Source organism: Leptolyngbya sp. GB1-A1, assembly GCF_039962475.1.
Classification (GTDB): Bacteria; Cyanobacteriota; Cyanobacteriia; order Elainellales; family Elainellaceae; genus Leptolyngbya_A.
This window is the reverse complement of record NZ_JAMPLI010000019.1, coordinates 57,672-103,129: the sequence shown is the minus strand read 5'-3', so window position 1 is coordinate 103,129 and position 45,458 is coordinate 57,672. Positions and strand designations below refer to the sequence as shown.

Below are 45,458 nucleotides of genomic sequence, written 5' to 3'. Positions count from 1 at the left end.
TTCAAGCCAGTTAAAGCGCGCAGCAAGCGGTCTTGTGTCAGCACCCGTTCAATATCCAGCATTTGCTTATCCCATTTCTGCCTTCTATTCTTGCTTATTTCCCGACAAGTCTATTTGATCAAACCTGTTGACTCAGATGAGCTAGAGCGTACGGTTCAGGCATTTGTGGACTACTGGCTGCAAGCGAATACTCCGCCAGTAAACGGATACGAGGGAAAATAAACTCTACGATATGTATCAAACCTTCCAAATTTTTGCTGTAATTTTTAGATTTGTGGCAGCCTTAGGATAACTAAACTCTTTTTTACATCCTGCTATGTCAAATGTTTGGACGCTTTTAATTACAGATGACTGTCAGGAGGATCGAGAAGTTTACCGGGAATATCTCTCCAGTGATCCCAGTCAGTCTTACCCCTTTATTGAGGCAGGCTCGGCAGAAGTGGGACTGGCACTCTGTCAAAAACAGCACTGCGATGCAATCTTGCTAGATTTCCGTCTGCCTAACATGACCGGACTGGAGTTTTTAGACGAACTCAATCAGCAGCGAGATACGCCTCTCCCTGTGATTATGCTCACTGGGCAGGGAGATGAACAGGTTGCAGTCCAGGCAATGAAGCGCGGTGCTCAGGATTATCTAGTCAAGCAAGATTTAGCCCCTGATGTTTTGCAGCTCACGGTTCGCAACGTGCTGCAACAGGCATATTCCAAAAATCAGTCGCGTCAGCAGCAAGAGTGGCACTTAACCGCAGAGGTTGCTCTGCGCCTGCATCGATCGCTAGATTCAAATCAGATTTTAGAAACGGCAGCAACTCAGGTACAGCGCGTCCTGGAATGCGATCGCGTCATGATCTACCAGATTACTTCGTCTAATCATCCTTCCCGTCATTTATCTAGTCATCGGTTCAATCATCAATCAAGTAATACTGAGTTCCTGCCTGCCTTAATCAAACGGTTTGAAACAGGGTTGAGCAGGGTTCATGATCCGATTCAACAGTTTGTTTCTTTCCTATCTGAAAATTATTCACTGGGTTGCAAGACAAGTTCAACAACTTGCTTGAATCAGTCTGCTGAAGTTTCGACAGCGATTTCAGGCAGCGGTAAAAAAGAAACTTATCTTCTGGCTCCTATCCTGCTTCCGTCTTCTGCTGATAATTTAGCTTCGCAACGCTCTTCTTTTGCAGTTTGGGGTTTGCTAGTGGCGTGCCAGAATTCAAGCCAGCGGCAGTGGCAGGTTGATGAAGTCAGTTTCCTCAAGGATTTTGTCAATCAATTGGCGATCGCTCTGCAACAGTCCAATCAGCTTACGGAGACGCTGGAGGCATTAGCGACTGAAAAGCAGCTTAACGCCGTTCGATCGCAGCTTGTATCAACCGTTTCCCACGAATATCGATCGCCCCTGGCAGTGATTCTGGCAGCCGCCTCAACCCTGAAACTCAGTAGCAGCAAACTCACTGAATCGAAACAGCAGCAGTTTTTGCAAACCATTGAAGATGAAGCCCGGCAGATGACTCGGCTCGTTGAAGATTTGCTGCTGCTTGAGAAGTTTGAAGCGGGCGAAGCCAAATTTTTCCCCCTGCCATTCGAGTTACTGCAATTTATCTCAGATCTGATCGATGAGCAGCAAACTCGGCTTAAAGATCGCCAATAGTTGACCTTTAAGATCTCAGGCAATACCAAAGGCTTCTGGGGTGATCAGCAGCTCCTGCGGTTGATTTTGATTAATCTGCTGCTGAATCCAATCAAATCCTCACCTTCCGGCAGTGAGATCGAACTGCATCTTACCGGAAACAGCACTCATATTGCGATCGAAGTAAAAGACAAAGGAACCGACCTCCCCGCTGGGGAACAGGTGCTTCAATCTGTCAGGAACAGCAGCAAGGACAGTGACGGCAGCGATTTCGGTACGATTTCGGCTAATAGTCTAAATTTGGCGATCGTACAAGCCTGCACGCAGTTGCATGGTGGCGAAATCTCATGGGTGAGTCCAACCGGGAAAGCAGCACAATTCACTGTTCGTTTACCAAAGCGAATCGTCGAGTGATGTGAGGTAGGATATGACCCTGGTAAAGGTAAATTGAGCATTCTAGAATTTGTTGAGAAGAGATTTGAACAAAGCATCGATGACCAAATTGGCGGTGATCGCATTTGAATGCTTTTATTTAAGCCGTTGATTTAAGAGAACCAGTAAATCTTCTGCCGTATAGGGCTTCAGCAGAAAATCTGTCACTCCTACTTCTCTGGCAAGGCGATCGTTCACTCCTAATCCACTCACGGCAATAATCTTGACTTCAGGATTCATTCGCTGCAAGGTACGAATTGTCGTAACGCCATCCATTGCAGGCATCATCATGTCAATCACAATTCCTCTAATTTCAGCCTTATGTTGAGCATAAAGGGCGATCGCGTCAATGCCATCGCAAGCTTTTAGAACTCGATATCCATGCATCTCCAAAGTCATTTGAGAAGCTTCGCGAATGTACGGTTCATCATCCACAACCAAAATCAGTTCTCCGTGTCCAGAAGGAAGCGTTTCGGGTTCGACACGTTCAGTTTCTACCTGCGGTGAGGCAGGAATATAAACTCTGACCTGAGTTCCTTGTCCGGCTTCACTGTAGACACTCACAAATCCACCATGACCCTTGACAATTCCGTTAACTGTAGAAAGTCCCAGTCCGGTTCCTTTCCCGTCTTCTTTGGTTGTAAAAAACGGCTCAAAGATGTGCTCCATGACCTCTGGTGGAATGCCAGTTCCCGTATCGGTCACCGTGATCGCAACAAAACGTCCAACTTTCGCTTCCAAGTTCATTCGTGCATAGTGTTCGTCTATCACCATATTTTGAGCGGTAAAACTGAGTTTGCCGCCTTCAGGCATTGCATCACGAGCGTTAACCGCAAGATTCATCAACACTTGATGCAGTTGAGTCGGATCAGCAGTCACAACCCAGAGCTTCGGGTCGAGATTGAGTGAAACCTGGATTGATTTCGGAAAAGTTTGCTGCGCTACTTGTCTGATCTCCGACAGCAGGTGCTTGACTTGCAGGGGCGTACGTTTTCCTTCTATCCCACGCGCAAATGACAATACTTGCCTAACCAGGGCAGCACCGCGCTTGGTACTGTCTTCGAGAATGTCAAACAATTGCTGTGCGCCTGAATCGGCATCAGGAAACTTCAGCGGCAGCAGTTGAGCCACTGCCAAAATGGGCGTGAGAATATTATTGAGGTCATGAGAAATACCGCTTGCAAGCGTACCGATGCTTTCTAAACGCTGGGCGCGTAGAAATTGAGCTTCAAGCTGTTTTTTCTCAGTAATGTCGGTACTGACGACGAGAATTGATTGGGGACTGCCCGCTTCATCGCGAATCAAGTTCCAGCGGCTTTCAACCAGGATTTCTTTGCCCGATTGAGTTGTCTGTCGCAATTCACCCTGCCATTCACCCTGCTGGCCGATCGCTGTATGAATCGCTTCAAGCTGGGAATAATTCTCTGACTTGTAGAGCAGATTCTTCACGCTGCTGCCGATCGCTTCACTTGCCGTCCAGCCATAGAGCTGCTCTGCGGCGCGATTCCAATACAGAATATGCTGATTCAGATCTTGAACAGTAATCGCATCCGTGCAAATATCAAGCAATGCTGCCTGTTCACGAATCTTTTGTTCGGCAATTTTGCGCTCTTTCAGTTCAGTTTCGAGCTGCTGATACAGTTCAGCTTGTTGAATCGCGATGCCGACGTGAACTGCGAGCTGCTTGAGCAAATCAATTTCAATTTTCTGCCACGGGCGAGGTTCCGAGCAATGATGGGCAATCAGCAGCCCCCACAAGTGGTCTTGTTGCAGAATGGGAACTACCAGATTCGCTCGAACCTGAAACTGGGTCAGCAGCTCCAGATGGCAGGGAGTGAGTCCAGCCGCGTAGATATCGGCTTTGGCAGTTACTAGCCCGGCGCGAAAAGGCTCGATGTATTGTTCTGAAAAGCAGGAATTGTGAATCGTAGTCGATCGAATGGCAGCCCAATCTGAGCCAACCGATTCTACGTCTACTGTCCCACTCCAATCGGGATTAAATCGAAAAATAATCACGCGATCGGTGTGCAAAAATTGCCGCACCTCATCCACCGTCGTTTGCAGAATCGTGTCGAGATCAAGGGACTGCCGGATTCGGAGTGCGATATCGCTGATAAGTCGATCGTGTTCTAACTGCTGTCCTAGCGACAGATGAACGGTCATGCAAATTCCCTTATGAAGTGATGGAGCTGTAACCGAGCAATCACAAGCTAGACTGTGGAGCGATGTAGATACAACTGCCTGCTTGGAGAAACGACACAGAGACCAGATTCGGGAATTCATCACTCAATACTTTCTGAAAGAGGATGCAAAACTGCGATTCTTATCCGATTGTCACCCTTCAGCATTGATCGCTAAAGACTACTGAATTGGCAGGAATTGTTTCAAGCCTACCTGAGAGGCAGGTTTCTTTTCGATCGATGGCATTTCCTGCCAGCAGTGACGACAAAACCAATACACTTGATGACGCTGAACTTGACGCAGCATTAGGCTAGAGCAACAGGGGCAATGTGACATAGAGAACCTTCCAAAAAGAAAAACAGCGAAGGGCATAAAACAGAAACAATACTCAATCTTCGATGAGCAAAAATCTTTAAGATTTGAACTTGAGTAAAGAAAGTAAAGATTCAGTAAGCGTATCAACAAAAACCATTTTACATTGAAGTATTTTTTCGGAGAAACAACAAACCTAAAGAAATGTATGCACAATGTAACAACTACAAGTTCTTTGAACCATTGCAGCCCAATTGCTTGCTATCTGTTCAATGTTCTGCTTAGGTAAAGCGTTTAGTCTTTAAACTCGATCGAAGGTTTATCCCAATTTATTGCCTGGTGAGCAGGCGATTGCAAGGGGGGATACTGGCTCATAAAGCACTAGATTTCTGTTGAGCAATATGTTGAGCAATATTTAGAACAGCTTGAGTGCACCGATCGGGTAGAGGATGATCGGGCGACTGCCAGAATTAAACAAATACAGCAGTTTGGCAGCGAATTACCTCTTCGAGAAAACGTCCCCTTTCAAGGCTCAGGCAAACCAAAATCAGCCAGTGAAATTTGATGGATAGTTACACTCGCGAGGACAAGCGCTTCTAAAATTTTTTGCGACAGAACCCCTTTTTGTCGCCCCGTCAGATTTTGGGCATTTCGCTGAATTTAAGATGAATTGCTTCAATATCGTCCCGAATTTCCTGGATCACATTTGGAGAGCGCATCCGCAGGAAAGTAAACCATTCTGTCCCGATCGCCAAATACAGCAAGAACCGATCAGGAAAGAGATTGAAGGGGGCAGAAGGAAGGGGAAACAGGCTGGCTTCACCAGGAATTCCGATGCTGCTAATCAGTGGAATGAGCATAATCATAACGCCAACGATCCCATAGACAATCAGAAAACGGGAGACGGAATGATGCTAATTTAAGGACAGCAGCCCTTGGGCAAAATTGGCAAACCCACAGAGAACCGTCATCCCTGTAAACAAATAGGCGGCGATCAATGCCCAGCCCGTAATCACACCGGTGTTGGTTCCAGTCCTTTTGCAATATACGTATAAAGCGAACCGGGCGAAGCAGAGCGACGGACAAATTGATTAATGTTTAAGCCGACAAACACCAGCCCCAGCGTTGCGATCGCATAGGTAAACCACGTCCCGTCCCCGCACTGGCAAATAGAAGAGCGATAGTGAGGGCAGGAGTTGCCCTCGGCGCAATATTGGCGATCGATTAAGCGAATACTTCCGAAAACGCTAAATAGCCAGAACGTAAATTGGAGGTAGCAATGGCGGTAGGAAGCTTATCGTGAGTATCCATCAGAGCGTCTTTGAGGATGAATTTGTTTTAGTGACACTTGTGCTTTGCAGGCGAGGGAGGGACGTCGTTAGACGGGTTGAGATCAAAGAAATTCACAGGCTTGAGCATAAAGCCAATATAGGAGACAGGCATTACGGGCCAATCTTCGCAGCGGGGAATATGGTTATGGTTGAAGGTGTACCAGAGAACGAGATCGGTGTCTTCGAGCGATTCATTTGCCTGCGTCCATTGCGGCAATCCTTCACCGCCGGAATGCTGGTTGGGATAATTACCTGCGGGGAACCGCTCTTCAGAATCGTAGGGCGTCACCCACAAATGCTTCAACATATAGCCACCCCGCTGCATTACGCTGGATTCAGGATGAGCAAAGGGCAGCCCGTTCTCGCCGTGAACAAGCTTGTAGCCCACCGGATAGCCCATGCGATTCTGCACTGAGGGATTCACAATCTTCCAGTAGCGTGCCTTAAAGGGATCGATGAGCCGCTGTGCTTCCTGCTCGGTGGATAACAGCGTAGATTTCGCGTAGAACGCATTGCCATAGGGATTGTTTTCATCCATTGGAACAGCTTCGGTATCGACTTCGTACACAGAATTATTCATGCCGTCGATCGACATATCCATACGAACGCAAAAAACGTGCTGATGGTTAGGAGCGTAAAGCTGGGGGGTCAGTTCGGTGCCATGAACGGGCTTTTCTCCCGGCATCACGGCTCCAGTGGTCATCATGCCCGTTAGCTTCACTTCGTACTGAATCGTGCCGTCTTGATAGAAGTACCAGAAGAAGCCATATTCGTAGTTGCCGACGGTGGCAATGAAAGAGAGAACTAAGCGACGCGATCGCCGTACTTCTACCTGATCGGTGCGCCAGTCGGTGTGCTTCCAGAGGATGCCGTAGTCCTCTTCGTGCATACAGATGGCATTTTTAATCTCCACAATCTCGCCCCGCGTGTTTGCCATCACCGCATCGAAATAGCGAATCTCACCCAGGCAATCGCAGCCCAGCTTGAGGGAGTTTGCTAGGGTGCCGACGCCGTATTCTCCAACATCAAAGGCATTCTTGCGGCACTGAGTAATATTGGTGTCGCCATAGGGAACCGTCATTTCCACTAGAGAGGCGCGATAGAGGATGGGACGCACCCGACCTTGGTCTTCGTAGCCCACGGTGTACAGCACCAATCCTTCACGCGGCGTAAAACCAATTCGCATCTGCCACTTTTGCCAGCGAATCTCGTACCCGTCTATGACTTGGAAGCTCGCACCCTCAGGCTGAATAATTTCTAGCGGTTTCAGATCAGTCCGCAGGTCTTTCACATACTCAGTGGTGTAGTTGCTCGGCTCAGTCGGCACCGGAATCAGGGCATGGTCTTCAACGCGCACGACTTCCATTGCATTGAGATCAACAATCACAATCAGCCCATCGATGGGGTGAGCATACAGGTTATCGGTGGGATTATTGCGAACCCAACATAGTGCCCTCGATAGCCGCCGTCCCCGATCGCCTGCGAGGTCATCCTCGTACCATCCTGCTGACCAGGGATCAACGCACACCAAATCCATATCGGTAATGCCGCGCTTTCGCACCGCTGCCTGAAATTCAGGATTCGCTTTAACGGTTGCTTCGCAATCAAAAAATTCGTCCAGCGCAATCGGCGGCTGTGCATCGGGGATGTGTGTCCAAGACACCACGGACTGGGCAGTAAGAGACACAATCGCCTCATAGGTGTTCCCAGTTGCATTATCCAGCACAATGATGAAGGCTTCTCGCGCAAACGGTATTCCCGGCTCAAAGCTAAGGACGACGTTTTTAGACGGCTCATGCAACGTGGTCGAAATAAACCGAACCCGATCACACAGCGATTTCTCTGCTTTAAGAATGGCGAGTGCCGCCAAAATCTCTGCTGCACTTAACGGCTCTAGAGGATGAACAGCCGCAGAAGGAGCAGTTCGCGCAGAGGAAGAATTGTAAACAGCAGTCATGATCAAAGTACTCCTTCAGTAATTCAGTTAAATGGTCTTTTCTGTAGCAGACGGGTTCAAATAAACTTATCGCTGAACAGCAAGTCGCTGAACATGATTAAATGCAAAATGCGGTGAGCATCGGGAAATGAGCCAAGTCTTGCAACTCATCCTTTAGAGATGCTGTCAAGAACATGATTCATAGGAGATGCTAGAAAAGCAATGCCAATTAAGCTGTTCTCAATCGATAGCAAACAATATCAACTCAGCGTGCTGACTTAATTTAGAATTACTTTTCTAATGGGCGTTATCCAAAATTGGCAAATTTTAGCAAAAGATGACAAGCAGCAAATTCAGTAATGGAGCGCACTGTTTTTTAACGTCACTGAAGGTAACTCACCAAACATTTGACGGTACTCTGATGAAAATCGACCTAGATGCCAAAATCCCCATTTCGCAGCAATATCGCCAACGGTTATTTCAGCAGAACAATTAGCACGTAAATCTCTCCGTGCATGATTTAATCGAATGACTTTAAGATACCGTACAGGGTTAATATCCAGGACGTCCTGAAAGCTATATTGCAAAGTTCTACGACTAACATTCAGTGCCACACAGAGATCGGTGACTGTAACCGGCTTCTCAATATGCTCTTCAAAATAAGCCTTTGCTCGCTCTACCACTTGACGACGAGACGGGGTCAAAACAAGCGGACGTGGAGCAGACTGTAGACTTTCAAGCACGGTGATCAAGTTCCAGAGCAGGTCTTGTGCGAGAGCATGACGCAGGTTGGTATGTTGTAGCTGATGAGGAGCCGTGCAAATTGAATCCAGGACATTCAGGAGAAATGTTCGCCATGCGCTGATCACAAATGGATTTGGTGATCGCACCTCGCTTCCCCGAAGAACCCGGAGCAAATCTAAATCTGCGACCTGTATCACGTATTCCTGTAATAGTTCTGGTGGAAGCACTATGGTCACAAGATCACAGTAACGAGGGGAACAGAAATCCAGCGAGTCACCTGCCCGTAAAATCATGCAGTGATTACAGTCAACCGTCTGACCCGAAAACACAGCCCGCCCTTCCATCGCGATCGGCACTGCTAAAACATCACATCCAGGGCGAGGCGAACCCGTTTGATACAGATGTTGATGGGTCGTTTCCCGAAAAAGCTGGATGCCATTGAAACAAAGGTCAACGGTACGACCTAGAAACGCTCCGGCGGAAAGCTGTTCATAAGTTTGGTTCCATCCGTTAAGGCTGTTTGCCTGCTCGTCGATATCTCTGGAGATTCGAGAATTAATCGAAAATGCCTCGCTCTCAACGGACAGACGATCCCTGGTTTTATTCTGAAGCTGATGAGGCAACATAAAAGCGGAGCGTGAATAGCGAATCGTTTATTTAGTCCAGTAGCAACCAAGTTAAACAAACCGCAACAGGTTGTTTGTGTTACAAACTACTTTCTGAGGTGATTGAAGCGACGCTGTTATGAAATGCAATTAACCCAAAATTTCTGCTCTGACCCAGATATAGTGAATCATTAATAAACCTTCTGCATGAATCAGAAAGGATGGATTAACTGAATCCTGGCAACGAGACTGAAACCTTTTAATGTAATGCGGCATTGCTACGAGGTTAACTAGTATCTATGATATTCAATCGATTCACGCAGCAGATACAAAGCAAAAAATGCCGTTGTGTTTCTTTGTTTTATGGCGATCGTTTGCCTTTTAGTTCGTCTTTTTTGAATATCCATTATCGCTCCCCTTCAAGAAATGCTGCTGTCACAGCTCAACCCTGACGATCCCATGATGGCAATACTCGCTCGGATGATGGCACAGCGGCAATCTGCTCCGGCTGTCGATGAAGATGACGAGGAAGACCGGATCGATCGGGAAGAGATGGAGCGACAAGCGGAAGAAAAGTTCCAAGCGATGGCAAAAGCACTCTGTCATCTACGCAGCAAAATCGACGATCTCTATGCAGAGCTAGGTTTCCTTGCTCGCAAGTTACATTAGCGAACGACTAGGAGGCACCGGGCTACAGTCTGCACAACAACGGGCTTGCGATCGATTTTTCCACCCACGAACAGGTACATTGGCGGAACGCGCACTCAAAACTATAGCCTGCCTGTTAAGCAATCGATCGCGCATTTAATTCCCGCAAGTTCCAGTAATGCGGCACTCCTGGCTGACTGGTATCGCGTTGACCGACCGACCGTAGCTCACGGCAACATTCCTCGACGCTATGGCTGGGCACTTCTAGGGGATGCCAGTGCCAATTTACCTAACGCATTTGCTTCATAGGTCGCGCAAGTTCAGGCAACATCATTTGTCGAGGAATGCTTCAGATAGCGGGGTGATTGGGCTGTACATCAATTGCTACGAATTTGGTCTCTCTATCTAACCAGCAACCATCAGCCCATGTAAAACATTACCGAAACCGCTTTAAATAACGCCCTTGAGGCGAACCCAATACCTGTCCCCGATCGTAAATCAAATTCCCACGCAGAAATGTATGCTTCACTCGCCCCGTTAGTTCCATTCCCTCAAAGGGGGTGTAGCCTTGTTTCGACTCAGATTCAACAGCACGAACCACAAACGTTTCATTAGGGTCAAGTAACGCCAGGTCAGCATCATACCCGATCGCGATGTCACCCTTTTGAGGAAGTCCAAACCGTTGCGCCGGATTCCAGCACAGTAATTTTGCCATATGGTTGTAGGACATCCCCCGCTTACTGCCTTCGCTGACAATTCCTGAGAGTAGATATTCTGTGCCTCCAAAGCCCGCCTTTGCGAGCCAGATATTGTCCGGATCCTGAAAGTTCGCTTTTTTCTCGGCAGAACAACAGGCATGATCGCTCACAATCCAATCCACTTGATTCTGCAACACTGCATTCCACAAGTACTCGACATCCGATCGCGGTCGAATTGGCGGATTCACTTTTGCCCATTTACCCGTAGGAACCTCGACATCAAGCAGCAGATGACCCACGGTCACTTCTCGCCTGAAATTGATGTGGGGAAAGGTCGTTTGCATCATCAAAGCTGCTTCCACCGCTTTGCGGGAACTGAGATGGAGCAAATTGATGTTGACGCAGTTTGTTTCATGGGCTAGATAAGAAGCAATACAAATGGCTAACCCCTCGGAGTGGGGAGGACGAGCAGCGCTATAAGCACTCAGTCCGGTAAGGCTTGAGTCTTGCTGCACAATTTTGGTATAGGCATTTAGAATATCAGCGACTTCGCAATGAAGACTAAGGCTAATGGTGTCTTGCAGAATGGGATAACGTTCCCTTAACTGAGACAAACTGCGCATGATGAATTCAAAGTGGGCGAAGTCGTAACGCTCTTCTTTGTTGATCATCAGAAATAGATTTTGCTGATCGGAGAGACCATGCAAACCATACCTGCCATAAAACATAAAAATTTTGAACGAAGCAACGCCATGCTGTTCAAATAGCCATTGCATTTCGTCAATATGCTGGCTACTAATTGGTGCAACATGATAGCCATAATCGACAAAGAAGTTGCCTTCCGATAGGGCAAGCACCTCTGGAAAAAAATCTCGATAAGACCCGCCTTTATTCAGATAATACTGACCTGTGCGGATGTAGTTCAGGCTGGTCGTTACGCCTCCCATTGCGGCTGCTTTGCTTTCGGCGATCGCGTCTTGGTCAAGCGGTTGATAGATGCCAATGTGCATGTGAGCATCCACCACTCCTGGAAAGCCGAGCAGATTCTGAGCATCAAACACTTCCTTGGCCTGCTCAGGGGGAATTTCAGGTGAAATCTGGGCAAATTTGCCATCCTTAATGCCCAAATCGAGGGACTCCACGCTAGCTTGATTTGGACGAACGACACGAACGTTTTTGATCAATCTATCCAGAACTAGAGTTTCGGGCACAGCGCCTCCTGTAAAATTCAGTGAAACAGGTTTTTCCTGGAGTGGTTCAAGATAAAACTTTTAGAATGAAATTACAGGGCTAGGCTTAATTGAGTTTAGGAGGAGAACGATGGAAGCGTTTAATGAATATCATTTAGACCCCAAGCAGTTTCCTTTCTTGAACATTCTTCAGGAGAATTGGCAAATCATTCGTGATGAGTTTACATCGTTTCGGCAGAATGCTTCTCAGGAAGAGATGCAGTTTGCTTTTGATGTGATGGGTCCTAAGAGTAAAACAATTAAAACCAAAGGCAAGTCAAAATATAGTGCTTTTGGGGTGCTATTTCAAGGAATGTTTATTGATCAATACATTCAATTTCATCATATTGAATATCCTCACCATGAGTTACAGAGTGTTTCAGAGAAAGCACTCGAATTAAGAAAACGATACTTTCCAGGTTTGACGGGAGCGATCGAAGAAGCGAATTTGAGCAACGACAATGTTCTGAGAAATGTTTATTTTGGGACATTTCTTCCCGGCCTGGATGTCAAACTTCATGTAAACTACAACCCGCATATGAATCGCGGTTATCTAGGTCTGATTGTGCCTGAGGGAGATATCGCGATGAAAATATGCCATGACAAGCTGTATTGGCATGAAGGTGAATTTATGGTTTTAGATCACAGCTATCCTCACTGTCCGCACAACTACACGGAGAATGAGCGAACTGTTTTGGTGGTCGATTTCTTCAAAACAGATCAGCCGAGAGCAGAGGTCGAGCGATTTGAGCAGGATTTAGTCAGACAGCGGATGGAAGAGAACCCTTACAGCCTGGGTGTTTTTGGTAAGAATGATCAAGCAAAACCAGAAGATTTTATCAAGTATGGTTTAAGTCATCAGCTGGAATGGGACAAAGCTTTGGGAGTATAGTTCACATTCATTTCATTAGTTTGATTTACCATCGCTACCTAGATATTCTCGGTAGCCGCAAATTTTATCGCCGCGAACATCAAACGAAACTGCGACTCGATTTTTATAAGGGTTTCCCCACATCAGCCCTTCATCACGAAACTCGAAAACAACGGTTGTTTCGTTGCTGGTCACCCGATCGAGGGTCAGGGTTAATCCCTCGCTGTACACTTCAGAGACATAGCTGAAGAACTCGATCGCACGCTCTTTTCCGACATTCAACCCATGAAACTGACCGAGCGGAAACCAGAATGAAAAATCGTCGGTGAGCATCTCGAAGAAGGCCTGCCAGTCTCCAGTTGACAGTCCATGTTCAAAATGGGCAAAGGCTTGCCGAGCAACGGCTAATGTATTGGCTGATTCTGTAGTCATAACGAGAGCTTTACGACTAGAGTTTTACGACTAAAGCTGTACAACAACCTTACCGCAATTCTTACCGCTCAGCAGATATTCCACGGCATCTGGAATCGCCTCAATGCCACGAAACACGGTCGGATCAACCGCCACCTTGATTTTGCCTGTATAAAACAAATCGAGCAAGCGATCGCGTCCCTCCTCCGCATACTCAGAAAAGTGAGGCATTAAAAACCCGCGTATCGAAGCGGCTTTCCAGAACAGCTTTCGATAAATTCGAGGTTGAGTCACACATTCTAAATCGTTTGTATATTCAGAAATAAAACCAACGACAACTAAGCGTCCTCGGATTGCTAAGTGATTTACACAAATATCAAAAACCTGTCTACCCACGCAATCAAACACCAGATTAATCCCGTTAGGATATTCTTCTCGGAGAACCGTATCGAGCGTTTCAGTTCGGTAATTGATAATTCGATCGCATCCTAACTTCTTTAGTAATGCCGCCTTCGTCTCAGAGCCACAAACCCCAATCACATGATTTCCAGCTAACTTGGCAAGCTGCACGGCAATATGTCCGGTTCCTCCTGCTGCCGCAGTGACTAAAACGACTTCCCCACGCTTCATTTCTCCAACTTTTTCTAGGGCAACGAGCGCGGAGAGCCCCGTGGGCATGAGCGTCAAAAGATCAGGCGTAGTATCACGGATTTTGATTGCCAGATTTGCAGAGATAGCCTGATACTCGCGATAGCCCCCTCCCCGGACTGTTGTGGCAACCGCATCTCCAACTTGCAGGGTGTGAACATCTTGCCCGATCGCCACGACTTCCCCCACGGCTTCGACGCCGAGATCAAACGGAGGAGTGAGATTTACATAGGGAACATTTCCTTTGCAAACCAGGGTGTCAAATCCGGCATTAATACCCGCAAATTTGTTGCGAATCAGAATCTCGCCAGAATTTGGGGCAGGAATTGGAAGTTCTTCAATCGCGATTGCTGAGCGAAAATCAGCGCTAAATTGTTTCACAACCAGCTTTTTGTAGGTTTTGGAGTGCATAGCAACGCATCCACCTTCACGACAGAACGTTTCGTAAGGATGGCGATCGCAGTCCTCAAACTTGAACATTAATCGTCACCCATTCCATTCAATTATTCCATTCAATCATGAGTCTATGAGGCAGCAAGGGTATAGGATTAGATTAACTAACTCGCTTCAGATTTGTTTACAGGTTGTAAAGGTATGGATGACCACAATCAATCCTCTGTCTCTATATCTTCAGAAGCAGATAATTTTTTAGAGGTAGTTCCAATTCCTGAAGATTGGGGTGGAGACGGTCAAGGGCGGATGAGTTTGTCTGGGCGACGTACCGCGATCGCATCAGGGCATGTTCCGGGCCAGTATCAGTATTTCCACACTCATCGCATTTCAGAACAAGCGTGGCAGATTCATGGCATACCAGAACAGACAGTAGCAGCAACCTGTCAAATGCTTTCTTGGCATGAAAACAGCGCATCCACTGCGAAAGTTGTCCTGCCGTCCCAATTTGAGATGCCCGCGGGCAGATTTACGGCAGATCTGGAAATTTTTGTGCTGAGCGGTGCTATTCAAGTGGGAGAGTGGAAACTTCGCAAGCACGGCTACTCCTTTATTCCAGCAGGAGTCAGAGTTGGACCGTGGAAAGTCTTAAACGGTGAAGCGGCGGAAATTTTATGGATGGAAAACGGCAGTGTCCAGTATCAAGATTTGCCGAATCACTCACAAGCTCGAATCAATGAGTTTATTCCCGCATTAGACAGCAAATTGTTGCCCTGGGGAAAGACAGACACAAGACAGTTTACCGAATCGAACAAGAAGTGGCTGAGAAAAGCCCCCAACGGTGGGGGAGCATGGCTACTTGCCATCCTGCCTCATTATGACGGGAAGCAAGCGATGATTCAGTCTTATAACGAAGAAGCTTACTGCCTAGCAGGATGTTGCAATATTGGAGATTACCTGTTTGCGAAGGACCATTTTGGCTATGTTCCCAGCTTCACTACGTCTCCCAGACACATCTCAGAAGACGGCTGTTTATTCTTTATTCGAGTCGATCGAGATTTATCCCAATCTGGAGCAGTCTTGTCCTACGCCCATTAATTAATGCTTGCAATTTCTCAAAGTTATTTAATCATGATTCCTAGCGTTGTCGCTCCTCCTGAATCAGGGTGCGCTGATAGATTTGATTATTCTTAAACCAGTGCCAAGTGCGGGCGCGATGGTTGTTACAAGGACTAATTTGGATCATTTCATAAAGATAGAAATCGGGAACCGTTTTGTAAGCAAACCAAAGAATAACCGTTGAGTCATCAGCTTCCCACGCATGACCTTTGATGCGATCGGTATCAAACCAAAGCTTTTTGTCATGATAGGTTCCCGGAAAACGATGTTCTTCCTGCTTCCCATCTGCCCAGGTATAACGATTGATTTGATAGTACTTTAGAGGATCATCTACCGGAAATTCACACGTTAAATGCGATTGATGGCGATCGAGGATGTTCCCATTGCAGTCAATCAAGGTATAGGTTCCAGTCCAATCTCCTGCATGTCGCGCAAGAACAGGCATTTCGTCGCGAATGTTTGCCATCATTACCTCCTTGTTATGATTTAAACCACCATGGATCAGTCACGGGTTTTGTTTTAATTAAATACGCTTTCTTTCGCATAAATCGTTTCAAAGCTGCGGGTCCCATTCGCGATCCTCCCATGCCAGAATATTTGAAGGCATTCTTTTCTCCTTCATGGATTAATGCGGTGAGCGCTGCATCGTTAATACTGACTGCGCCTGCCTTGATGCCATCGGCAACTTCTAACGCTTCTGTTTGTGAACCTGCAAAGACTGCGGCACTTAAACCATAGATTGTGTCATTTGCAAGGTGAATTGCTTCTTTGACAGTTCTAAATGTCATCATTGGCATGATGGGTCCAAAGGTTTCCTCAGTCATGATTTTCATTGTGTGATTCACATGGGTTAAAACCGTTGGGAAGCACCACAATCCACCATCCAAAGTTTCAATCTTTCCACCGCATTGCACCATTGCTCCTTTCTCGATCGCATCTTGCAGATGATCTGCAATGATTGTTGCTTGTCGTTCTGCAATAATCGGACCAATTTCGCCGCTGTTAACGGTTGGGTAAGCGAGTTTGAGTTGGGTTGCTTTAGCAACGAGTTGTTCTGTAAACGGTTTGACGATCGCTTCCGCTACATAAATTCGCTCGATCGAGAGACAAGACTGTCCCGTATTCACCACTGAACCCCACAAAATAGCAGAGGTTGCTAGATCCAGATCCGCAGACTCTAGGACGATCGCAGGATCTTTTCCTCCCAATTCTATGAATGCGGGAATAAATCGCTTCGCTGCGGTTTCTGCAACTTGTCGCCCTGTTTTTACACTACCTGTAAAACAAACGAGATCGACATACTCAATCAAGGCTGCTCCCGTGTCTCCCGCACCTTCAATGAAAGTGAATACATCTCGTAATTCAGGAACTTTATCCAGTGTTTTTAGTAATGGAGTGATGAATCGCGGCGCAATTTCACTCGGTTTTACAATCACCGCACAACCGGATAATAGGGCTGGAATCGTGTCGATCATCGCGAGTAGCAATGGAAAATTCCACGGACTGATGACACCCACGAGCGAATAAGGAACAGAATCTTGCTGCAAATGAATGAATGGAATTGCAGTAGGCTTCTCAATTTCTTGTAACAGTTCTGGAGCAAGCTGGCACCAGCGATCGAGACTGGACAACACAGAATCAACTTCTAACACTGAAACTCCCAATCGACCCGTATCGTCAACTAATGTCTGGAGCAAATCTTCACGGTGTTCCTGAATCGTTTGTTTCCACTGCTGTAATATGTTGATTCGTTGCTCTAGACCTGCTTTGTGCCAGCTAGTTTGAGCAGTACGGAGACGATCGCACTGTGCGGAAAGTTGAGCTGGGGTGGGGGAAGAAATCCAGTCGTCGATTGCTCCAGTGCGAGGATTACGAACAGGAATTTTCGACATGATACAAGCCCTCCAAAGTTACTGCTACGATCGCTGGATTTAAATCACTCCCTGTTGGGCTAGACGCTCGATCGTGGCTAACTGAGTTTGGATAAAATGTTTGCGCTCAACCGCTCCATTTCGCATTGTGTTACTGGGATAGAACTGTGACTGGCGGTAGCTATCCATATAAGCATCAAATCGCTGACGCGAGAGCAAATTCATTAATCCAGGGTGCCGCCGATAGCGCCGCAAAGCGGCTAAGTCCACTTCTGCAAAGGCTGCCATGCTTTCTCCCGCTCCGGTTTCGGCTAACACTAATCCCCGGTAGTCCACGATTTTTGAACCCCCATCGACCGACGCGATCGGAATCGAACTATTGGCAATCCCTGCTGTATTTGCCGAAATCACGTACATCATATTTTCCACCGCACGGCTAATTTTAGCGGCCTCCTTGGGTGCTCGCGCCTGTCCATACACTTCTGATGTAGGATGAAGCAACACTTCTGCGCCACGCATTGCTAAACAGCGAGCAACTTCTGGAAACAGGATTTCGTCTGATGCGACAGCAGCAAGATTTCCAATTTCAGTTTTGGCAACCGGAAATACGCCGTCGAGTCCGTAATGCTCAAGGTATTGGTCCCACACATCATGAGGCGTAGGGGCAAACAATGAGTTGAGCCGACGATAGCGCAAAACTACAGACCCACTCGGATCTAAAACAAAACAGGTTTGAAAGTATAGCCCTGGAAAATGTGGATCAACCTCATAAGCGTTTCCTGCTAGGAAGATACGATGCTTTTGAGCGATGTTTCCCAGTGCTTCATACTCTGCCCCTGCCATGTCCAAACAAGCTTTTTCTGCCCAATCCTCCAGGGCTTCACTGATTGGAAAGCCAGTCAGAAAATATTCTGGTAGCACGACCAAACGGCAGTCCGATCCAATAAAAGCAAGACTCGCAGCAATTTGTTGTCCTAAACGCTCGATCGCGGTTTGCATTAAAGATCGAGCTTCCTGCCGATCGCGGCTTTGGTTGACTGCATGGCAGGTAACTTGCAGCGCTAGTGCTTTGTAAGCAAGCCCAGTATCAATCAACTCCTGGTCAGTAATTTTCATATTAATTTAAGCAACGTCAGTGCTTCTGAACATTCAATTTCTTTAGAATCTTAGAATCATCCTTATGGAGTTGCTGGAGTGAATGTTCGATTGAATTAAGGCTACTGAATTAAGGCTACTGAATTAAGGCTATTGTAGAGAAACCACTGCTCGATACGTTTAGAAACTTGATACGTTTAAAAAATTCAATTTTAGAAGATTAAATGTGAATTTTAGCATTGATGTAGCATTCTTGAATCCTAACGTTGTAAAACTTGAGGGAAACCGTGATTCCTTCGTTTACAGCTAGTCTTGCCAAGCTCTAGATCATGAAGTGATATAAAGGAACTTGAAGATGGCGGTTCTAACTCAACTGCTTAATGCCCAAAACTGGGTGAAGGTGCGATCGTCTCTTGATTCCACGCGATCGACTTTCTTAGCCTGGACAGGTTCGATTTACGCCTTCATTCCCGGCGAGAAGCGGCAACGCCTGTTCAAAATGGTCGGCATGAGTGTGAGCCGATGTCTTTTAGTCGAAGAGGGTCACTGGGCGTTTACTTCTAGAGAATTGACATATTACTTAGATCCAGAAACCGAAGAGAAACTCCAAACCTGGAAGAACCCGTGGACTGAGGAAGTGTTACCCGTGATGCACGTTGCTAACAATCCGGTTCAAGGCAACTTTAAGGGGCAATTTCCGGCCCAAGTAGACGAAGAAACGACAACACTCGTCTTTGATATCTTTCCTGCCTATCCAAATCCCCTGGCTGATCCAAAATTTGCGGAATACAGTTCCAATCCTCATTACCAAGCTGCCGAATTGTTTAAATTTAAGGTTCCAACTGCCGAGTTATTTGATGAGAAGTTACCGTCCGTTTCTAAACTATGGTTGACTTGGGATCGAATTGGCCCCTGGGTACCATGGATGAAAATGGGCGATCGAGCTGGACAATTAATCTATAGTGCTTCAGGGACAAAAGTGGATGATTTTGATCAGCTCCCACAACTGCTCCAGGACGAAATTAATACACGAATGCCTCTTTACCGACACGCACCAGAGGCTCCACTGGATGACGAAGATATGACCTCCTGGCTCTACTTCCAGAAGCATTTTGACGCTTATCTTGCCGGGGAATCATTTCCGATTCCTGAACCCATAGATTAGTTTTCAACGAGTGTCCAGAAGTAGCCATCTGGGGCAATAAACGAAAAACTACGATCGCTAAATTCATTCATATACACCTCTGTAACCGCTTCAGCGGAACTTGTCTGCACCCGATCGCGGTAGGCTTCAATGTCACTCACGCAATAGGTGTACAGTGATATCCCTAAACAACCAGGTTGCGACATCTCAAACCGCTCAGGCACCGATTGTGTCTCTGGAAAGCGAACAATGTACAATCTACCCGATCGAGCTGCCTGCAAATCTGTTACCGACGATCGCGGATCATCAAAGGCAGTCACAAAAAATTTTTCGCCTGGCTGCAAATCAAAAATTTGCCGTCCTGCCTGAGAAGACTCATAGGTGGTCTCTACGTCATCCCGCACTCGCAGCAGTCCCAAAACGTCCTCATAGAACTTAAGCGTTTCCTTGCTGTCATCCTGAACAACCATTCCCATATGCGTAACTTGACTAGCTTTGAATGCCGCCTGCTCATTAATCTGTCCATAGTGCGGCAGCGTATATCCAAAGCGTTGAAATAACACTTGTCGCGTTAAGGGTTGTAGCAATAGCATCTCACGCACTCCGATCGCAGGATCAATAAACGGACGCATCTTGCGATCTTTGTTGTAGATAATTTCCCAGTGCGGCGTTGTATAGCGAATTGGTAATCCCGCCCGATCTGCTTCTTCAGCCTGATTGAGAATGGTTAATATATCAGCCGTGAGGGTCGTTGCCCAGCGATTGCCTCTTGCTTTCATCGAGCCTAGTCCCAACCCCTCATTTCGCGGCTGCTCCCACTGCATCAGTCGAATCAAACCATGATCAGCAGTTTGATGCAAAAGACGAACGGAGCGGAGGCCAGAATTAGTATGATACAAAGCTTGAGCGGTTTCTGCTGAAAGGTTTCCTTCTTCACCAACACAGTATCCAAACTGCTCCCAATATTCGATCGATGTATCTAAATCAGGTACACCGATACCTACTTCATAAATTCCGATAAGGGAGGGGGTAACTGCCTGGGATGATGACATATCGCAATCCTAAGCCAGACGTGAAAATTAGAGTAATACCAATTTAACTTAAACTTGCATAGAATTAGGGTCAAAGCTTGACAACACGCACTTAGGGCTAGACAAGCGCAACTCGAGATCGTCGAGAGCGCAGAAGGCAAAGCAAATATTTGGATAATATTGTCGAGCAGGAGCATCGGAACATCAAGCGCATTGTGAAGCCGATGATGAGGTTCAAGTCGTTTAACACGGCAAGAAGAACATTGAGCGGGATTGAAGCGATGGATATGATTTGCAAAGAACAAGTCAACGGCATCGCACAAGGAAATATTGTCTCTCAAGCCGGATTTATCGAAGCAATCTTTGGAGTAACTGCTTAAGACATGACTTTGATAGATATCGTTTGTCTTTAAGAGGTTTTTGCGACACAATCTATTCGCCTTCGTTGCACCCACGCCAGCCCCACTTTTAAGCTTGAGCAAATTGGTTGCTTCGAGCAGCTTCAGCGATCGTCCCAAACTCGTTGCATCTCGAGATTTAGTCCGGCTAGCTAGGCCAGATTTGTCTTTTACAAACTATTGATAAATCTATTAATTAATCTGCTGTAAGTCTTTCTGTGGCTCGGCGGAATGAGAAGCACTGAATCGATCGCGAATTGCGTGATAGAGCACTAAATAAACCAAGCTTGCTAGCAGTAATGCACAAACCCTTGCTACCACAAGATAGGGATACAAAATTTGCCAAACCGACCGAACAGGAGAAATGCTCATATGTTACATGAATCGAGAATAAGACGGGAATAATTTGAACGATTCAATCGCTCCGAACAGGCAAACGCTCGATCGCTCAAACCAAAATCTGCAACTAAGCAAAGAGAATTGCTGCTCCAGACTAAAAGTACTAAAACCCTACCGGTTTACCGTATTTTATTAGTAGGTAGTACGCTACCACATATTACGCAGGAAAATCAAGCTCATTAAATTCAGCCTGAGAATAATTAGAACAGAAGCAATTGAAATCAGTTGCTCTGGAGTGAATAACCTGCCCCCGAATATACAGATTAACTGCCCTTGAGGTAGGGAATTGATTAAACGACCTGAAGCGAACGGCTTTGGTTTTAGAGCCATACTGGCCAGGGCACCGAATGCAGAAAGGTTGAAACACAAGAAGTATAGTACGATAAGCCGACCGACTTAGAGGGGTTTCATAAACACTTAAGAAGAAAACAGGCAGGAATCTGGCACTACATCTTGCAAGAAATACGAAAACATCCTATTTTTAAAGAGTAAATACGGTATCCCGACCGATTTACTGTATTTACATAGAAACCACATTTATACTTCAGCAGCTCGGTGACTATTCTGCAATTTTCTGAGCTACCTCTTTATGCCAGTAGCTATTTCTTTCTAGAGTAAGGTAGTGGCCTAGAAGGGTTGTGTTTCTTTGTGCTTGAGCGAGTTTTCAAGAAAAGCAGCTCTTAACAATTAATTCTTGCTGTGGAAACAGGCTTACTTTTGTTTCTCATATGTCATTTCTTGCGAGAAAAGCAGGAAGTTTGGCGATATAACCATCAGTTAAGCTAGGAAACAAGGATTCTAACGATGCGCATAAAGCGAAGGACATTTCTCTCTGGTCTGGTCGGTCTGAGTCTTCCGTTTGCTGTTTCAAGCTGCACGAACGATACATCGAATTTAACTGCGAGTTCACCTCAATCAGCTTCCAGTTCTGCTACTTCATCCAGTAATGCTGCATCAGGCACAACCATTCGAATTGGCTATCAAAAAGCAACCGAACTTGATCTGCTGCGCTCTAGGGGTAAGCTCGATCAGCAACTCAAAGAACAGGGGATTGCGATCGAATGGTCGCTGTTTCCGGCAGGTCCGCCCATGCTGGAAGCAATGAATGCAGGCCAAATTGACTTTGGCGGCGTAGGCGAATCTCCACCAATCTTTGCCCAAGCCGGAGGTGGACAGTTTTACTATGTCAGCGTCACGCCTTTGAGTTCTCAAACGCAGGATATTGTGGTGCCCAGGAATTCCGCAATCCAAACGGCAGCCGATTTGAAGGGCAAGCGGATAGCCTTTCAGAAAGGATCGAGTGCCCATTACCTGCTGCTGAAAGTGCTGGAGGAACAGGGCATAAGTATCAAGGATATTGAAGCCGTTTCCCTTCCCCCTGCCGATGCGCGAGCTGCCTTTGAGCAGGGCAATGTTGATGCCTGGTCGATTTGGGATCCGTTTCTTGCTGTTGCTGAAGGGACAGGTACCATTCGCAATCTCAATCTGGGGCGTGAGCGACGTGCCTACTTCCTTGCTTCGCAACAATTTGCCCAGAACCAGCCGGATTCTGTCAAAACGATTCTCGCAGCCGCAAAAGAAAACGGACAATGGGCAAAACAGAATTTCCGACAAGTTGCAGAGCAGTTTTCTGGAGAAATCAAAGTAGATGCCAATATTCTAGAAAAAGTGTATCAGCGACGAAGCTGGGAGGTGCTGCCTGTAGATGCTCAGATTCAGCAGGCGCAGCAAGAGGTAGCAGACATCTTCTATAAAGCACAAATCATTCCTAAATCGATCGACACGAAGGAAGCTTTCTTGCCCTCAGAAGAATACAGCAAAGTATTCCCAGCTAGATAACATTTCACTATAAGGCAATGTTTATGCAGCCGACAAACTCAACCGTCAGCAGCGTTCCCCTACTCGTTATCAGCCTCAGCTGCACACTTGGCTTTTTTCTATCCCTAGCGTTGGCTTTTACTAAGTACATCCAGTGACAATCAAAGCGATCGCTGTTTCATCTCCTTAAGACGATTTGAAGCATAAACAATTCACTCCACTCCTATCTGTTCTTTAGCTTTACAGCAATCATCATGAGTTTTACAACGTTTGATCTCACTCCGCTCTCTGGACGTATCGGTGCAGAAATTCTAGGTGTCAATCTGAATGCGGCTCTCAGCGATACTCTAATTCAAGAAATTCGTCAGGCATTAATCCAATACAAAGTTATTTTCTTTCGGCGGCAGTCGCTAGATGCAGCAGGGCAAATTGCTTTTGCTCGCCGCTTTGGTGAAATCACCACGGCTCATCCGACACTTCCGCCTCTGGGCGAACATCACGAAGTTCTGGATCTCGACTATGGACGCACGGCAACCCGATCGAATGAATGGCATACCGATGTCACCTTTGTCGATCGTCCCCCACTCGGCTCCATTCTTCGGGCAGTAGAGATTCCGCCAGTCGGAGGAGATACTGTTTGGGCAAACACCGCGGCGGCTTATCAAGATCTACCCGATCATCTCCGCACCCTTGCTGATCAACTTTGGGCAGTGCATAGCAATGTGTATGACTACGCTGAAGCTGCAATTACCGTGTCTGATGCATTAAAGGACTATCAAAAAGTCTTTACCTCAACCGTGTACGAGACATTGCATCCTGTTGTGCGTGTGCATCCAGAGTCCGGTGAGCGAGGGTTATTTATCGGTGCATTTGTCCAGCGCATTCAGGGACTATCCGAAACAGAATCGAAGGATTTGCTGCGACTGTTGCAAGCTTATGTAACGCGATTAGAAAACACGGTGCGCTGGAAGTGGCAGGTGGGCGATATTGCCTTCTGGGATAATCGATCGACTCAACACTATGCCATTTACGACTATGAAGGACAACCCCGTCGAGTCCAGCGAGTGACGATCGTAGGCGATTTGCCACGAAGCATTGATGGCAAATTCAGTCAGGCGATTAAAGGTAATTCTTCAAACTATGTTCGTCAACCCGTTCTAGCTTGAATCCTCTTTTGTTACTACGGCAGAAGAGAAGATTTTCAAGTCCTATCAAGCTGCTTTCAGGTCTGGGATTGGAAGAATCTGGAAGGTATCCATCCAATCCATCAACTGATGTAAGGCTCGTTTGAGTCTAGGTACTGGAAAAACATGCAATCATTGTTCTAGGTTTATAAATCTTGGACAGCAAAGGATAGGTAATGCCATCAACAACGGCATAGGCATTGACACTGACGATCCCATTGGCAGTTTTACCCAGATTACCAATGTATTGTTTGGCAACGTAGTCAGTGGTGCTGCCCTTCTTGGCATCTCCTGTTTTATCAATACACAAGCTGATGGGTCGAGTTCCAATCTGTTGTCGAATCAGATGCAACCGAATAGCTCTGGCTTGTTCAATCTGCCACATCGCATCGCGCAGAAAGTGATGTAAATTTTGCTTATCTTTGAGTCCGGTGAGTTTGGCATTATGCTGCAAGTTCCCGGTAGGGACATGATTAGAACTCATTTGGCTAGGCGTTTGAGGGTAGGTTTGCCAAGTTGCAGCCGCATAACGTTCCGCTTGCACAGCGACCGTATTGAGGTAGTCGATTGAGTCCGAAAAGCCACTAGCGGCGAGTGAAGCGGATTGTTAGCTGGCTTCGCCCCAAGCCCTTGCCCTTGTTCTGTGAGGTGATTAGCCATTCCTGAAACTACTCAGGAAGCGACCCTTGCGATATCTGCGAAGCAGCACGGGTGGGGCAGAAGGCGATCGCTCAGTAGGAGAGGATTGATGATCCTAGAAAAGCAATTTGGGAACCCTCATTCTCTAGTCGTTTTAGAAGAGGGTGAACCCTGTGATGCAAAATGTGTCGAAAATCAATCCCGTCAAATCAGCTTTTAATGGTTTGGGGTCTGACTGATTGGGGCCGATCGCGTAAAATCAGTTAGTGCAATAACGTGTTCTCCTGTAGCTTCGTTGTAGGTAATGCGATAAGCGGTCGGATAGGCACCCGGCCTGGCATAACGGGCAGGAAGCGCGATTGCCCCCTCAAACTCTTGTTGGCTTTGTAAAAAGTCGATCGTCACCATCGGTTCTACAAACGCCATTTCCCCGTTGTAAAAGCCATAAATCATTGTGTGGTCAAACCCGTGTGGAACACCGTGAAACTCGTCTGCGGTGGGGTCGATCCAATGGGCACCCTGACGGGGCTCCGCACTTTCTGGAGCTAACACGTACCCCGCTGGAATTAACTCTGGGGCAGGGGTGGCATACACCGTTTCTAGATTGGCTCCGGTTGCCGTAATCGCTTCTCGCTCTCGGGGGGAGATGACATAAGCATGAACATCAAAATGAGGGAGATGATAAATCTCATCGGGGGCATGACCATGCGAGCGCCAATCCAACCCAATGTGGGTAATGGCAGTGGTTGAAGCCTCGGGAGGGAGTTGCAGCAGATATTCCTCTGCATGATCGGGAAGGTTAGACAGGGCATCGCCGGATAAGATCACACCAACTTCCGTAGGGCTGCCATTGTCGTCTAACTCAACATAAGTGCGAACGGTGCCGTCCCCAAGCGATCGCGGTTGGCTCTCAAAGGTAGATGCTTGGCATCCAATCTGGATGGACAGAACAAGCAAAGTGGAGCAAGCCGAAACCAGAAAATTGCTACGCATAATGAAACCTCAGACTTTTACAATGATTCAGCTGCCAGATTTTGGAACAGGATACTCTTCTCGTTTTCAGGGTTGATCTGGGGATGTTTGTAGAGAGGCTCTACCTCATGAAGGGGAGAGAGATAAAACCTTTGGATTTCATCACACAAAGCCCTGTAACGGGAAGACTGCGCCAGCGATAGAATACGGGTCTGGCTAATTACGTACCGTGGGCATTCTCTGCGATCGCAATATACGCATTGTGAAACAGGGGAAACTCAAAAAATTGTCCATTCATTAGTTCGGCAAGGACTTCGGCAACACGGCTGGGGTTTGCAGCGAAAATGATGTGGCGTAACATCTTGACGACCTCAAACGTTTTTCTTAAAAGGGGTTCTAGAAGAACTTGATGTTTTTAGTATGGCAATGCCCAGTTGAAAAGCCCAGGGAATATAAGACCACTTAGTTAGTAATTTAAGCGGTAAGTTAAAAGGATAGTTGAGATGGATCAAATAGTTTACAGTTGCTTGCTCAATTCGCCATCCTAAGGCTTTGGAGCCAAGCCAGATTTAACAGACCTGGACAAGCGCAATTGTTGTAAACGCGGAGTGGTTTTAACCGCACAGGGACAGCAGAAATTACAGGCGGCACGGCGGCAAGCAGGAGCAAGCATAACATTTACGAAGAGACGGGACTGCCAGCTTCCCCACTCGAACCGCGAAATGCCTAATATGAAGAAGAGGGAGGACGGCGAATGAACAGACACAGAACAAGTCCCTTCCCCAAGTTTGGGGAGATGGGAACACGGATGCAGGCAATGGAGTGGGCACAAACGCCAGTGGGGGCTGTCGAATCCTGGTCGCAAAGCCTGAAATCAACTGTTCGCACGCTGTTAGGCTCGCGTTACCCCATGATCTTGCTGTGGGAGCAAGAGCTAATTCAGATTTACAACGATGCTTACATCAATCTGATTGGCACGAAACATCCCTATGCGCTGGGACGATCGATCCGGGAAACTCAAGCTGAGTCCTGGGATGTGATCGGTCCGATGATTACCGAAGTCATGACGACTGGGGTTCCCAACTGGGTGGAAGACCAGATGCTCGCAGTGAACCGCTCCGGCTACAACGAGGAAGCTCATTTTAGTTTGTCCTACAGTGCCGTTGAAGATGATGCAGGCACGATTCGCGGAATGCTCTGTGTCTGTAGCGAAGTGACGCAGCAGGTGTTAGGAGAGCGACGGTTGCGTTTGCAGCGCGACCTGGCAGCACAGGCAGGGGAAACGCGTAGTGTGGATGCAACCTGTCAGGATATTCTGGCGACGATCGCGGACTGTCTGCTAGATGTACCCTTTGCCCTGATCTACTTGAGCGACTTCAACGACCAAACCCTAAAGCTCTGCGGCAGCGTGGGGATGAACGGCAATCTAGCGATTGTTCCAACAGCTGTCCTGCTTTCAGAATCACTGGCAGAAACAGCGGATCGATGGTCTCTAGCAAAAGCGATGGCAGGTCAAACCGCGATCGTCTCAGAGCTTGATCGGGACACCACCATTCCTGGCGGACCTTGGAACGAAAGCGTGAGCCAGGCGATCGCCTTACCGATTCCGTCGTCGAATGTGGCTGCACCGCTAGGAGTGCTGATTTGTGGCATCAGTCCGAATCGGGCGCTGGATGAAGGCTACCAGTCGTTTTATGAGCTGTTGGCTGGACAGGTTTCCGTGTCGATCCGCAATGCTCAAGCTTATGAAGAAGAACGCCGCCGCGCCGAAATGCTGGCAGAAATCGATCGGGCAAAAACGGTTTTCTTTTCCAATGTCAGCCACGAGTTTCGCACACCGCTGACCTTGATGCTGAATCCGCTAGAGGATTTGCTTCAGAATGACCATTTGCCTGCCGCCGAACGAGAACAAATTGCCGTGGCGCATCGCAACAGCCAGCGTTTGTTAAAGCTGGTCAACACATTACTCGACTTTTCTCGGCTTGAGGCGGGGCGAATTCAAGCCGTTTATGAGGCAACCGATCTGGCAAGCCTGACGGCTGATCTCGCTAGTGGGTTTCGATCGGCGATCGAGAAAGCAGGGTTACAGCTTGTCGTGAATTGTCTTCCGCTGCCTGAACCCGTGTATGTCGATCGCGAAATGTGGGAGAAGATTGTCCTTAACTTGCTCTCTAACGCCTTCAAGTTCACCTTTGAGGGACAAATCTCGGTGTCACTGTATCCGGTGGACGCTGCGGTTGAACTGATCGTTCAAGATACGGGAACTGGCATTCCGGCTCATGAGCTGCCCCGTCTATTTGAACGATTTCATCGGGTTGCCGGGGCGCAGGGTCGCTCCTATGAAGGTTCGGGCATTGGACTGTCGCTGGTGCAGGAATTGGTCAAGCTGCATGGGGGAACGGTGACTGCGAGCAGTGTGGAGAAGGAAGGAAGTACTTTTGTTGTGCGATTGCCGATCGGGTGTGCTCACCTGCCGTCGGAGCAGATTCAATCCGTCCGAACCCAGGCTTCAACGGCTTCAGGCGCAACGGCTTATGTCGAAGAAGCCCTAGAGTGGGTTGTGGAGCGCCGCGAAGACTCAGCAGCGTTACCTCCCCGTGTTTCTGCCCGAATTTTGTTAGCCGATGACAATGCGGATATGCGTCACTACCTGCAACGGCTCCTGAGGGAACACTATGAGGTCGAAGCAGTTGCCGATGGTCAAGCTGCCCTGGAAGCGGCTCGTGCCCAATTGCCGGATTTAGTGCTCACCGATGTGATGATGCCCCGGCTCGATGGCTTTGAACTGCTGCGGCAACTCCGGGCTGATCCCCAAACTCGCGAGATTCCCATTTTGCTGCTCTCAGCGCGAGCGGGTGAAGAAGCTGCCGTTGAGGGACTGGAAGCGGGAGCCGATGATTATTTGGTCAAGCCTTTTAGCGCGAGAGAACTGCTGGCGCGGGTGGCAACGAATTTGGAGTTGGGTCGATCGCGTCGCGTCGCCAACCAACAGCGTTTTCGCTTTCTCGCAGAATCGATTCCGCAAATGGTTTGGACAGCGGATGCTCAAGGTTGGGTTGATTATTACAGCCCTCGCTGGTTCGACTACACTGGGCTAACCCTGGCACAAACTCAGGGATTGGGCTGGCAGAAAATTATTCATCCCGACGATCGCGCCGACAGCATCAGGCGATGGACTCAAGCCGCTGAGCAAAAGACAAGCTATGACGTAGAACATCGCTTGAAACGAGCGGACGGCAGCTACTGTTGGCATCTCACCCGTGCCCTGCCGATGCTGGATGAGCAAGGTCAAGTCATTCGCTGGTTTGGCACCTGTACAGACATTACCGAGCGCAAACAAGCGGAAAAAGCATTAAAAGAGAGTACTGAGCAATTAAGTTTGGCATTGGCGGCTGCAAAACTGGGAGACTGGAGTTGGAACGCAGCAACCGACATCGTGACATTGTCAGGGCAAGCGGCTGAGATATTTGGCATTCCACCAGGACCCTATATGACCTGGATCCAAATGCAAAAACTCCTTCATCCAGACGATCGAGAGCGAGCAGGTTTACAGGTTGAAAAAGCGATTGCTGGACGCAGCGACTACGACATTGAATATCGAGTGATTCATCCGGATGGAACAGAACAATGGATCGCTGCCAAAGGACGTGCTCAGTACGACTCGTTCGGGCAGGTTCTCGGAATGATGGGTGTTGTGCAAGACATCACGCATCGAAAGCAAGCTGAGACAGAGCGAGAACAGCTTTTGGCAAGAGCGCAGTCAGCCAGTGAAACGCTTCAAAGATTTATTGAACGTACTCCGGCTGCGGTTGTTATGCTGGATCGAGAAATGCGCTACCTTTTTGCCAGCGATCGCTGGATGAGCGAGTATGCTCCAGGTTATACCAATCTCAAGGGTTTATCGCATTACGAGGTCATAACGGATATTCCAGAACGCTGGCAGCAGGTTCATCAGCGTTGTCTGGCAGGAGCAACAGAACGATGCGAAGAGGATTGCTACCTGCGCTCAGATGGATCAATGGTCTGGCTCCATTGGGAAATTTTGCCCTGGTATGCCAGCGGTGGCGAAATTGGCGGCATTATCATTTTTGCTGAAAACATTACCGAACGAAAGCAAGCCGAACAAGAACGTGAAAAATTGTTAGAACGCGAACAGAATGCCCGGAGAGAAGCCGAACAAGCCAACCGGATTAAAGATGAATTTTTGGCAGTGCTGTCTCACGAACTGCGATCACCCCTTAATCCCATTCTGGGATGGGCAAAGCTGCTGCAAGCACATCAGTTTGATGAAGCAGCAACAAGGCGTGCCCTGGAAACGATCGAGCGCAATGCTAAGCTGCAAACCCAACTCATTGATGATTTACTCGATGTCTCACGGATTCTGCGCGGCAAACTGATGCTAGATGTTTGTCCAGTTAATTTAGTCACGGTCGTTGATGCTGCTCTGGAAACCGTACACTTGTCTGCTGAAGCAAAAGGGATTGAAGTACAGAAGGTTATCGCCAGTGAAATTGAACCAGTCTCAGGGGATGTCGCTCGTCTTCAACAGGTGGTCTGGAATTTGCTCAGTAATGCAATCAAATTTACCCCGTCAGGCGGAACCGTAGAGATTCGACTAGCGCAAACCAATACTCACGTTCAAATTCAAGTTCAAGACACCGGCAAAGGAATTGCTCCGCAGTTTCTACCCCATGTGTTTGAATACTTCCGACAGGAGGACGGCACAACAACCCGTAAGTTTGGTGGATTGGGGTTAGGGTTGGCGATCGTCCAGTACTTAACGGAACTACACGGCGGAACGGTTCAGGCAGAAAGCCCTGGAGAAGGATTAGGCGCAACATTTACTGTTCTATTACCAGCGTCAAAAAGTCGACGTGGAGAAAATCCAGGTCAGCCCGAGCCTTTAAGCTCCTCAGTAAAAGCTCTCCCCCTGGCAGGCTTCCGAGTTTTAGCGGTAGACGATCAAGCCGATATGCGAGAACTGGTTCTTGCCATTTTGGAACAAACCGGAGCAGAAATAAAAGTAACAACCTCTGCGATCGAAGCTCTAGAAACCTTAGATGTATTCAAGCCTGATATTCTCGTTAGCGACATTGGGATGCCAGAAATGGATGGCTATGAACTCCTACGTCAGATTAGAAGCCGATCGTCAGAAGACAACGGGGATGTTCTTGCAATTGCGCTAACAGCTTACGCCGGGGAACTTAACCAACAACAGGCACTTGCAGCAGGATTCCAGGGGCACATTGCTAAACCAGTTGACCCGGAGAAGTTAGTGGATGTAATCATCTCCTTAATGAAAGAGAAATAGATGGGTGAAGTTCCACTTATTTGAATAGGGATTAGAACAGTAATGGCTCATTTTTCTTCTCGTTTTTATAAACCAGCGAAGTATTTTGCAAAGTATTTTTCGATCGCGCTGATTAGCTTTGCAGCGTTGTTTTTGCTTTGGTTTATATCTCCTGTTTCATCTCAGGAATCAATCGAAGAGAAAGTATTTAACGAGGTTTGGCAGACGGTCAATGAGAATTTTTACGATGAGAATTTTAACGGGATTGACTGGGCAGCGATGCGAGACAAATACAAACCGCAAGCCGCAGCAGTTCAAACTCGTCAACAGCTTGCAGGAATCGTGAATCAGATGCTAGCTGAACTGAAGACTTCTCATACCCATTTCTACTTGCCCAATGAAACTGCTTATTATCAACTTTTAGGAATTTTTCAGCCTGACATTCAAGATCTGCCGTCCGCTGCAAAAGCACTGTTTCCAAATGACAAGTATGAGTACACGGGCATTGGTATCTTTACAAAAAACATTAACGAGAAACTATTTGTAAGCGGGATATTAGAGGGCAGTCCAGCCGCAAGTACCAGCCTGAGGGTCGGCGATCAATTGCTGAACGTAGACGGCAAACCTTATCAAGCGATTGATTCTTTTGCAGGTAAAGCCGGGCAGAGTGTGACACTGTTAGTTCAGCGATCGCCTGACCCGAATAGCCAGCAAGAAATTAGTGTAACTCCGCAGAAATTTGACGCGACGACCCTATTCAAAGATGCTCAACAGGCAAGCACTCAAATCATTGAGCAGCAAGGGAAACGCATTGGCTATCTTCATATCTGGTCCAATGCCGCTGACTCTCACCAGCAGCAAATGATCCAAGAGTTGATGTTTGGTAAACTCGCCGAGGCAGATGGCTTAGTGCTCGATATCCGTGACGGCTGGGGCGGGGGGTCGATCGATTATCTCAATTTCTTCACGGGCGAGAGTCCGAGCGTCACCAGTATCAGACGAGATGGCAATGCGTTCGTTGCAAACTATCGCTGGAAAAAACCTGTGGTGCTGTTGATGAACGAAGGCAGCAGAAGCAGCAAAGAGATTATTGCTTATGGCTTTCAGCAGTCCAAAATCGGGGCTTCAGTTGGCACGACGACCGCAGGCGCAGTGGTAGCAGGACGTGGATTTGTGATGCAGGATGGCAGTTTGGTGTATGTCGCTGTAGCTGATGTTTTGGTGGATGGAAATCAGCGATTAGAAGGAAAAGGAGTTACCCCAGAGATTGCTGTGACCTTTCCACTCCAATATGCAGCAGGGGCCGATCCTCAAAAACAGCAGGCGATCGACACGCTCATCAGCGCAATTGCAAACTTGCCCTGAAGATAGCAGTAGAGGAGCAAGGCGATTTGTCCAAAAGTGATTCAAGCTAGCGGAAAGGGCTACGTGATTCAGCAGGGTAAAGGACAATTTCTCGCTGTGGGCATCGAAGCAGGCTAACCACGGCTAGAAATCTTTCAGCCGCTTGTATTTCTCGTCTACCAGAACAACTGAAGTCTCAACTTGCCGAGCTGAAATCGTCCAATATCGCTTCAGCAGGTCATTCTTCTCCTCCTCGGCAACAAGACAAAAACCGTTCTTCTCATAAAAACCGATCGCCCAATTAGCCGCTTTCCAGGTTCCAATCAAAATTGGTTTTGTTGAGTCTTTAATTAATTCCCGAAGTAGGAGTGTTCCGATGCCTGTGTTCCTTTGTTTTGTTCTGACATACGCATGGCGAATTAGCTCAACATCCGTTTTGTCCTGAATTCCCATCACTCCAATCATTTCATTATTATCGATGTAACATGAAAACTCTACGCCGCTCTCGATTTGCACTTTTAACTCTTCTTGAGTCATATAGGGCTCGTGCCAGCAGTCAGGGGGAATAATCCCTTTATAAGCAATTGCCGCATCATTAATGATATTGAAGATTTCCTCAAAGTCTTTATCAGCACTTTTTCGTATCATGGGATTTACATTTCTCGTCAAATTTTCTGTTAACTTCAGAATTGTAAACTGCAGACTATCGTTAACAATGCCTGTTGATTCCAGCTCTATCCGATGTTAACTAATTGCTTTTCGTTAAACGGTTCACTTTTCTCCCACAATTGCTCAAATGCCAGGCTCATTATACTGACCCTACCTGGGTGACGAATCGCGATCGACGGGAAGCTGGGCGAGCCTCCCAACGAGTTTTGCATCCAGACCAAGGCAATAGCATCAAACACCTACATCTCTAACGGCAGCTCTTGCCAGTTAAACACATCTGTCCTTGTACAGATTTTATTCAGACTAAAGTTTCATTTATAAACTCGATCGTTCCATCTAGATCAGAAAGCTCTGTTTTATCGAGTTCAGAGTGTTAAAAATTAACTCGAATTCTTGACTTTATTTAGAACAATTTACTAGATTGTGAGTATAAAAAATTAGTAGCTGAAGCCGGAGGGGGAGACTTGAAGAAGAAACTCTCTGGGGTCAAACTCACCGATAAGCTGACAACTAACGAGCAAAATACGAACGAACAAGATACAAACAAGCAAAATACAAGCAAACAAAATACGAACAAGCAAAATACAAATAAACAAGTCGGGCAATCCCAGCAACTCGACGAGCGAGATCGGCTACTGCTGCAACTTCTTCAAGAAAACAGCCGAATGAGTAATGCCGAACTTGCGCGCCAGCTAAAACTTACCGCTCCTGGGCTGCAAAAGCGGCTCAAAAAGTTAGAAGACAACGGGTTTATCGATCGCTACGTAACCCTAGTCAACCGCGAGGCGTTGGGATTGGATCTGCTCTGCTTTGCTCAGGTCACTCTTGCCCATCATCAACCGGAGTGCGTGGGGCAGTTTTGTGAACAGGTGCAAGGGCTACCGGAGGTGCTGGAATGCCATCACTTGACTGGGGAATTTGACTACCTGCTTAAAGTGGTTGCATTCGATCGTCAATGCTTGGAACAACTAATGAGTGAAACTATCACCCAAATTCCAGGTGTCGATAGAGTTAAAACGAATATTGTTTTAACCGAGGTCAAAGCCTCAACCTCCCTGCCGTTAACAAATCAGCATTGTTGACTTGAAAAACGCTTTCGTGGGAGGCAACTCGGCGCAAACGCTGGTACTTGCGTTACCTGTTAGAGCCTGGTAGGAACCAAGGTCATGAGGGTGAACTTGTATTGCGCTGAATGCACAATACGTTGACTCCAACCGGTTTACTCCAGGATTGCCTTCCCCACTGAATTTGGCTCCATTCTTTCAAGTGTCACAGGTTCAGTTGCTGAGTGTGTGATGCCTGCTTCCAGGGTGTGTCTTAGAACTCTTGATAGTCCGAAAAAAGGCGTTGCTGAATAAGCGTATGATACGCCCCCCTAGCCCCCAAAGTTGGGGGGAACCAGAATTCAAAGTCCCCCAGCATTGGGGGATTTAGGGGGCGATGCAGAAGCTAAATTTGCACCGTTCATATCCCGATTCAGCAACGCCCGAAAAATACCTGTTGGGGGAATTCCATGAAGCATAAACAGGGAAGGTTTAAAGGATTTCGAGGATGCCAACTGTATTATCAAAGCTGGCTGCCAACGCAACCCAGTCAGGCGATGATTATCCTGGTGCATGGGCTGGGAGGACATAGCGGTGTTTTTAAAAATGTCGTTGAGTACTTAGTTCCCCAAGGCTATGAGGTATATGCCTTTGATTTGCGGGGACATGGGCGATCGCCCGGACAACGAGGGCATATCAACCACTGGAAGGAATTTCGAGAGGACTTGAGTGCCTTCTTGCACTATATTCGGTCGCAGCGCACCTGCTGCCCCTTGATTATCTGGGGACATAGCCTCGGTGGAACCATTACTCTGGACTATGCATTACGATCGCCCAACGACATTCAAGGACTCATTCTCTCAGCACCAGCACTCAGTAAAATCAATATTGCCCGAACAAAACTGGTGTTGGGGCGGATGTTGTCCAGAACGGTGCCGCGCTTCAGTCTCAAATTGGGAATTCGCAATGAGTATGGTTCACGGGATCCAGAAGCGATCGCTGCCTATACTCAAGACCCTCTGCGCCATGAATACGGCAGTGCCCGGTTGGCAACGGAGTTCTTTAAAACAGTGAATTGGATTCAGTCCCACGCCTCTGAACTGAAAATTCCACTCCTGATTATGCATGGCAGCAGCGATCGCGTCACGTTACCCGAAGGAAGCCGTGCATTCTTTCAACAGGTCATTTTTCCTGATAAGGAACATCGCGAATACGAAGGAAATTACCACGATTTATATATTGATAACGACTATGAGGAAATCTTCTCCGATCTCATAACTTGGCTCGATCAACACCTTGATCAAGCAGAATACTGCCAGCCTTTTAGCAGTTTTGGGTTAATCAATCCAACCTGATGCACAAGCTTTGTCGATTCGGAAATGATTTTTTAGTGAACGTAAGTTTAACAAAAAGCCATCCTTCAATATGCAATTGAGGAGAAGAAATTGTTTCTTCTGGAAAAACCATGCTATGGACAAAATCCCCTCGCTTGCCGACTGCATTTGTTCCCACCATCCCAGACACAACGCTACCTGCTCTGCTTGATCTAGCCTGCGATCGCGCTCTCAACTCCACCGCACTGAACCAACCAAGTCCTACAGACTGGCAATCGCTCTCAAACTATACCTTTCGGGAGCAGTGTCAGACTGTGGCGCAAGGACTGTTAAGCCTGGGTTTGCAGCCGGGCGATCGAATTGCCCTGCTGACTCAAAATGATACCCGGTTTGCGATCGCAGACATGGGGAGTTTGATGGCAAGTTTAGTTAATGTACCGATCGATCTAACACAGACGATCGAAAACATTATTTTCATCCTGCAACACAGCGAAGCCAGGCTACTGTGGGTCGCTCAGTGGGATTGGCTCGAACAACTTGTGCCCTACCTGGATCAGTTGCCTGTGCTCCAGCATGTTGTCGTTGAGTCTGTTCCTGAATCTATTCCTGAATCCGGGGCTGATTCTGAGGCTGAATTTGGGACTGAGCCTGAGAAGTGGAGGGCGATTAGCGCGAAGCGCAACTCCGAAGGAACCGCTCTGCCCCATTTCTGTCACATTCTTTCGCTGACGGAATTGCAAAATCGGGGACAAGAACAGGCAGCAACGGGGTTAGAGCGACCTATCCTGTCTCCTCAGAATTTAGCGACCATCATTTATATTCCCGCAGCCAACGGCGAACTGTTAGGGGTAATGCTGACTCATCGCAATTTAGTAGGCAGTGCTTTGGCTGCATTTGCCAGTTTATCGGGTTTACAGTGGGGGGCAGAGGAAACCGTTCTTTCATTTCTACCGTTAACGCACGTATTTGCTCGCTGTTTGCTCTACGGGCATCTGTACTATGGACACAGCATTTACTTTTCCACTCCCAATCAGATCCTCAAACATCTCAAACAAGTTCAGCCAACGATTCTCGCAACCGTTCCCATTTTTCTAGAAAAAATCTTTAATAAGTTTCTGGAGTGGGGGCAACAGGTTGAATCGAAGTGGAAGCAGCGCGTTTTTACCTGGACTCTCAAGCTGATGCGATCCAACGCTTCAGGTCGACCGTTGAGCAGACATCATGCGGTTTTGCTGCGGCTCGCAGATCGATTGGTGCTGTCGCAGTGGCGATCGCTGTTTGGCGGACGAATCAAGTATATCCTCTGTGGCGGGGCTGCCCTGAAAGCAGAGTTGGTTCGTGGATTTGCGACGGCAGGGGTGACGGTTTTACAGGGCTATGGGCTGACGCAGGCGGGTATTGTTTGCTTCAATCGCGCGGAGCACAATCAAGCGGGAACTGTTGGCGTACCCATCCCTGGAACGGAAGTGGCAATCGCCCCTGATTCCGAAATTCTGGTGCGGGGAGATTTTATCACGCCGGGGTATTACAAAAATCCAGCGGCAACCCTGGAGCTGATTGATGCTCAGGGCTGGCTGCACACAGGCGATTTGGGTCACTTTACCTCCGATGGGCTACTGCAAATCACAGGTATTAAAAAACCACTGTTCAAGCTCTCGATAGGCAAATACATTGCCCCTCAGCCCATCGAAGCCCGGTTGATGCGATCGCCCTTTGTTGCACGAGCCTTAATTGTTGGTGCTGATCGGAAGTATTGTGCTGCCCTGATTTTGCCGGATTGGAGCGCGTTGGGCGATTACCCCTTCGGGGAACTGCAAAGCAACCGCCTGCAATCGCTCAGCCTGGATGATGAGAGGCTCTTGCAGCATCCTTGTACATTGGCACTTTATCAGTCTGTGGTTAACGCTGCAAATTGCCATTTGCCTTACTGGGCGATCGTCAAGCGGTTTCGGTTAATCTCGCCGCACTCCCACTCCGGAAAAGATTGGTTGAACGGAAACTTGAATCGAAATGAAGTGGCGATCGCCCTTACTTCAGACATCAACGATTTATATCAGGAAAGAAGCCCAAAAGATTCACCAAGTCAGCTAGCAGTGACCGATCGGGAGATGTCAGAAGTGATTTTAGAAATCACCTGTCCGATTCCTCCTGCTGTGGTTTGTCCCACTTACGCTCAGTCACTCCACATTACTCGCTAGACACTTCACCTTCAACTCATTGCACAGGAGGCATTTGACTCATGTTCCAACCTTTTCAAACGGTCGCTGTTTTGGGCGCGGGAGTCATGGGCAGCCAGATCGCAGCCCACCTTGCAAATGCAGGGCTAACCGTCCATCTTCTAGATCTGCCGGGATCGGAGGCAAACAAAAACGATCGGGTTGAAGCTCTGTTTAAGAAAGCACTCAAGCTTTCACCCCCAATCTGCTTCACTGGAAAGATAATTCACAGAATCACGCTGGGGAACTATGAGGAACACTTTCATCGTTTGAGCGGAGTCGATTGGGTGATTGAGGCAGTGATCGAAGATCTCCAGATTAAGCAACAATTGATGGAACGTCTGGAGGAGGTGATTCGCCCGGATGCGGTCGTCTCCAGTAATACGAGTGGATTAAGGATTGGGTCGATAGCCCAACATCGCTCTCTCTCCTTCCGTAAACGCTTTCTCGGCACTCATTTCTTTAATCCTCCCCGCTACCTCAAATTACTGGAACTGATTCCCACCGCTGACACCGATCCGGCTGTTGTGGAGTGCGTCCAGTGGTTTGCTGAGATGCATCTGGGTAAAGCGATCGTCCACGCCAAAGATACACCTAATTTCATCGCCAATCGAATTGGTGTATATGTCACGATGCTAGGTTTACGAGCCTGGACTCAGCAAGGATATACCATTGAGGAAATTGACACGCTCACTGGAGCGCTGATGGGCAGACCCAAATCTGCCACCTTCCGCACCGCCGACCTGGTGGGACTCGACACCCTGCTTGCGGTTCTGGAACACCTCTACCCCGCCCTACCAGACGACGAGAGCCGCGAAATCTTTCAGGTTCCCGAGATTCTGCGAAAACTGGTTTCTACGGGGACGCTGGGTGCGAAATCAGGACAGGGATTTTACAAGAAACAGCAATCTCAAATTCTCTCCGTCAACCCGGTGACGCTGGCGTATGAGCCTGCACAACCGATGAACCTGGGGGACAACCTGAAAGCGATTGCCAAAATTCCTGACCTGCACGATCGCCTGCGGGCACTGTATGACGATTCTAGCCGTGCGGGAGACTTCTTCCGCCAAACCATCCTGAACATCCTGACGTACAGTGCCCGTCGCATTCCAGAAATTGCCGATAGTCCCCTGGAAATCGATCGGGCGATGCGCTGGGGCTTTGGTTGGGAACTGGGCGTGTTTGAAATCTGGGATGCGCTGGGTTTCCAGCGGATACTCACCGATTTGCAGGCAGCACACCAGTCAATTCCAGATTGGGTTCTCCAAATGGCGGAGGCAGGGAACGATCGCTTTTATCAGCTCGAAAAAGCACCGTTATCTGATGCTCAAGTTTCCGCCCCGGTTCCCCAGATCTCGCCGTCACAACAGTGGCAGGTGTATCAGCCCAGTAATCAGCCCAGCAATCAGCCCAGAGGTCAATATGTCCCAATCCCTTCGCCCGTCGATGAGATCAATCTATCCATGCTGCGAAGCGACCCCAAACGGGTTGTCTGGCAGAACGCGGAAGCGGGATTAATCGATCTGGATGATGGCGTTTTGCTGTACGAGTTTCGATCGAAGGGCAATACGCTGAGCTTTAAAGTGATAGAGGGATTAACCGAAACGCTACGAATTTTAGAAAGTGATGACAACGTTAAAGGAGTCGTGATCGGCAATGAGAGCGATAATTTCTCAGGAGGCGCAAATTTAGCCGAGATAGGAATGCTCGCGCAGTCAAATCCAGCAGCGATCGCTCAACTGATTGAACAATTTCAGTCTACCCTTCAGCGTCTCCACTACGCGCCCAAGCCGATCGTTGCTGCAATTCAGGGGCGAGTGTTGGGGGGCGGCTGCGAACTCGTAATGGCTTGTCCTCAAGTGGTTGCTGCCGCAGAGACGTATATCGGTCTGGTTGAGCTGAGTGTAGGACTGATTCCCGGTGCGGGTGGCATTATGCGAATGGTGGCACGGGCAGGCGAACGAGCAGCTACCGCTACACCGGGACATGTTCAACCTTTCCTTCACAACGCCTTCGAGACGATCGCCACTGCCAAAGTTTCCAATAGTGCTGAGGAAGCAAAAGAGCTAGGATTTTTGCCGCCCACGGCTCGAATTGTGATGAATGGCGATCGCCGCCTTGCCATTGCCAAAGCAGAAGTCCTGCACCTCGATCGCATCGGTTATCTTCCTCCCCCCCGACAGCCTGCCATCCTGGTTGCAGGACGCTCAGGACAGGCAATGCTAGATCATGCCGCCTACGTGTTTGAACAAGCAGGGTACGCCAGCGAATACGATCGCTACCTGGCAGAACGATTGGCGTATGTGATGACGGGAGGAATGCTCTCGGCTCCAACGCAGGTATCCGAAGAATATTTGTTGCGGCTAGAGCGAGAAACATTCTTGCCCCTCCTCGCGCAACCCAAAACTCAAGAACGGATTGCTCACATTCTTAAAACGAAAAAGCCATTAAGAAATTAATCGTTCAACCAATCCTTGATGATTCCAAAGAGGACGCGAAGATGATGGAAACAGCTTATATCGTCAGTAGTGTACGAACTGCGGTTGGTAAAGCGCCTCGCGGTACGCTGCGAAATATGCGGCCAGATGACCTGGGGGCGATCGCCGTTGAAGGTGCTCTGAATGCAGTCGAAGGGGTGGAGCCGAAGGATATCGAAGACGTGGTTTTTGGCTGTGCCTTTCCCGAAGCAGAGCAGGGCTTCAACCTGGGACGAATTGTTGCTCAACGCGCAGGACTCCCCGATTCTGCGGCTGGCGTCACGGTCAACCGCTTCTGTGCCTCTGGGCTACAGTCGATCGCCTTAGCATCCCAGTCGATTGCGATGGGACAGGCAGATGCGATCGTGGCGGGAGGGGCTGAATCGATGAGCCTGATTCCAATGGGGGGACACCTGATTGCTCCCAATCCGGATCTGATTGACAACACTCCTCAGGTTTACATCACGATGGGTTTGACCGCTGAAAATGTAGCGCAACAGTACGGTGTTTCTCGTGCCGACCAGGATGCCTTTGCGCTGCGATCGCATCAGCGGGCAATTGCCGCCAACCAGTCGGGCAGGTTCGACGAGGAACTGGTCCCGATCACGGTTCAAACCAACCAGTATCACGAGGGACAGGTGCAGTCCAGCGAAATGGTTTTATCTCAGGATGAGGGACCGCGCCGCGATACGAGTCTGGAAGCCCTGTCTCAACTGCCGACAGCCTTTAAGGTCGGGGGCAGTGTGACAGCAGGTAACGCATCGCAAATGTCTGACGGGGCAGCCGCCACACTCCTGCTCAGTCAGCGCAAGGTCGAAGCGTTGGGTTTAAAACCGCTGGGACGCTTGCTCGGATTTGCCGTCGCGGGTGTTCCTCCCGAAATGATGGGCATTGGTCCTGTTGTCGCCATTCCTAAAGTCCTGGAACAGGTGGGACTCACGCTAAATGACATCGGCTTGATTGAATTGAACGAAGCGTTTGCCGCTCAATCTCTCGCCGTCATTCGCAAACTAGGCTTGAACGAAGACATTACCAACGTGAATGGTGGGGCGATCGCCCTCGGACATCCCCTGGGCTGCACCGGAGCCAAACTCACTGCTACCCTGCTGCACGAAATGAAACGCCGGGGGGTGCGCTACGGGTTAGTGACAATGTGCGTTGGAGGCGGCATGGGTGCTGCGGGCGTTTTCGAGAATTTGATGGCGTGACAGCAGACCATTGGTGCGATTTCACCAAGTCTGAACGTTTCAGCGCAGATGCCCTGCCGTGACAGTAATACCAAATCCTCAACATAGGGTTACAGAAGATTGACAAGGGCGGCTTAGAGATAAGGGCAATTCGCGAGCCGCCCCCACCGGATCTGTAATCTCACTTCAGGGAATCGGTATAGCCCTTATCTGGGGAAAACAACTATGATTTCATTGCCATTCACAATCATCATTTCTGTTTTTTTACTGTTCATTTTGGGATATTGGGGTGTTTCACTCTGGTTGTGGTCGCTCTACCTCAGTCTTGTTCTTTTTGCATTCGCTTCGCCGATTTGGCTATGGGGAGTTTGGGCTATTGTTGCAGTCATTCTCAATGTTCCTCTGTTACGACGGGCTTTGATTAGCACACCGATTTTGCGGGGAGTGCGATCGCTCCAACTTCTGCCCCAAATCTCCGAAACCGAGCGGGCTGCCATTGATGCGGGCACTGTTTGGATTGAGGGCGAGTTTTTCTCTGGGCAACCAAACTTCCAGCGCATCCAGCACCAGCCTTATCCAGAGGCAAGCCCCACACTTCAGGCATTTCTCGATGGTCCTGTAGAGAATGTTTGTCGCATGGCAACCGATTGGGAGATTCATCGCCGCAAAGACTTGCCGCCGGAGGTCTGGCGTTATCTCAAACAGGAAGGCTTTTTGGGGATGCTCATTCCTCAAAAGTACGGTGGATTGGGCTTCTCTAATCTCGACTACAGCACGATTATGGTGAAGCTCGCCTCTCGCTCTTTTATCTATACCGCGACCGTGGGTGTGACCAATTCGCTGGGACCCGCTAAACTGCTGCTTAACTACGGCACTGCCGCCCAGAAGGAATACTACCTGCCGCGACTGGCACGGGGAGAAGAAATTCCCTGCTTTGCCCTGACCGAACCGACCGCTGGTTCTGACGCTGCCAGCATTACTTCTCAAGGCACGGTGTTTCGGGGAGAGGATGGCAAGTGTTACGTGCGGTTGAATTTCCGCAAACGGTACATCACGTTGGGGGCGATCGCCACTCTTATTGGACTCGCCTTTAAACTCCACGATCCCGATAACCTTCTGGGCAAAGGCCCTGATATTGGAATTACCTGCGCCCTGGTTCCCGCCAACACGTCTGGTGTGATTCTCGGTAAACGCCACGACCCAATGGGCGTTCCCTTCTACAACTCTCCGATCGAAGGACAGGACGTCGTTATTTCTGTGGATCAAATTATTGGTGGGGTCGAGCAGGCAGGGCAAGGTTGGAAGATGCTGATGCAATCGCTGGCGGCAGGACGGGGCATCAGTTTTCCCGCGAGTTGCACAGGTATCGCTAAATTCGTCACCCGTGTCACCAGTGCCCATGCGACGGTGAGGCAACAGTTTGGCTTGTCGATCGGACGATTTGAGGGCATCGAGGAGCCGCTCGCTCGCATTGCAGGCATCACCTATCTGCTGGAAGCTGCCCGCGTTTATACCTGTGCTGCAGTGGATCAGGGCGAAAAGCCGTCGGTGGCGTCCGCGATCGCCAAATATCAGTTCACCGAGCTTGCTCGCAAATTGGTCAACGATGGCATGGATATCCTGGGTGGTGCGGGAATTTGCCGGGGACCGAGAAACCTGCTGGCGAACGTTTACAGTGCCATGCCGATTCCCATTACCGTTGAAGGCTCTAATATCCTCACTCGCACCCTAATGATCTTTGGTCAGGGGGTAATTCGTTGCCATCCCTATCTCTATGCCGAAGTCAAAGCCGTTCAAGAAAATGACCCCGTAGCATTCGATCGCCTGTTGTGGCAACATCTTGGTTTTGTTTGCAGAAATATCTTTAGAACATTGCTTTTAAGTTTTTCGCGAGGGGCGATCGCCCGCTCTCCAATTCCCGGACCCACCGCTCGCTACTACCGCAAACTCACCTGGATCTCTGCCCAATTCGCCCTGCTCACTGACCTTGCGCTGCTCTGCTTTGGGGGCAGCTTGAAACGTCACGAAAAAATTACTGCACGCTTTGCCGACATCGCCTCATGGCTGTACCTCAGCGTTGCGACCCTACGGCGTTTCGAGGCAGAAGGACAACAGCCCGAAGACCTACCCCTGGTCGATTGGTCTCTGCAATACAGCCTGATGCAAATCCAGCAAGCGATCGAGGGGATCTGGAGCAACCTGCCCATCCCCGCTATGGTTCGCGCCATCGTTCTAATGAGCTGTCGGCTCAATCCCGTGGGGCAGCCTCCTCACGATCGTTTGGGAAGCCAAATTGCTCAGCAAGTTCAGAAACCGGGTTTAGAGCGCGATCGCCTGACTGCCGGAATTTACCTTCCCACTCACCCGGACGAAGCATTGGGACGTTTGGAACAAGCCTTTGTACTCTGTACCCAGGCAGAAAGTGCGACCAAAACTCTGAAAACTGCCATTCGCAAGGGTCAGTTTACCGCTCATTCTTCCGAATCGCCTTTCTCCGATCCAGCATTGAATGCGGCAGCCGAGGCTGAAATCATTTCCGCGATCGATGCCCAGTTCATTCGTGTTGCCGAAACGGCTCGTCAGGCTGCAATTCAAGTCGATACCTTCACGCTAGCAGAATATCAACTGCTGTAGCGAGCAAATGCTTTGCTTAAAATTTAGGGCGTTGCTGAATCGAACACGGGATCAAAAGTCCCCCCTGGGGTTGGGGGGCATATTCATCGCCTGACTCAGCAACGCCAAATCCTGTTTATCGATCCAACCTCATGCCGCAACCGGATGCACTGCCAACTCGTGCAGGGTATGCAACAGACGATAAATTTCTTCTGGCGTGTTGTAGTGGGTACAGCCAATTCGCAGCAGTCCTCCTCTTGCCTCCAGTCCAAGGTGCTGAATCAAATTCAACGCATAGAAATGACCGTGCCAGGCGAAAATACCTCGGTCGCCCAAAGCTCCTGCCAGTTCAGCCGGGGAATATCCTGCCAAGCGAAAGGCAATGGTGGGAGTTCGCCAGACAAAATGGGCTGGGTTCTGGATGCCATAAAGCGTGAGACCCGGAATCTCTAACAGGTGAGGAATCAGAGAGTCGGAGAGCGATCGCTCATATTCTTGAATGGCAACCATTGCGGTCATCAAAGCCTGGCGGCGATCGGTTGCAGTGGAGATGATGCGGCGACCCAGTTCAGCTAAATAATCAATACAAGCAACGACACCAGCCAATCCCTCAAAGTTCAGCGTCCCCGTTTCCCAGCGACAGGGCACTTCATTGGGCGCAGGCAAGACTTTATAAGGATATAGCCGAGCCAAGTGTTCTCGTTTGCCGTAGAGGATTCCCACATGGGGGCCGAAGAATTTGTAGGCAGAGCAAACCAGAAAATCGCAGTCTAGCGATCGCACATTGATTAAACCGTGGGGCGCATAGTGAACGGCATCCACAAAGGTCGCAGCACCGACAGCATGAGCCAGCTTGATAATCTGAGCCACATTGTTAATCGTGCCTACCGCATTCGAGGCATAGCCGATCGCCACCAGTTTGGTTCGAGGTGTAATCTGCCGTTCTAAATCGACTAAATCCAGCGTGCAGTCTTCTAGATGAATATTTGCCGTGCGAACGATCACGCCTCGTTCTTTTAGTGCCAGCCAGGGGGAGACATTGGCATCATGATCAAGTTGCGTGACCACGATTTCATCCCCTGCTTGCAACAACCGCCCAATGGCACGGCTGATGGCAAAGGTAAGGGTCGTCATGTTGGCTCCAAACACGACTTCACCCGCATCGCAACCCAAGAAATCAGCCACGGCAGCTCTCGCCTGGTTCACCAAAGCATCGGTGTAAACACTTGTAGCAAATGCCCCATGCTGATTGGCATTCGCGGTCAGGAGATAGTTAGTGATCGCATCAATGACTCGCTGAGGAACTTGAGTGCCCCCAGGTCCATCCAGAAACAGAACGGGGTGTCCGTTGATCTGTTGCCGCAAAGCGGGAAACTGAGCGCGAATCCAACTGAGATCAAGCACTGTCATAGCCTGCTTTCCTCTGATACTTCATCCGGTGGAAATAGCCCTGGGCAGGTCAATACAAAAACATCTCTTGTCCCTTGTCCATAGCCGATCGCCTTCACTGGGGAGGTGTAGTGAAAATATTGATCGTCCTTAAACACCAAAA

Annotated in this window: 35 protein-coding genes and 3 pseudogenes (1 of these 38 only partly in view); 19 read left to right on the top strand and 19 right to left on the bottom strand. The window is 48.5% G+C overall.

Annotated features, from left to right (window positions below):
* The 3 genes and pseudogenes from NDI45_RS17850 to NDI45_RS17840 form a co-directional block, all read left to right on the top strand.
* Nucleotides 1-222 (top strand): annotated as a pseudogene (locus tag NDI45_RS17850) (hypothetical protein); the annotation flags it as partial.
* A gap of 94 nt (nucleotides 223-316) precedes the next feature.
* A complete protein-coding gene (locus tag NDI45_RS17845; RefSeq protein WP_348248143.1) occupies nucleotides 317-1,648 on the top strand; it encodes a response regulator in 1,332 nt (443 codons plus the stop codon).
* A complete protein-coding gene (locus tag NDI45_RS17840) occupies nucleotides 1,649-2,041 on the top strand; it encodes an ATP-binding protein (protein WP_190792253.1) in 393 nt (130 codons plus the stop codon).
* A gap of 114 nt (nucleotides 2,042-2,155) precedes the next feature.
* Here NDI45_RS17840 and NDI45_RS17835 read toward each other — a convergent pair whose 3' ends face one another.
* From NDI45_RS17835 to NDI45_RS17815, 5 genes are all read right to left on the bottom strand, one after another.
* The gene (locus NDI45_RS17835; protein ID WP_199296585.1) at nucleotides 2,156-4,222 is read right to left on the bottom strand and encodes a GAF domain-containing protein; all 2,067 of its coding nucleotides are present in this window, start codon (nucleotides 4,220-4,222) and stop codon (nucleotides 2,156-2,158) included.
* 198 nt (nucleotides 4,223-4,420) lie between these two features.
* Entirely contained in the window at nucleotides 4,421-4,576 is a 156-nt protein-coding gene (locus NDI45_RS17830; RefSeq protein ID WP_348248142.1) for a hypothetical protein, read from the bottom strand.
* Between the two features lie 611 nt (nucleotides 4,577-5,187).
* Entirely contained in the window at nucleotides 5,188-5,412 is a 225-nt protein-coding gene (locus NDI45_RS17825; RefSeq protein WP_190792251.1) for a hypothetical protein, read from the bottom strand.
* A gap of 478 nt (nucleotides 5,413-5,890) precedes the next feature.
* A complete protein-coding gene (locus tag NDI45_RS17820) occupies nucleotides 5,891-7,840 on the bottom strand; it encodes a primary-amine oxidase (protein WP_348248141.1) in 1,950 nt (649 codons plus the stop codon).
* A gap of 332 nt (nucleotides 7,841-8,172) precedes the next feature.
* Nucleotides 8,173-9,189, bottom strand: a complete 1,017-nt coding sequence (locus NDI45_RS17815) for a helix-turn-helix domain-containing protein (RefSeq protein WP_348248140.1) — start codon at nucleotides 9,187-9,189, stop codon at nucleotides 8,173-8,175.
* A gap of 405 nt (nucleotides 9,190-9,594) precedes the next feature.
* On the opposite strand from NDI45_RS17815, the gene NDI45_RS17810 reads away from it, so the two are divergent.
* Nucleotides 9,595-9,837: a hypothetical protein gene (locus NDI45_RS17810; RefSeq protein ID WP_348248139.1), complete on the top strand. Its 243-nt coding sequence runs from the start codon at nucleotides 9,595-9,597 to the stop codon at nucleotides 9,835-9,837.
* 45 nt (nucleotides 9,838-9,882) lie between these two features.
* Nucleotides 9,883-10,125, top strand: a complete 243-nt coding sequence (locus NDI45_RS17805) for a hypothetical protein (RefSeq protein WP_348248138.1) — start codon at nucleotides 9,883-9,885, stop codon at nucleotides 10,123-10,125.
* 127 nt (nucleotides 10,126-10,252) lie between these two features.
* Here the strand turns inward: NDI45_RS17805 and NDI45_RS17800 are convergent, their stop codons facing one another.
* A complete protein-coding gene (locus NDI45_RS17800) occupies nucleotides 10,253-11,725 on the bottom strand; it encodes an amidohydrolase family protein (RefSeq protein ID WP_348248137.1) in 1,473 nt (490 codons plus the stop codon).
* A gap of 109 nt (nucleotides 11,726-11,834) precedes the next feature.
* Between NDI45_RS17800 and NDI45_RS17795 the strand changes: the two genes are divergently transcribed.
* The gene (locus NDI45_RS17795) at nucleotides 11,835-12,635 is read left to right on the top strand and encodes an aspartyl/asparaginyl beta-hydroxylase domain-containing protein (protein WP_348248136.1); all 801 of its coding nucleotides are present in this window, start codon (nucleotides 11,835-11,837) and stop codon (nucleotides 12,633-12,635) included.
* Nucleotides 12,636-12,650: 15 nt separating this feature from the next.
* On the opposite strand, the gene NDI45_RS17790 is transcribed toward NDI45_RS17795, so the two are convergent.
* Both NDI45_RS17790 and NDI45_RS17785 read right to left on the bottom strand, forming a co-directional pair.
* Nucleotides 12,651-13,046: a nuclear transport factor 2 family protein gene (locus NDI45_RS17790; RefSeq protein ID WP_190789661.1), complete on the bottom strand. Its 396-nt coding sequence runs from the start codon at nucleotides 13,044-13,046 to the stop codon at nucleotides 12,651-12,653.
* A gap of 30 nt (nucleotides 13,047-13,076) precedes the next feature.
* Complete coding sequence (locus NDI45_RS17785) at nucleotides 13,077-14,084, bottom strand: zinc-binding dehydrogenase (protein ID WP_348248145.1); 1,008 nt, start codon at nucleotides 14,082-14,084, stop codon at nucleotides 13,077-13,079.
* Between the two features lie 183 nt (nucleotides 14,085-14,267).
* Between NDI45_RS17785 and NDI45_RS17780 the strand changes: the two genes are divergently transcribed.
* Nucleotides 14,268-15,161, top strand: coding sequence for a DUF4437 domain-containing protein (locus NDI45_RS17780; protein ID WP_190789660.1), 894 nt, complete (start codon nucleotides 14,268-14,270; stop codon nucleotides 15,159-15,161).
* A gap of 40 nt (nucleotides 15,162-15,201) precedes the next feature.
* Here NDI45_RS17780 and NDI45_RS17775 read toward each other — a convergent pair whose 3' ends face one another.
* Genes NDI45_RS17775 through NDI45_RS17765 form a run of 3 tightly spaced genes read right to left on the bottom strand, consistent with a single transcriptional unit; the run spans nucleotide 15,202 to nucleotide 18,169 of the window.
* Nucleotides 15,202-15,648, bottom strand: coding sequence for a DUF3598 family protein (locus NDI45_RS17775; protein WP_190789659.1), 447 nt, complete (start codon nucleotides 15,646-15,648; stop codon nucleotides 15,202-15,204).
* Nucleotides 15,649-15,661: 13 nt separating this feature from the next.
* The gene (locus NDI45_RS17770) at nucleotides 15,662-17,074 is read right to left on the bottom strand and encodes an aldehyde dehydrogenase family protein (protein ID WP_348248135.1); all 1,413 of its coding nucleotides are present in this window, start codon (nucleotides 17,072-17,074) and stop codon (nucleotides 15,662-15,664) included.
* Between the two features lie 39 nt (nucleotides 17,075-17,113).
* Entirely contained in the window at nucleotides 17,114-18,169 is a 1,056-nt protein-coding gene (locus NDI45_RS17765; protein ID WP_190789657.1) for a nitrilase-related carbon-nitrogen hydrolase, read from the bottom strand.
* Nucleotides 18,170-18,503: 334 nt separating this feature from the next.
* On the opposite strand from NDI45_RS17765, the gene NDI45_RS17760 reads away from it, so the two are divergent.
* Entirely contained in the window at nucleotides 18,504-19,313 is an 810-nt protein-coding gene (locus NDI45_RS17760) for a DUF1838 domain-containing protein (RefSeq protein WP_190789656.1), read from the top strand.
* On the opposite strand, the gene NDI45_RS17755 is transcribed toward NDI45_RS17760, so the two are convergent.
* Nucleotides 19,310-20,344, bottom strand: coding sequence for a VOC family protein (locus NDI45_RS17755; RefSeq protein WP_348248134.1), 1,035 nt, complete (start codon nucleotides 20,342-20,344; stop codon nucleotides 19,310-19,312). The genes NDI45_RS17760 and NDI45_RS17755 overlap by 4 nt on opposite strands.
* Before the next feature lie 134 nt (nucleotides 20,345-20,478).
* On the opposite strand from NDI45_RS17755, the pseudogene NDI45_RS17750 reads away from it, so the two are divergent.
* Nucleotides 20,479-20,703 (top strand): annotated as a pseudogene (locus NDI45_RS17750) (DDE-type integrase/transposase/recombinase); the annotation flags it as partial.
* 210 nt (nucleotides 20,704-20,913) lie between these two features.
* Here NDI45_RS17750 and NDI45_RS17745 read toward each other — a convergent pair.
* Nucleotides 20,914-21,093, bottom strand: a complete 180-nt coding sequence (locus tag NDI45_RS17745; RefSeq protein ID WP_190789653.1) for a hypothetical protein — start codon at nucleotides 21,091-21,093, stop codon at nucleotides 20,914-20,916.
* A gap of 831 nt (nucleotides 21,094-21,924) precedes the next feature.
* Here NDI45_RS17745 and NDI45_RS17740 point away from each other — a divergent pair.
* Both NDI45_RS17740 and NDI45_RS17735 read left to right on the top strand, forming a co-directional pair.
* Nucleotides 21,925-22,959 carry an aliphatic sulfonate ABC transporter substrate-binding protein gene (locus NDI45_RS17740; RefSeq protein WP_348248133.1) on the top strand — a complete coding sequence of 345 codons (1,035 nt, stop codon included), beginning with the start codon at nucleotides 21,925-21,927 and terminating at the stop codon, nucleotides 22,957-22,959.
* 233 nt (nucleotides 22,960-23,192) lie between these two features.
* The gene (locus tag NDI45_RS17735) at nucleotides 23,193-24,104 is read left to right on the top strand and encodes a TauD/TfdA family dioxygenase (RefSeq protein ID WP_348248132.1); all 912 of its coding nucleotides are present in this window, start codon (nucleotides 23,193-23,195) and stop codon (nucleotides 24,102-24,104) included.
* A 157-nt stretch (nucleotides 24,105-24,261) separates the two neighbouring features.
* On the opposite strand, the pseudogene NDI45_RS17730 reads toward NDI45_RS17735, so the two are convergent.
* The 3 genes and pseudogenes from NDI45_RS17730 to NDI45_RS17720 all read right to left on the bottom strand — a co-directional run.
* A pseudogene (locus NDI45_RS17730) lies at nucleotides 24,262-24,606 on the bottom strand (transposase); the annotation flags it as partial.
* A 371-nt stretch (nucleotides 24,607-24,977) separates the two neighbouring features.
* Nucleotides 24,978-25,754: a DUF5602 domain-containing protein gene (locus NDI45_RS17725; protein WP_348248131.1), complete on the bottom strand. Its 777-nt coding sequence runs from the start codon at nucleotides 25,752-25,754 to the stop codon at nucleotides 24,978-24,980.
* A gap of 199 nt (nucleotides 25,755-25,953) precedes the next feature.
* On the bottom strand, nucleotides 25,954-26,094 hold the full coding sequence (locus NDI45_RS17720) for a hypothetical protein (RefSeq protein ID WP_190791826.1): 141 nt from the start codon (nucleotides 26,092-26,094) through the stop codon (nucleotides 25,954-25,956).
* Nucleotides 26,095-26,487: 393 nt separating this feature from the next.
* Here NDI45_RS17720 and NDI45_RS17715 point away from each other — a divergent pair, with 393 nt between their 5' ends.
* Together NDI45_RS17715 and NDI45_RS17710 are read left to right on the top strand one after the other, a co-directional pair.
* Nucleotides 26,488-31,044 (top strand): ATP-binding protein, encoded by a 4,557-nt coding sequence (locus tag NDI45_RS17715; RefSeq protein WP_348248130.1) that lies wholly within the window; start codon nucleotides 26,488-26,490, stop codon nucleotides 31,042-31,044.
* A 42-nt stretch (nucleotides 31,045-31,086) separates the two neighbouring features.
* Nucleotides 31,087-32,388, top strand: a complete 1,302-nt coding sequence (locus tag NDI45_RS17710) for a S41 family peptidase (protein WP_348248129.1) — start codon at nucleotides 31,087-31,089, stop codon at nucleotides 32,386-32,388.
* A gap of 123 nt (nucleotides 32,389-32,511) precedes the next feature.
* Here the strand turns inward: NDI45_RS17710 and NDI45_RS17705 are convergent, their stop codons facing one another.
* On the bottom strand, nucleotides 32,512-33,015 hold the full coding sequence (locus NDI45_RS17705) for a GNAT family N-acetyltransferase (protein WP_348248128.1): 504 nt from the start codon (nucleotides 33,013-33,015) through the stop codon (nucleotides 32,512-32,514).
* 485 nt (nucleotides 33,016-33,500) lie between these two features.
* Between NDI45_RS17705 and NDI45_RS17700 the strand changes: the two genes are divergently transcribed.
* From NDI45_RS17700 to NDI45_RS17675, 6 genes are all read left to right on the top strand, one after another.
* Entirely contained in the window at nucleotides 33,501-34,118 is a 618-nt protein-coding gene (locus NDI45_RS17700; protein WP_242067460.1) for an Lrp/AsnC family transcriptional regulator, read from the top strand.
* A gap of 431 nt (nucleotides 34,119-34,549) precedes the next feature.
* Nucleotides 34,550-35,434, top strand: coding sequence for a lysophospholipase (locus NDI45_RS17695; protein ID WP_348248127.1), 885 nt, complete (start codon nucleotides 34,550-34,552; stop codon nucleotides 35,432-35,434).
* Between the two features lie 110 nt (nucleotides 35,435-35,544).
* Entirely contained in the window at nucleotides 35,545-37,611 is a 2,067-nt protein-coding gene (locus NDI45_RS17690; RefSeq protein WP_348248126.1) for an AMP-binding protein, read from the top strand.
* A gap of 41 nt (nucleotides 37,612-37,652) precedes the next feature.
* Nucleotides 37,653-40,088 carry a 3-hydroxyacyl-CoA dehydrogenase NAD-binding domain-containing protein gene (locus tag NDI45_RS17685; protein ID WP_348248125.1) on the top strand — a complete coding sequence of 812 codons (2,436 nt, stop codon included), beginning with the start codon at nucleotides 37,653-37,655 and terminating at the stop codon, nucleotides 40,086-40,088.
* 44 nt (nucleotides 40,089-40,132) lie between these two features.
* Nucleotides 40,133-41,314, top strand: coding sequence for an acetyl-CoA C-acyltransferase (locus tag NDI45_RS17680; RefSeq protein ID WP_348248144.1), 1,182 nt, complete (start codon nucleotides 40,133-40,135; stop codon nucleotides 41,312-41,314).
* 204 nt (nucleotides 41,315-41,518) lie between these two features.
* The gene (locus NDI45_RS17675) at nucleotides 41,519-43,927 is read left to right on the top strand and encodes an acyl-CoA dehydrogenase (protein ID WP_348248124.1); all 2,409 of its coding nucleotides are present in this window, start codon (nucleotides 41,519-41,521) and stop codon (nucleotides 43,925-43,927) included.
* Between the two features lie 129 nt (nucleotides 43,928-44,056).
* Here NDI45_RS17675 and NDI45_RS17670 read toward each other — a convergent pair whose 3' ends face one another.
* Together NDI45_RS17670 and NDI45_RS17665 are read right to left on the bottom strand one after the other, a co-directional pair.
* On the bottom strand, nucleotides 44,057-45,316 hold the full coding sequence (locus NDI45_RS17670) for a cysteine desulfurase-like protein (protein WP_190793208.1): 1,260 nt from the start codon (nucleotides 45,314-45,316) through the stop codon (nucleotides 44,057-44,059).
* Nucleotides 45,313-45,458, bottom strand: partial view of a 2OG-Fe dioxygenase family protein gene (locus NDI45_RS17665; protein ID WP_348248123.1) — the final stretch only. Its footprint extends 571 nt past the window's final position; 146 of the gene's 717 nt are visible here — the last part of the coding sequence; the start codon falls outside the window, past its right edge — the gene reads right to left on this strand; its stop codon occupies nucleotides 45,313-45,315. Before NDI45_RS17665 ends, NDI45_RS17670 begins: the two co-directional genes overlap by 4 nt.

Coding starts and splice junctions, on each gene's coding strand:
- NDI45_RS17845 (WP_348248143.1), top strand. CDS start 317: ATGTCAAATGTTTGGACGCTTTTAATTACAGATGACTGTCAGGAGGAT.
- NDI45_RS17835 (WP_199296585.1), bottom strand. CDS start 4,222: ATGACCGTTCATCTGTCGCTAGGACAGCAGTTAGAACACGATCGACTT.
- NDI45_RS17830 (WP_348248142.1), bottom strand. CDS start 4,576: ATGTCACATTGCCCCTGTTGCTCTAGCCTAATGCTGCGTCAAGTTCAG.
- NDI45_RS17825 (WP_190792251.1), bottom strand. CDS start 5,412: ATGCTCATTCCACTGATTAGCAGCATCGGAATTCCTGGTGAAGCCAGC.
- NDI45_RS17820 (WP_348248141.1), bottom strand. CDS start 7,840: ATGACTGCTGTTTACAATTCTTCCTCTGCGCGAACTGCTCCTTCTGCG.
- NDI45_RS17815 (WP_348248140.1), bottom strand. CDS start 9,189: ATGTTGCCTCATCAGCTTCAGAATAAAACCAGGGATCGTCTGTCCGTT.
- NDI45_RS17810 (WP_348248139.1), top strand. CDS start 9,595: ATGCTGCTGTCACAGCTCAACCCTGACGATCCCATGATGGCAATACTC.
- NDI45_RS17795 (WP_348248136.1), top strand. CDS start 11,835: ATGGAAGCGTTTAATGAATATCATTTAGACCCCAAGCAGTTTCCTTTC.
- NDI45_RS17790 (WP_190789661.1), bottom strand. CDS start 13,046: ATGACTACAGAATCAGCCAATACATTAGCCGTTGCTCGGCAAGCCTTT.
- NDI45_RS17785 (WP_348248145.1), bottom strand. CDS start 14,084: ATGCACTCCAAAACCTACAAAAAGCTGGTTGTGAAACAATTTAGCGCT.
- NDI45_RS17780 (WP_190789660.1), top strand. CDS start 14,268: ATGGATGACCACAATCAATCCTCTGTCTCTATATCTTCAGAAGCAGAT.
- NDI45_RS17775 (WP_190789659.1), bottom strand. CDS start 15,648: ATGGCAAACATTCGCGACGAAATGCCTGTTCTTGCGCGACATGCAGGA.
- NDI45_RS17770 (WP_348248135.1), bottom strand. CDS start 17,074: ATGTCGAAAATTCCTGTTCGTAATCCTCGCACTGGAGCAATCGACGAC.
- NDI45_RS17765 (WP_190789657.1), bottom strand. CDS start 18,169: ATGAAAATTACTGACCAGGAGTTGATTGATACTGGGCTTGCTTACAAA.
- NDI45_RS17760 (WP_190789656.1), top strand. CDS start 18,504: ATGGCGGTTCTAACTCAACTGCTTAATGCCCAAAACTGGGTGAAGGTG.
- NDI45_RS17755 (WP_348248134.1), bottom strand. CDS start 20,344: ATGTCATCATCCCAGGCAGTTACCCCCTCCCTTATCGGAATTTATGAA.
- NDI45_RS17745 (WP_190789653.1), bottom strand. CDS start 21,093: ATGAGCATTTCTCCTGTTCGGTCGGTTTGGCAAATTTTGTATCCCTAT.
- NDI45_RS17740 (WP_348248133.1), top strand. CDS start 21,925: ATGCGCATAAAGCGAAGGACATTTCTCTCTGGTCTGGTCGGTCTGAGT.
- NDI45_RS17735 (WP_348248132.1), top strand. CDS start 23,193: ATGAGTTTTACAACGTTTGATCTCACTCCGCTCTCTGGACGTATCGGT.
- NDI45_RS17725 (WP_348248131.1), bottom strand. CDS start 25,754: ATGCGTAGCAATTTTCTGGTTTCGGCTTGCTCCACTTTGCTTGTTCTG.
- NDI45_RS17720 (WP_190791826.1), bottom strand. CDS start 26,094: ATGTTACGCCACATCATTTTCGCTGCAAACCCCAGCCGTGTTGCCGAA.
- NDI45_RS17715 (WP_348248130.1), top strand. CDS start 26,488: ATGAACAGACACAGAACAAGTCCCTTCCCCAAGTTTGGGGAGATGGGA.
- NDI45_RS17710 (WP_348248129.1), top strand. CDS start 31,087: ATGGCTCATTTTTCTTCTCGTTTTTATAAACCAGCGAAGTATTTTGCA.
- NDI45_RS17705 (WP_348248128.1), bottom strand. CDS start 33,015: ATGATACGAAAAAGTGCTGATAAAGACTTTGAGGAAATCTTCAATATC.
- NDI45_RS17695 (WP_348248127.1), top strand. CDS start 34,550: ATGAAGCATAAACAGGGAAGGTTTAAAGGATTTCGAGGATGCCAACTG.
- NDI45_RS17690 (WP_348248126.1), top strand. CDS start 35,545: ATGCTATGGACAAAATCCCCTCGCTTGCCGACTGCATTTGTTCCCACC.
- NDI45_RS17685 (WP_348248125.1), top strand. CDS start 37,653: ATGTTCCAACCTTTTCAAACGGTCGCTGTTTTGGGCGCGGGAGTCATG.
- NDI45_RS17680 (WP_348248144.1), top strand. CDS start 40,133: ATGGAAACAGCTTATATCGTCAGTAGTGTACGAACTGCGGTTGGTAAA.
- NDI45_RS17675 (WP_348248124.1), top strand. CDS start 41,519: ATGATTTCATTGCCATTCACAATCATCATTTCTGTTTTTTTACTGTTC.
- NDI45_RS17670 (WP_190793208.1), bottom strand. CDS start 45,316: ATGACAGTGCTTGATCTCAGTTGGATTCGCGCTCAGTTTCCCGCTTTG.